Annotated in this window: 40 protein-coding genes (2 of these 40 running past the window's edge); 17 read left to right on the top strand and 23 right to left on the bottom strand. The window is 63.0% G+C overall.

Features of this window, described 5'->3' with window-relative positions:
* From HMPREF9237_RS01405 to HMPREF9237_RS01390, 4 genes are all read right to left on the bottom strand, one after another.
* On the bottom strand, positions 1-1,132 hold the 5' portion of the coding sequence (locus HMPREF9237_RS01405; protein WP_016441930.1) for an Eco57I restriction-modification methylase domain-containing protein. 308 nt of this gene lie to the left of the window's left edge; only the first 1,132 of its 1,440 coding nucleotides appear in the window; its start codon is at positions 1,130-1,132; its stop codon lies beyond the left edge, outside the window.
* Between the two features lie 183 nt (positions 1,133-1,315).
* Complete coding sequence (locus HMPREF9237_RS01400; RefSeq protein WP_016441929.1) at positions 1,316-1,999, bottom strand: DedA family protein; 684 nt, start codon at positions 1,997-1,999, stop codon at positions 1,316-1,318.
* A gap of 104 nt (positions 2,000-2,103) precedes the next feature.
* A complete protein-coding gene (gene purB / locus HMPREF9237_RS01395; RefSeq protein ID WP_016441928.1) occupies positions 2,104-3,558 on the bottom strand; it encodes an adenylosuccinate lyase in 1,455 nt (484 codons plus the stop codon).
* Positions 3,559-3,656: 98 nt separating this feature from the next.
* Positions 3,657-4,484, bottom strand: coding sequence for a fructosamine kinase family protein (locus HMPREF9237_RS01390; protein WP_016441927.1), 828 nt, complete (start codon positions 4,482-4,484; stop codon positions 3,657-3,659).
* Positions 4,485-4,651: 167 nt separating this feature from the next.
* On the opposite strand from HMPREF9237_RS01390, the gene HMPREF9237_RS01385 reads away from it, so the two are divergent.
* Positions 4,652-5,758, top strand: a complete 1,107-nt coding sequence (locus HMPREF9237_RS01385; protein ID WP_231366644.1) for a histidinol-phosphate transaminase — start codon at positions 4,652-4,654, stop codon at positions 5,756-5,758.
* A 54-nt stretch (positions 5,759-5,812) separates the two neighbouring features.
* Here HMPREF9237_RS01385 and HMPREF9237_RS01380 read toward each other — a convergent pair whose 3' ends face one another.
* Together HMPREF9237_RS01380 and HMPREF9237_RS01375 are read right to left on the bottom strand one after the other, a co-directional pair.
* Positions 5,813-6,610: a hypothetical protein gene (locus HMPREF9237_RS01380; RefSeq protein WP_016441925.1), complete on the bottom strand. Its 798-nt coding sequence runs from the start codon at positions 6,608-6,610 to the stop codon at positions 5,813-5,815.
* Positions 6,611-6,733: 123 nt separating this feature from the next.
* Positions 6,734-7,249 carry a (deoxy)nucleoside triphosphate pyrophosphohydrolase gene (locus HMPREF9237_RS01375; protein ID WP_016441924.1) on the bottom strand — a complete coding sequence of 172 codons (516 nt, stop codon included), beginning with the start codon at positions 7,247-7,249 and terminating at the stop codon, positions 6,734-6,736.
* Between the two features lie 124 nt (positions 7,250-7,373).
* Between HMPREF9237_RS01375 and pulA the strand changes: the two genes are divergently transcribed.
* The gene (gene pulA, locus HMPREF9237_RS01370; protein ID WP_016441923.1) at positions 7,374-10,103 is read left to right on the top strand and encodes a pullulanase-type alpha-1,6-glucosidase; all 2,730 of its coding nucleotides are present in this window, start codon (positions 7,374-7,376) and stop codon (positions 10,101-10,103) included.
* Positions 10,104-10,170: 67 nt separating this feature from the next.
* On the opposite strand, the gene HMPREF9237_RS01365 is transcribed toward pulA, so the two are convergent.
* Genes HMPREF9237_RS01365 through HMPREF9237_RS01355 form a run of 3 tightly spaced genes read right to left on the bottom strand, consistent with a single transcriptional unit; the run spans position 10,171 to position 12,833 of the window.
* The gene (locus tag HMPREF9237_RS01365; protein ID WP_016441922.1) at positions 10,171-10,821 is read right to left on the bottom strand and encodes a DNA-3-methyladenine glycosylase; all 651 of its coding nucleotides are present in this window, start codon (positions 10,819-10,821) and stop codon (positions 10,171-10,173) included.
* Between the two features lie 20 nt (positions 10,822-10,841).
* Entirely contained in the window at positions 10,842-11,813 is a 972-nt protein-coding gene (locus tag HMPREF9237_RS01360; RefSeq protein ID WP_016441921.1) for an L-lactate dehydrogenase, read from the bottom strand.
* 18 nt (positions 11,814-11,831) lie between these two features.
* On the bottom strand, positions 11,832-12,833 hold the full coding sequence (locus tag HMPREF9237_RS01355; protein ID WP_016441920.1) for an MDR family oxidoreductase: 1,002 nt from the start codon (positions 12,831-12,833) through the stop codon (positions 11,832-11,834).
* Positions 12,834-12,993: 160 nt separating this feature from the next.
* Here HMPREF9237_RS01355 and HMPREF9237_RS01350 point away from each other — a divergent pair, with 160 nt between their 5' ends.
* Positions 12,994-14,208, top strand: coding sequence for an amidohydrolase (locus HMPREF9237_RS01350; protein ID WP_016441919.1), 1,215 nt, complete (start codon positions 12,994-12,996; stop codon positions 14,206-14,208).
* Positions 14,209-14,244: 36 nt separating this feature from the next.
* Complete coding sequence (locus HMPREF9237_RS01345; protein ID WP_016441918.1) at positions 14,245-15,936, top strand: MFS transporter; 1,692 nt, start codon at positions 14,245-14,247, stop codon at positions 15,934-15,936.
* A 337-nt stretch (positions 15,937-16,273) separates the two neighbouring features.
* Here the strand turns inward: HMPREF9237_RS01345 and HMPREF9237_RS01340 are convergent, their stop codons facing one another.
* Both HMPREF9237_RS01340 and HMPREF9237_RS01335 read right to left on the bottom strand, forming a co-directional pair.
* Positions 16,274-17,086 carry a carboxymuconolactone decarboxylase family protein gene (locus HMPREF9237_RS01340; RefSeq protein WP_016441917.1) on the bottom strand — a complete coding sequence of 271 codons (813 nt, stop codon included), beginning with the start codon at positions 17,084-17,086 and terminating at the stop codon, positions 16,274-16,276.
* A 132-nt stretch (positions 17,087-17,218) separates the two neighbouring features.
* Positions 17,219-20,311, bottom strand: a complete 3,093-nt coding sequence (locus HMPREF9237_RS01335) for a choice-of-anchor M domain-containing protein (RefSeq protein WP_016441916.1) — start codon at positions 20,309-20,311, stop codon at positions 17,219-17,221.
* Positions 20,312-20,435: 124 nt separating this feature from the next.
* Between HMPREF9237_RS01335 and HMPREF9237_RS08755 the strand changes: the two genes are divergently transcribed.
* The 10 genes from HMPREF9237_RS08755 to HMPREF9237_RS08750 all read left to right on the top strand — a co-directional run bounded on the left by HMPREF9237_RS08755 (position 20,436) and on the right by HMPREF9237_RS08750 (position 36,773).
* The gene (locus HMPREF9237_RS08755; RefSeq protein ID WP_016441915.1) at positions 20,436-22,280 is read left to right on the top strand and encodes a choice-of-anchor M domain-containing protein; all 1,845 of its coding nucleotides are present in this window, start codon (positions 20,436-20,438) and stop codon (positions 22,278-22,280) included.
* 93 nt (positions 22,281-22,373) lie between these two features.
* On the top strand, positions 22,374-22,928 hold the full coding sequence (locus tag HMPREF9237_RS01325; RefSeq protein ID WP_016441914.1) for an NADPH-dependent FMN reductase: 555 nt from the start codon (positions 22,374-22,376) through the stop codon (positions 22,926-22,928).
* Positions 22,929-23,129: 201 nt separating this feature from the next.
* The gene (gene nrdF, locus HMPREF9237_RS01320; RefSeq protein WP_269208108.1) at positions 23,130-24,170 is read left to right on the top strand and encodes a class 1b ribonucleoside-diphosphate reductase subunit beta; all 1,041 of its coding nucleotides are present in this window, start codon (positions 23,130-23,132) and stop codon (positions 24,168-24,170) included.
* A 676-nt stretch (positions 24,171-24,846) separates the two neighbouring features.
* A complete protein-coding gene (locus tag HMPREF9237_RS01315; protein WP_016441912.1) occupies positions 24,847-30,072 on the top strand; it encodes a Rib/alpha-like domain-containing protein in 5,226 nt (1,741 codons plus the stop codon).
* Positions 30,073-30,284: 212 nt separating this feature from the next.
* Entirely contained in the window at positions 30,285-31,313 is a 1,029-nt protein-coding gene (locus tag HMPREF9237_RS01310; RefSeq protein WP_016441911.1) for a Fic family protein, read from the top strand.
* A 100-nt stretch (positions 31,314-31,413) separates the two neighbouring features.
* A complete protein-coding gene (locus tag HMPREF9237_RS01305; protein ID WP_016441910.1) occupies positions 31,414-32,094 on the top strand; it encodes a TetR/AcrR family transcriptional regulator in 681 nt (226 codons plus the stop codon).
* Between the two features lie 12 nt (positions 32,095-32,106).
* Positions 32,107-33,900: an ABC transporter ATP-binding protein gene (locus HMPREF9237_RS01300; protein WP_016441909.1), complete on the top strand. Its 1,794-nt coding sequence runs from the start codon at positions 32,107-32,109 to the stop codon at positions 33,898-33,900.
* Positions 33,894-35,588 carry an ABC transporter ATP-binding protein gene (locus HMPREF9237_RS01295; protein ID WP_016441908.1) on the top strand — a complete coding sequence of 565 codons (1,695 nt, stop codon included), beginning with the start codon at positions 33,894-33,896 and terminating at the stop codon, positions 35,586-35,588. The genes HMPREF9237_RS01300 and HMPREF9237_RS01295 overlap by 7 nt, the downstream gene beginning before the upstream one ends.
* Before the next feature lie 190 nt (positions 35,589-35,778).
* Entirely contained in the window at positions 35,779-36,174 is a 396-nt protein-coding gene (locus tag HMPREF9237_RS01290; protein ID WP_016441907.1) for an SdpI family protein, read from the top strand.
* A 302-nt stretch (positions 36,175-36,476) separates the two neighbouring features.
* Complete coding sequence (locus tag HMPREF9237_RS08750) at positions 36,477-36,773, top strand: type II toxin-antitoxin system RelB/DinJ family antitoxin (RefSeq protein WP_016441906.1); 297 nt, start codon at positions 36,477-36,479, stop codon at positions 36,771-36,773.
* 187 nt (positions 36,774-36,960) lie between these two features.
* Here HMPREF9237_RS08750 and HMPREF9237_RS01280 read toward each other — a convergent pair whose 3' ends face one another.
* The 12 genes from HMPREF9237_RS01280 to HMPREF9237_RS01220 form a co-directional block, all read right to left on the bottom strand.
* Positions 36,961-37,620 carry a hypothetical protein gene (locus HMPREF9237_RS01280; RefSeq protein WP_016441905.1) on the bottom strand — a complete coding sequence of 220 codons (660 nt, stop codon included), beginning with the start codon at positions 37,618-37,620 and terminating at the stop codon, positions 36,961-36,963.
* A gap of 2 nt (positions 37,621-37,622) precedes the next feature.
* Positions 37,623-38,234 (bottom strand): hypothetical protein, encoded by a 612-nt coding sequence (locus HMPREF9237_RS01275; RefSeq protein WP_016441904.1) that lies wholly within the window; start codon positions 38,232-38,234, stop codon positions 37,623-37,625.
* On the bottom strand, positions 38,227-39,027 hold the full coding sequence (locus HMPREF9237_RS01270; protein WP_016441903.1) for an ABC transporter ATP-binding protein: 801 nt from the start codon (positions 39,025-39,027) through the stop codon (positions 38,227-38,229). The genes HMPREF9237_RS01275 and HMPREF9237_RS01270 overlap by 8 nt, the downstream gene beginning before the upstream one ends.
* Positions 39,020-40,141, bottom strand: coding sequence for a FecCD family ABC transporter permease (locus HMPREF9237_RS01265; protein ID WP_016441902.1), 1,122 nt, complete (start codon positions 40,139-40,141; stop codon positions 39,020-39,022). Before HMPREF9237_RS01265 ends, HMPREF9237_RS01270 begins: the two co-directional genes overlap by 8 nt.
* Positions 40,125-41,279 carry an ABC transporter substrate-binding protein gene (locus HMPREF9237_RS01260; RefSeq protein WP_016441901.1) on the bottom strand — a complete coding sequence of 385 codons (1,155 nt, stop codon included), beginning with the start codon at positions 41,277-41,279 and terminating at the stop codon, positions 40,125-40,127. Before HMPREF9237_RS01260 ends, HMPREF9237_RS01265 begins: the two co-directional genes overlap by 17 nt.
* A gap of 495 nt (positions 41,280-41,774) precedes the next feature.
* The gene (locus HMPREF9237_RS01255; protein ID WP_016441900.1) at positions 41,775-43,595 is read right to left on the bottom strand and encodes an ABC transporter ATP-binding protein; all 1,821 of its coding nucleotides are present in this window, start codon (positions 43,593-43,595) and stop codon (positions 41,775-41,777) included.
* Entirely contained in the window at positions 43,588-45,462 is a 1,875-nt protein-coding gene (locus HMPREF9237_RS01250; protein ID WP_016441899.1) for an ABC transporter ATP-binding protein, read from the bottom strand. Before HMPREF9237_RS01250 ends, HMPREF9237_RS01255 begins: the two co-directional genes overlap by 8 nt.
* Before the next feature lie 139 nt (positions 45,463-45,601).
* A complete protein-coding gene (locus HMPREF9237_RS01245) occupies positions 45,602-48,154 on the bottom strand; it encodes a YhgE/Pip domain-containing protein (RefSeq protein WP_016441898.1) in 2,553 nt (850 codons plus the stop codon).
* Entirely contained in the window at positions 48,151-48,885 is a 735-nt protein-coding gene (locus tag HMPREF9237_RS01240; RefSeq protein WP_039898165.1) for a TetR/AcrR family transcriptional regulator, read from the bottom strand. Before HMPREF9237_RS01240 ends, HMPREF9237_RS01245 begins: the two co-directional genes overlap by 4 nt.
* Before the next feature lie 804 nt (positions 48,886-49,689).
* Positions 49,690-50,970 carry a cytosine deaminase gene (gene codA, locus HMPREF9237_RS01235; protein ID WP_016441896.1) on the bottom strand — a complete coding sequence of 427 codons (1,281 nt, stop codon included), beginning with the start codon at positions 50,968-50,970 and terminating at the stop codon, positions 49,690-49,692.
* Positions 50,971-51,066: 96 nt separating this feature from the next.
* Positions 51,067-52,452, bottom strand: a complete 1,386-nt coding sequence (codB, locus tag HMPREF9237_RS01230; RefSeq protein ID WP_016441895.1) for a cytosine permease — start codon at positions 52,450-52,452, stop codon at positions 51,067-51,069.
* 228 nt (positions 52,453-52,680) lie between these two features.
* Positions 52,681-55,362, bottom strand: a complete 2,682-nt coding sequence (locus HMPREF9237_RS01220) for a Cna B-type domain-containing protein (RefSeq protein WP_016441894.1) — start codon at positions 55,360-55,362, stop codon at positions 52,681-52,683.
* A gap of 262 nt (positions 55,363-55,624) precedes the next feature.
* On the opposite strand from HMPREF9237_RS01220, the gene HMPREF9237_RS01215 reads away from it, so the two are divergent.
* The 3 genes in view from HMPREF9237_RS01215 to HMPREF9237_RS01205 are tightly spaced (at most 13 nt apart) and all read left to right on the top strand, a layout consistent with a single transcriptional unit that may run on beyond the window.
* Positions 55,625-56,191, top strand: coding sequence for an MptD family putative ECF transporter S component (locus HMPREF9237_RS01215; protein ID WP_016441893.1), 567 nt, complete (start codon positions 55,625-55,627; stop codon positions 56,189-56,191).
* A 13-nt stretch (positions 56,192-56,204) separates the two neighbouring features.
* Positions 56,205-57,089, top strand: coding sequence for an energy-coupling factor transporter transmembrane component T family protein (locus tag HMPREF9237_RS01210; RefSeq protein ID WP_016441892.1), 885 nt, complete (start codon positions 56,205-56,207; stop codon positions 57,087-57,089).
* On the top strand, positions 57,086-57,671 hold the 5' portion of the coding sequence (locus HMPREF9237_RS01205; protein WP_016441891.1) for an ABC transporter ATP-binding protein. It continues 932 nt past the right edge of the window; 586 of the gene's 1,518 nt are visible here — the first part of the coding sequence; the start codon lies at positions 57,086-57,088; its stop codon lies beyond the right edge, outside the window. Before HMPREF9237_RS01210 ends, HMPREF9237_RS01205 begins: the two co-directional genes overlap by 4 nt.

The following is a 57,671-nucleotide window of genomic DNA, read 5'->3' as shown; positions in this document are numbered from 1 at the left end:
CTTCTTCTTTGGAGGAGAATCTTTTTACCAGCACATAGCTGCCGGCTGGGCATAGCAGTTTTAGCCCGGCACTATCTACCGGGTTAATCCACTGCGGCTTCGACAGTGTGGCTCGCGGATGAACAACCCGGTGATCGACGATATTCGCCGGGTAGATCAAGCGTTGAGAGTGAAGGTTGGGATTGGGATGCACTATTTCTTTGCGGCGAAAACCAACCACCTTGCCAGTTGAAACACTGAGTCCAAGATCGGCCAGGGTATAGGGGAAACTTTCCATCCAGGAAACCGCATCGCTATCGCTTTGCGAGGCCGGCACAAAAATAGCGTTGGACCGGATGACCTCCGCGGCTGATACGGTACGTTCACGAACCGGAGCGTAAGCATCCATGGAAGAACGGATGAGGATCCGATTCTCTTGGATTCCCGCGCTCACACACATAATGATCGACTCTTGCAGGACATCCATATCCCCAAAAATCAGGGAGCGGGACTCGAAGATGTGAATGGCGTCAAGGGAAACCCTGCTGGCGAGATCCTTACGGAAGCGTGAATAGTAGGTGCCATTCATCCACGAGCGTGGCGAAATAACCACCATCTGGCCCCGTGGCGTCAATTGGCGAATTCCCAGTGCCATGAAGGCCGCATACACGTTAGGAACCTGGATTCCATGCGCGCGCAGCGCTACATCATCCGGGCTGCCCACGCGGAGTTTGTGATACGGAGGATTCTGAATAATGAGATCGAAATATTGCCCCGCACGCGCAGCCCATTCGATGTAATTTTCCGGCACAAGCGTGACCGTGGCACCCAAGTGTGCGCAGTCCGCCAGGGCTTCCCTCAGCGCGGGGAGAAGAACTGGATCGTTCTCAACCGCGGTGATCTCAAGCGTGAGATTCGGGTGGGCCGCGCGCAGATAACTAGCCACCGCAACGCTGAGCATTCCGGTTCCTGCACCGGGATCAAGGATTCGGATCACGCCAGATTCCGGCAAATGCGACATCCGCGCCATCCGTGCCATGATGTCAGCAACGGCCGGCGGGGTGAAGAACTGCCCGCGCGCTGCTTGTTCGGCGGAATCCAGGCAGGCTAGAGCGGCATCACGCCTGTGTTCAGCCCGCTCCATCATCTCCATGGGGCAATCCTAACGTAGGGCCCCGACACAAAATATGCCCAGATTCGCATACCCCGGAGAGGCATTTGCAGTGCTGTCCTACCGTTAGCAGGCGCCCTACGCTACCATTAGCCGGGTTTCTATCCTACTTTTAGCCGGACTTCTACGCTACTTTTAGCCGAAATTGCTTGAGGGTTCCACTTTCTAACGTCCGCGCCGGTTCACAACCACGCGGTGAATAATCCATCCCACCGCGATCACCAGGCAGACCACCGCCACGATCTTCGCGAAAATCCCGACGTAATCTTCCACGATGGTCCAATTCGCACCGAGCAGGTAACCGGCGTAAATCAGAATCGTATTCCAGATCGCCGAGCCCACCGCCGTCAGCGCGGTAAATTTCAGCATCCCCATATTCGTCACGCCGGCGGGAAGTGAAATAAGGGAGCGGAAAATCGGTACCATGCGCCCGAAGAACACGGTCCAACTGCCGTGCTTATCGAACCAGGCCTCGGTTTTATCCACATCGGATTGTTTGGTGAGCGGGAACCACAGCAGAATTTTGCGGGTGCGTTCCCGCCCGAGCCAGGCGCCCAGCCCGTACAGCAGCCAGGCCCCCGCCAGCGAACCTGCGGTACACCACAGAATCGCGCCGATAAGCGTCATATTCGAGGTGGGGGAGGAGGCCGTGAACCCGGCCAGCGGCAAAATCACCTCGGAAGGCAGCGGCGGAAAAATATTTTCCAGCGCAATAAGAAGCGCCGCCCCGAACCCGCCGATAGCGTCCATCACACTGACCACCCAGCCGGTGATCCCGCCCATCGCGCCCGGGTCACCGCCCGGCGCCGGTGCGGTCGCCAGGACACTCGTCCATGCTGCTACGTTCACGCTTCTCCTCCGGTTGCGAACGCCGCGAAGTGCGGCATATATGCCGTATTTGTTACGACGACGCCGCCGCGCTGCCGCGCGGCCTGCCGGCTACCTTAGCAGGCTTAGCTGGCTGCGGTCCCGGGCGTGTCCTCCAGGAAATCCACGAGGCGGGCAGCTAGGCCGGTGTACCCGGCCGGAGTGAGAGCAAGAAGACGTTCCTCGATATCCTTTGGCAAACCCAAGCCCGCTATAAATTCCCGCATATCTGCCGCGGTGACTTTCCTCCCGCGGGTCAGCGCCTTGAGCCGCTCGTAAGGATCTTCCAAATGCTCAGCACCGCCCAGGGCCGCGGCCCGCATGGCCTGCTGGATCGGTTCGCCCAGCACCTCCCAATTCGCGTCCAGATCCGCTGCGAGCTTGGCGGGATTGGGGTCCACCCCGGCCAGCCCGCGCCGCAAATTATCGAGGGCCAGGTAGGAATGCCCGAGCGCCACCCCGATATTGCGTTTCGTGGAGGAATCGGTGAGATCGCGCTGCATCCGGGAGGTCACCAGAGTCTGGCTGAGCACCCCGAAAAGCCCGGAGCTGATCTCAAGATTCGCTTCCGCATTTTCGAAGCGAATGGGATTGACCTTATGCGGCATTGTCGAGGAGCCGGTCGAGCCCTGCGCCGCCAGGTTCTGATGGAAATAATCCAGGGAAATATAGGTCCACATATCGGTGGCGAGATTATGGGCGATGCGATTGACGTGCGCGATATCGTCGAAAAGATCGGCGAGCGCATCATAGGATTCAATCTGGGTGGTGAGCGGATTCCAGGTCAGCCCTAAGGATTCCACAAAATCGCGGGCCAGTCCCGGCCAGTTTGCCTCTGGAATCGCGGTGGCGTGCGCGGAAAAAGTCCCGGTGGCCCCGGAGAATTTCCCATAATATTCGGCGGCTTCCACCCGGCGCAGGGAACGGTGCAGGCGGTGCGCGAAAACGGCGAGCTCTTTGCCAACGGTGGTGGGCGAGGCCGGCTGCCCGTGGGTGTGGGCCAGCATGGGTAGCTCCGCGTGGGTGCGGGCCAGCTCGCTCAGATCTGAAACCAGGCCCCAGGCGCGCGGCAACCAGCAGCGGCGCACCGCGTCACGCACGCCCAGCGCCCAGGCCAGGCTATTAATATCTTCCGAGGTGCAGAAAATATGGACCATCTCGCGCAGGTGACCCAGCCCGCCTACGTCCATACGCTTCTTGATGAAGTATTCGACAGCTTTGACATCGTGCCGTGTTTCCGCCTCGATGATAGCCAGCTCGCGTGCCGCGGCGTCGTCGAACTTTTCAGGAAGCGACCGCAAATATACGACGGCGCTGTCGGGCAGCGCCCCCACCCCGGGAATCACCGCGCGTTCGCACAGGAAAATCAACCATTCGACTTCCACGTGAATTCGGTAGCGGTTGAGCGCGGCCTCGCACAGGTAGGGCTGCAGCGGGGCGGTGGCGCTGGCGTAGCGGCCATCTAGGGGGGAAAGCTGCCCGGAAATATTCGGGACGGGGGTGGATGTGGAAGTTGATTCTGGCGCGCGCTGCTCACTCATAGCTCTATTCTGGCAGATCCGCGTGCCGCTAGCAGAACCGCACGCCATGTACCGCTGCGCCCAGCGCCGGCGAGATACGCACGTCCGGCTAGCCGAGCTTAGAGGTAGGGCCGGGCGGCGGCCAGGGTTTCCGCGCCGTAGGAGCCGCCGAACAGCGCGGCGTGGAGGATAAGAATATGGAGGCTGTGCAGGCCGATGCGGTGCTGCCACCCGGAGGCAAGCGGGGATACCTCGTTATAGCCGGCGTAGATGTCCTCCACGAAAGGAGCGCGGAAGACCGTGAGGGTGGCCAGGTCGGTTTCCGCGTGCCCGCCGTGGGAAACCGGGTCGATAAGCACCCCGCCGCGCTCCGTCCACATCACATTGCCGCTCCACAAATCACCGTGGAGCAGAGCGGCCGGGCTACGCACCAGGGCCGGTTGGGGACTATCGAAAGCGCCGGTCCGTAGGCGTTCACATAATTGCTCCAGTGCGCGGGAGCCGCTCGCCTCCAGCGCCCCGTTATCGCGGGCGGGGCGCAGATAGGGTTCGATGCGATCCGCGGCGTAGAACTCCCCGAAGCTGCGCGCAGGAGAATTCGCCGGTACCACCGGTAAATCCCAGGAGCCCAGCCGGATCGGTCGGGAGCGGTGAGCGGTGGAGGGATCCGCCGCGCCGCCGGGAGCCTGCCCGAAAATCCGGTGCCCGGTGGGATCCCAGGCGTGGGTGCGGGCCAGGCGCGCCCCGAATTCCCGGGCGGCCACCGCGGTGGGGCGCACGGAGCGCAAGCGCTCCTCGCGCAAGATACCGCGGTCGTGATCCGCGGCGGTGGATAGCAGCGCCACGACGGGCGCCCCACCACTCGGCGTGGCCTCGGCCAGCTCCGCCAGCGAAAGCGCCTCACCCCAGATCTCGGCCGGATCGCCGGTTTTCGCAAAGGTCTCCATACCCGCATCCTACGGCGCCCCGTGCGGAGTGGCGCACCGTTCCGGATAACGGTGCGCGGGGACGGAGCACGGTGCGGGCGGACACGGTGCGCAGCATGGAGGCACCGGTGCGCGGGCGGCGCGGAACGGCCCCGGGGTGGCTCGCGGTGATGGTGCACAATAGAAGAATGCAATGGTTCCGCCCCGAATTAGCCGATCTGCCCAGCTACGTTGCCGGGAAACGCCCCCGCAATGCCGATAGCGTCAAGCTCTCCAGCAACGAAGTACCTTTCCCGCCCACCCCGGCGGTGGCCGCCGCGCTCGCGGCCGCGGTTGATCAGGGTGGGGAGCTCAATCGCTATCCCGATATGTCCTGCGCGCAGCTCACCGCCGCGCTCGCGGCCTATGAGAACTGGGATCCGTCCGGCATCGTGGTGGGCAATGGTTCCACCGCCCTCATCGAAAAATTCCTGCAAGCCGTGGTCACCCCGGGCGGCGAAGTAGTCAGCCCGTGGCGCTCTTTCGAGGCCTACCCCATCGCCACCATTGCCGCGGGCGGGCGCTTCGTGGGCGTGCCGCTGCGCGCGGATGGCACCCATGACCTGGAAGCCATGGTCGCCGCCATCACGGAAAATACCCGCGCTATCCTCCTGTGTTCGCCCAATAATCCCACCGGAACCACCATTCCGCACGCCGAGCTCGCTAGCTTCCTGAGCCGGGTCCCCGCCCGCATTCCGATACTCCTTGACGAGGCCTATATCCACTTCGCTCCCGCGGTAGGTGAGAGCCAGGCGAGCCGCGCCGTCGTACAAAACGGTAAGGAACTGGCGCGCCAGTACCCGAATGTGGCGGTGGCCCGCACTTTTTCCAAGGCTTTTGCGCTGGCCGGGCTGCGGCTGGGCTACCTGCTCACCAGCCCCGCGCTGGCCGAACCGCTGCGCCGTATCGCCACGCCTTTCGGCGTGAATCGTCTCGCTCAGGTGGCCGGCCAGGCGGCTCTCAGCGAAGCGGATATCGTGCTGGAACGCGCCGCGCAGCTCGCCGGCGCCCGCGATGAACTGGCCGAGCAGCTCTCCCGGGCCGACTGGCACACGCCTACCTCCCACGCGAATTTCCTGTGGATGTCCGCGGCTGAACTGGCTCGCCACGGGGTGAGCGCCGCGCGTTTCGAGGATGCGTGTATGGATGCCGGGGTACTGGTGCGGGTGCTCGGCGAAGGGGTGCGCGTGAGCGTGGCCGAACCGGAAGGTAGCACCCGGGTGCTTGCCGCCGTGCGCGCGCTGGCCCGCAGCTAGGATCCCGACGCTGCCGCTTCAAGGCACCCGTTACGGTCAGCTGGCACGGGGCAGCTAGAACAATTCTTCGGCGGCCCGCCGCACCGTAAACCCGTGGCCGGTCAACTCCGACCAGCAGGAAATGCCGGCGTATTGGTCGGCGGTGCAGGCGAAGCCGTGCGCGGCTACCACGCTGCCGTAGGGCACCTCTTTGGCGGTGCTCACCTGGGTGGAACACCCGGCGGTGGTGGTGCCCGTCAGACCCACGGTGTAATTGGCAGGTTCGCCTTCGCAGCCGGGCGGGGAAACGTAGTCATAGGTGAAAATCGTGCAATTGACGGCTTTCTCGTCGAGGGAACAGCGCACGTTATTCATGGGGGTGGTGAAAGATTCCAGGCGGGTGGCTTCCGGCGGGGCGGGGCGCACCAGCTTCCACCACTGGCGCGAGGCCGCGAAAGATTGGAAATCCGCCGGGGCGGCAGTATCGCCAAGTGCCGCGCTCAAGCTCACGGTGTAATCCGCCCCGCAGCTGGAGGAGAGGGTGCGCAGAGCTTCGCTGAGGAGCGGTGCCTCCGCGGTGTACGTGCCGCCCGCGGCCGCCGCGCTCGCGTAATCGGCCAGAATAGCCGCAGCGGTATCGGGATTCGGGCAGGTTCCCGCGCTCAGTTCCTGGACCTGGTTGCGCAGCTGGGTGAGATTAGCGGAGGCGCTGCGCCCGGGTTCGGGGCCCGCGGTGGTGGGCGCGGGCACGGCGGCGTCGTCGCCAGAAAAATACGAGACTCCCACTAGGGCGAGCACGCCCGCGAGAACGGCAGCGGCGAAGAGCAAGAAATACAGCGGCCATCGCGCCGGGCCGTGCGCGCCGTGTTTCATGCGTGACTTCTCCTTGTGCTGGGGATCGTCCTCCTAGGTTACGGCACCGCGCGCCGTGCGTCATCTTAGGAACGACGGCGCAGCTCAAGCGCCTGCCCACCGCGGCCCGCACCGCGCCTTCGGTTAGCGCCCACCCAGGGCGGCGCGCAGCACGGGCAGAATCTGGACATCCCCGGGCAGCCATTCCACGCTCTCGAGTTCGGCGGCGGTGAGGACGCGAGCATCACGGTGCGCCGGACCCAGGGTGATCTCCCCGAAGGGACGCGCCAGCCACACCATCATCCGCAGCCCGGTATTGTGCTCCCCGGAACTGAGATCCCAGGAGCCGTCCGGGCTATCGGGATTGGCCAGCTGCCTACCGATATCAATACCGCAGCCCAGCTCCTCGGAAATTTCCCGGTGTAGCGCCTCGCGCGGGGTTTCCCCGGGTTCCACTTTCCCGCCGGGGAATTCCCACAGGCCGTCCGCCCATTCGGGGTAGGAGCGCTGGGTGGCCAGGACCCCGCTGGGGTTGGTGAGGTCAGCAACCAGGGCCGCGCCCACCACCAGGCGGGGAGCGGGTTCCGTGCTGGAGTCCGGTGCCGGGCCCGGCTCAGCTACCGGCGCTGGGTGAGATGCGGATTCGGATTCAGATGTCATATCGGATGCCTCCTCGCCGCCCATATTAATTCTTGAGGCGAGCGGTGCGGAGATGCGTTCACCTTGTGAGTGAGATCTGCCACCGGATAAACTGGCCGCGCATTGCCGCTCACAGGAGATCACCATGACCCACCACTGGAGTTCTGAGGCGCTAGTCGGCTCCGGGGAGTTCCTCGCTCCATCAGTTAACCGATCTTTGCTTGCCTGGCCCGCGGAGCAGATAGCGGAGGGTGACCGCTTTGAGCTGTGGGCCTGCCCGGATGGAGCCGGCACGCTCGGGGATCGGGAGCGTGGTGATAGGAGCTCAGAACAGCTCGGCATCAAGCGGCTTTGCACCCTCGCGGTGGATCCGGACGGTATCCCGGCCGCGGCTATTTCCACGCGCGCACACCTGTCCGGCTATGCCGCGCTGCGCCTGAGCGGCGTGCCCTCCCACCAGTTGCGTGAGGCGCTGCGCGGGCAGCTTCTGGTGGCGCGCCGTAACGGTGCCGGGGAACTCAGCGCTCTCACCGGGGTGCAGATTGCCGGGATGATTGATGATCTTTACGCGGGTGCCCGCCAGGCTGCCCTCGGGGTGACATGGGATGGGGATGTGCCCGCGGTAGCGCTGTGGGCGCCCACCGCCCGCCAGGTTCGTATCGAGGTGGCGGATGCACACGAAGACGTTGACTCCGCCACCCACTCCGCCGCGCGCACCGCTGCCCCCGGCACCGCGCGCACCACCACGCACGCCATGACCCGCGATGAGCTGGGTATCTGGCACGCCAGCGGTACTCCGGCCTGGAAGAACGCCAGCTATCTTTTTGAGGTCGAGGTGGTTGATCCCGTGATGGGCGCCGTCGTTACCTACCGGGTGACCGACCCCTACGCGGTGGCCCTCACGGTGGATTCCGAGCGCGCCGTTTTCGTGGACCTGGACGACCCGGCCTACCAGCCAGAACTCTGGCGCACCGCCCCGCGGCGCACCCTCACCAACCCGGCTGCCCACACTATCTATGAGCTGCACGTACGGGATTTTTCAATGTCGGATCCCACCGTTCCCAATCACCTGCGCGGGAAATACGGTGCCTTCACGCTGCCAGACTCGGCCGGGATGCGCCACCTGCGCGCCCTGGCCGAGGCCGGAATGACCACCGTTCACCTCCTCCCCACCTTCGATATCGCCACCATTCCCGAACGCCCCGAGAACCAGAAGACCCCGCGCATCCCGCAGGCCGGCCCGGATTCCCCGGCCCAGCAGCAGGCCGTGAGCGCGGTGGCGGATTCCGATGCCTATAACTGGGGCTACGATCCGTTCCACTACCTGGCACCGGAAGGTAGCTACGCGGTGGAGCTCAATGGCGGGGCACGCATCAAAGAGTTCCGTGCCATGGTGGGAGGGCTGCATGCGGCTGGCCTCGGCGTCGTACTAGATCAGGTCTACAACCACACGGCCGCAGCCGGCGGGGATGCCGTCTCCGTTCTCGATAAAGTGGTGCCCGGTTATTATTACCGTCTGGACGCGCGCGGCACTATCGCTACGTCCACCTGCTGCCCGAATGTGGCGACCGAAAATCTTATGGCGGAGAAACTCATGGTGGATGCGGTGGTGCTGTGGGCCAAGCACTATCGCGTGGACGGGTTCCGTTTCGATCTCATGGGCCACCATTCGCGGGCGAATATGGAGGCGGTGCGCGCCGCTCTCGATTCCCTGACGGTGGAGCGGGATGGCGTTGACGGTGCGCGCATCTACCTCTACGGGGAGGGCTGGAATTTTGGGGAGGTGGCCGATAACGCGCGTTTTCGCCAGGCCACCCAGCTGGAGATGAACGGTACCGGTATCGGGGCTTTTAATGATCGCCTGCGTGATGCCCTCAACGGTGGCGGGCCTTTCGATTCCGATAAACGCCACCATCAGGGCTACGGCACCGGCCTGTTCACCGACCCGAATGGCCACAGCCCGTGCTCCCCGCAGGAGAACCACGAACGCCTCGGGTACGCCACCGACCTGGTCAAACTCTCCCTGGCCGGGGCCCTGCGCGATTTTAGTTTCCTCACCCACACCGGGGAATGGAAAAGCGGAGCCGAGCTGGATTACGGCGGACGGCCCGCCGGTTTCGCCTCCCAACCCCAGGAAGCCGTCAATTACGTGGACGCGCATGATAACGAAACCCTGTGGGATAGTGGCGCTTACAAACTGCCGCTTTCCCTCAGTACCGATGACCGTATCCGGATGGCGCTGCTCTCCCTGGCCACGGTGGCGCTCGGGCAGGCCCCGGCTTTCTGGCACGCGGGCACCGAGTTGCTCCGCTCGAAGTCCCTGGACCGGGATTCCTATAATTCCGGGGACCATTTCAACCGCCTGGATTTCTCCGGGCAGAGTAATAATTTCGGGGTGGGCCTCCCGCCCGCCAGCCGCAACGAGGCATCCTGGCCGGTCATGAGGCCGCTGCTGGCGCGCACCGAGCTGTGCCCCAGCCCGGAACAGATCGCCCGCGCGGCCGCCATCGCCCGCGACCTGCTGCGCCTGCGCCACTCCAGCCCGCTTCTCACCCTGGGGAGCGCGGAGCTCATCCGCGCGAAAGTCACTTTCCCCAACGGTGGGCCGGGCGCCACCCCCGGCCTCATCATTATGCGCATCGACGATACCGCCGGCCCGGATATCGACCCGCAGCTCGACGGCATCATCATCGCCTTCAACGCCTCCCCGCGCCCCATCACGGAAAAAATCGAGGGCGTCACGGAAACCTACGCGCTGTCGCCCATTCAGCGTCATGGGTACGACGACGCAGTTCGCGCCGCCACGCTTATCGGCGGCACCGTTACTGTGCCAGCGCGCTCCGTCGCGGTCTTTCTGCTGGCCCAGCGATCCTAATGCGCAAGCCGGGCCTCCCTCCGGATCCGGCGCACCCGGGGGGGATCTCTTCAGGATGGGTGCTTTCTCAACGCCGCCCACTCACGGTGGGATCCCCGGGCAGCCAGAAGCGCAAAGGCGCATCTGTATTGCGGGAAATCCCAATGCGGGGACCCACCCGGTAGGGTAGCGGCGCCGGTGGCAACTCCAGCCACAGGCACCGCTCCGATAATCCGGCGGGATCGGGAGTGATGGCAGGATCGAGCACCCCGCCATCCGCATCCCGCACCGTAAGCGGCAGCCCGCTCATGGAAGTATCCAAACCGAGGACCTGGCCCACGTTGCCCGGCCCGCGCGCCAGGGCCTGGCGCGCGGGCGGAGCGGCGCCTGGCCGGGTTCGGCGCCGCAGGGCTTCCTCCAGCCCGGCCACAACCTCCCCGGCGCGCAAAAGCACCGCGCTGGCCTGGCCATCCGGCCCGCACACGATATTGCCGATGCGATGGATGCCGTAGCTGAGGTAGACATAAAGGTGGGCGGGTGGCCCGAACATAACGCGGGCGCGCGGGGTGGGCCCGGCGAAAGCATGCGAGGCAGGATCCTCCGCCCCGAGGTAGGCTTCCACCTCGGTCAGGCGCACCGCCACGGCGCCGTCGCCTATCACCGCGCCCAGCAGCAGCGGGGCCAGCTCATCGGCCGGCCGGCTCAGGTCCGCGATGCTCGCCGCACCCGTGCGCGCCACAGTCCCTCCTGCCGCTAGGCTCAGGCGTCGTCGCCCATACCCTCGAGGTTCGAGAGCGCTTCACGGATCTGCGCGGCGCTGGCCCGTAGGGATTCCAGTTCCGCATCTGATGGTTTCATATCGATCTGCCGGATCGCGCCGCGCGCCCCCACGATGGTGGGCACGGACATGCACACCCCGGAAATTCCGTTCCACCCGGTCATGAGGCGGGAAACAGAGAGTACCACGCGTTCGTCGCGCAGCACCGCCTGGATAATCCGGGAGGCCGCCAGTCCGATGGCGTAATTCGTGGAGCCTTTCCCTTCGATCACTTCGTAGGCGGCGTTGATGACGCGGTCGGCGATACCGTCGAGGAGTTCATCGGTGACCGGGCCGGAACGCAGTTCCCATTCGCGGATCGGCACCGTGGAAATCGAGGCCATCGACCACATGGGAGTCTCGGAATCCCCGTGTTCGCCGCACATATAAGCATGCACATTCGAGGTTGCCACGTGGAACTTCTGCGAAATAAGCTGGCGCAGCCGCGAAGAATCCAGCACAGTACCGGTCCCGAAAACGCGTGCGGGCGGCAGCCCGGAGATTTTAAGGACGGCTTGGGTGACCACGTCCACAGGATTGGCGACGATGACGAAAATCGCGTTGGGGGAGAGCTCGACCAGCGGGGGAACAATGGAGCGCATCATCGCCACACTCGCGCCCGCAAGGTCCAGGCGGGACTGGCCCGGCCGCTGGCGCGCCCCGGCGGTAATCACGATGACATCGGAATCCGCGGTGGCCTCCACGTTATCGGTGCCCTCAATTTTGGCGGTCGGCATGAACTGGCCGCCGTGCATAAGATCGAGGGCTTCGGCATGTACTTTTTGTGCGTTGATATCTTGGAGAACAACATGCCGGGCGACGCCTTTGATGAGCATTGCGTAGGCGAGGGAAGTCCCCACCGCCCCGGCGCCAATAATAGAAACCTTTGAGCCTTCAGTGCGCTGGTCAATCATATTTAGTTATTTTACCCGCTACAGGTTGATCCGCACCGCCGTGCGCCCGTAACGCTGGCCGGCGAGCAGCTCGCGCCCAGCTGCGGGAACATCAGCCAGCTCAATCACGTGGGTGAGAGAATCGAGCACGCTCGTGTCCACGTGCTCGGCCAGCAGTTTCCAGGCGCGCAGGCGCAGCGCCCGCGGGGCCCGCACTGAATCCACCCCGGCCAGGGTGATGCCCCGCAAAATAAAGGGTAGTACCGTGGTGGGTAGTGCGGTTCCGCCAGCCAGGCCGCAGGCAGCCACCGTCCCGCCCCAGCGGGTTTGCGCCAGTAGATTCGCGAGCACCTGCCCGCCCACGGCATCCACCCCGCCCGCGAAGCGGGCCTTCTGGAGAGGGCGCGCGGAAGGCTCCTCAAATTCCGAGCGCTCAAGCACCTCGCTTGCCCCGAGCCCGCGCAGGAAATCCCCGAAGCGCTCCGCCCGCCCGGTGAGCGCCACCGTTTCGTAGCCGAGCCGCGCGAGGAGATGGAGCGCGATACTGCCCACCCCGCCGCTCGCCCCGGTCACCACAACGGGGCCGTCGTGCGCCACCGCGTGATCACTAAGCGCTAGCACGCACAGCGCCACCGTATACCCGGCCGTTCCCAGGGCTGCCGCCTGCGCGGCGCTGAACACTTCCGGCACCGGCACGCAGGCATCTCCGGGCACCCGCAGCTGCGGGGTGTAGCCCCCGTGCCGGAATTCGCCCAGACCCGCCCCGTTCACAGTGACCAGCTGCCCCGGGCGCACCGGGCTATCCGGGCCGGCTTCCCGCACCGTCCCCACCGCGTCAATGCCGGGGATAAGCGGGCTGATGCGGGCCACACCCCGGTCGCCTTTCAGACAGAGTGCGTCTTTGTAATTGAGGGAAGACCAGGAAATATCGAGGAGCACATCGCCTTCCCCGAACGGGGCTGCATTCGCTCCACCGGCCTGAGTATCGAACGTGAGCGTGGGCGCGGTTGCGTCGTCGCACCGCACAAAAATAGTAGCCATGCATTAAGCGTACCGGCGCGGCACGCGAGGTGCTTTTACCGCTACTATCTGAAGTAGACCCGGCGCGTGAGCCGGGCACAAGGCGCAGATAGGGTCGGCCGCTACTTCCACGCATTCGCAACGATGGCGGTCCCGCCCTATCCTGGCGGAAAGGTGATTCATGATCAACATTAAAGAGGCGGTGGATTCTTTCACCCCCTGGCAAGAAGAGCTTTATATCCACCTGCATCAGCATCCCGAACTCTCTATGCAGGAAAAAGAAACCTGTGACACTATCGACGCGGAACTGACGCGCCTCGGGTACGCAACGCAGCGGATCGGCGGCGGCGTCGTCGGTGTGCTGGAAAACGGGGAGGGGCCCGCGGTGCTCTTCCGCGCCGATATTGACGGGCTCCCGGTCAAGGAAGCGACCGGGCTCGAGTACGCATCCACGCAGACGCGCACGGACACGGACGGCAATGAAGTCCCGGCCATGCACGCCTGCGGCCACGATTTCCACATTTCTTGCGCGCTGGGCGCGGCCCGTATTTTCGCGGAAAACCGCGAGGCCTGGGCCGGCACCTATATTGCGCTGTTCCAGCCCGGGGAAGAAACCGCGGCCGGGGCGCGCTCCATGGTGGCCGACGGCCTGGTCGATAAAATTCCGGCGCCGGCTGTGGCTCTGGGGCAGCACGTGCTGGCCGGGCCGATGCGCGCCGGGCAGGTAGGCACCCACGCCGGGGCGATTCTCTCCACCGGCGCTTCCGTCAAGGTGACGCTGCACGGGAAGGGCTCGCACGGCTCCATGCCGCATCTGAGTATTGACCCGGTGGTGCTGGCCGCCGCCGTGGTGACCCGGCTCCAGAGCGTGGTGGCGCGCGAGATTAATCCCTTCAAGATGGCGGTGCTCACCGTGGGCTCCATCCACGCCGGGAGCAAATCAAATATTATTCCGGACACGGCCACCCTGCTTATTAATATTCGCGCGTATGACATGGACGTGCGCGAACAGCTCCTTGATGGCATTAAGCGCACCGTCACGGCCGAATGTGAAGCGGCCCGCGCCCCGCAGGCACCGGAATTTGAGATCTACGATTCCTACCCGCTTACTAATAACGACGACGCAACTACCGCCAAGGTCACCCAGGCATTCCTGGCACACTTCGGGGAAGAGCGCGTGATGGACTGCGGCGAAGTATCGGCTTCCGAAGATTTCAGCGTGATCCCGGACGCCTTCGGGATTCCCTACACCTACTGGGGCTTCGGTGGATTCGCGGAAGGCGCGCCCACCTACCCCAACCACAACCCCGCCTTCGGGCCGGTTCTCCAACCCACCCTCGCCACCGGCACCGAAGCCGCGGCCGTTGCCGCGCTCGCCTGGCTGGCGCGGGACTAGCGGGACCACATTTCCACGATGACAAAGGATAAAACTATGGCTACCACCAATGGCGCAAAGGCGCCGGCCGGTAACCCGCCGCAAGAAACCGGCTACCGCGGCACCGAAAAACTGCTGTGGGGCATCGTCCTCGCGGTGGTGACCTTCTGGCTGTTCGCCGGAACTGCCGCCACCGTGGCACCCAATATTATGGAGGACCTCGGCAGCGTGGACGCGGCCGGGATGAACCTCGCGGTGTCCATTACCGGCCTGTTCTCCGGCCTCTTCATGGTGCTCATGGGCGGCCTGGCCGATAAGATCGGGCGCGTACGCATCACCCTCCTCGGGATTGTGCTCAACGCCGCCGGTTCGCTGCTGCTTATTTTCGCGGCCGGGGGCGTGGCGCTGCCGCTGCTGCTGACCGGGCGCGCGATCCAGGGCCTGGGTGCGGCCTGCATTATGCCGGCCTCGATGGCCCTCGTGAAGGCCTACTGGGATGGCCCGGCCCGCCAGCGCGCGGTGTCCATGTGGTCGATTGGTTCCTGGGGTGGCTCCGGCCTGGCCGCGATTTTCGGCGGCACCGTGGTGCAATTCGTGGGCTGGCGCGGAATCTTCATCGCCTCGATTATTATTTCCGTACTCGCCTTCCTCATGATCCTGGGCACCCCGGAAAACCGGGTGGAAAGCACCGGCCCGCGCAAGAGCTTCGACGCCATCGGCCTGGTGCTCTTCATCGCCGGCACCCTCGGGCTCATGATCGTGCTGCTCTACGGCTCGAAACTCGGCTGGGGCAGCGCGGCAACGCTTCTGCTCACCGCGCTCGCGGTGGTTTCTTACGCGCTCTTCTTCGGGTGGGAACGCAAGCAGGCGAACCCCTTCATTGATTTCGCGCTTTTCAAGAACACCACCTTCACGGGTGCCACGATCTCCAACTTCCTGGTAAACGGCACCATCGGCATGCTTATTATTAGCCAGCAGGTCATCCAGCTGGCCGGGCACAAGGCGGACGGTTCGCTCTACACCGCTTTCGATGCCGGCCTGCTTTCGCTGGGCTACGGCGTGTGCATTATCGCCTTCATCCGTATCGGCGAGAAACTCCTCCAGCGTTTCGGGCCGCGCAAGCCGATGATCTGGGGCTGCCTCATCACCATCGTGGCCTGCGGGCTGCTCATGACCACGCACCTGCTTATCGGCCAGTACGTGCTCATGGCGGTAATCGCCTACTGCCTCTTCGGCCTGGGCTTGGCTTTCTACGCCACCCCGTCCACGGACGCGGCGCTCTCGAACCTGCCGGCTTCCCAGGCCGGTTCCGGTTCGGGTATCTACAAGATGGCCTCCTCGCTGGGTGGGGCGATCGGTACCGCGATTTCGCTGGCGGTCTTCTACGGGCTGCAGGGCGCCCCGGTGCCGGAAGTGATCGCGATGTCCGGGCGTACGGATAACTCCTCGATTCGCCTGGCCGCGATGGTCGCCTTGGGTGTTTCTTTGGTGTTCTTGCTGCTCGCCATTGTTTCTATTACGACGACGGTACCCAAGGGCGGGGGCTCTGCCACCGCGGGTGCTTCGGCTCCCAGCGCGGCTCCGGCCCCGCAGCTCGCCCCGGACGACGAACGCCAGGAGATTATCGCGCGCCTGTCCGAGCTGCCGCTGCGTGACCTCCAGCGCCTGGAGCGCCAGCTGCTCGTGGACGAACTCTCCGGCTTGGACACCAAGGCTTTGCAGGCCCTGGTGGAGAAGCAGAAGGCGTAGTTCTTCGCGCGGCGCGCTCGCGGAGCGGGTGCGCGGGCGGCGGGTGTGACTGCCGCACGCGTAGGCATATTTACATAGGTGTGGGTGCGTATTGCAGATTTCTGCGGTACGCACCCACACCTCGTTAAAGCTGATGTGCTTTCGAAGCGGTCCAGATTCCTCACGTGGCAATCCCGATGATGGTATTTTCCCACTGACCTCAATAATCACATCACACCCTGCGGGGGAGGCATGTGTTTTCAGAGCTGTAGTGCATATGTCGTACATGCGAAGTACAGCTCAGAAAAATACCACCCGCCCGGTAATCTTCGATGGATGAGGTGTGAATTTTGGGAGGTCAGCCTCGCGCAGTCAGCCGCGCATACTCCGCATCGCTCACCGGCTCAAGCCACTCGTTGGAGGTGTCCGTGCCGGGAACCTCCACAGCCAGGTGGGAGAACCAGCTATCGGGCGCGGCCCCGTGCCAGTGTTTGGTGCCCGCCGGCACATTGATCACATCCCCGGGCAGCATTTCTTCCACCGGATGCCCCCAGGCCTGGTGGAATCCGCGGCCGGCCACGCAGATAAGGATTTGGCCGCCGCCGCTGGAGGCGTGGTGAATATGCCAGTTATTGCGGCAGCCCGGCTCGAACGTCACGTTGTACATGGGAACCTGGCTGGTGGAGACCGGCGCGAGGTAGCTCTGCCCGATGAAATACTGAGCAAAACCGTCATTGGGGTCACCGATGGGGAAGAGGCATTCGCGCGCGTGGCGTTCCTTGGCACTTAGCGCATCCGTGCCAGGATTGGCGCCAGCGCTACCATCCGCACCCGCAGCCTCGGCATCACTACTCCACACATCCTTCGCCAGATTGAAAACCGCCCAAGCCTTCGGCCAACCTACGTACATGGCCGCATGCGTGACAATCGCAGCGATCTCCTCCCGAGTCACCCCGTGATTCTTCGCGTTCTCCAGGTGATAGCGCAGCGAAGAATCCGTGATCCCGGAAGCCATGAGAGCCACCACCGTCACCACGCACTTCGTTTTGAGAGACAGCGCGGGCTGATTCCACACCCGCCCAAAAAGAACGTCGTCATTGAGCTCGGCAAAAAGCGGGGCGAAATCTCCCAGCTGGTCACGGCCCGCGGTTTGGGTAATCTTCTCACTCACCTGAGATCATCTCCTTCACGTATGGCCGACGCCTTTGCCCAGCCAAAAACAGACTACACCCCGGCGCATCCGGTCTCGGGTGCGCCGGGGTGTAGGGGCGGGCCTTAGTGGCCCGGTCCGTTCATAGGTGCGTTACTTGCGCCGGTGGCGTTCCAGGGCGACGCCGCCGCCCAGGCACAGGGCACACAAAGCGATCACGCCCATGATCTTCGCCAGGGTGCTCAGCTTAATGCTCCGATCCCAGCCGCTCGCCGAAGCATCGGCATTTGCGCCGGCAGCCGCCTGATTGCCCTGGCCCGCCGCGCCATTGGGCATGCCAACGAAGGCGGAACCGGAGGGCGTGCCAGCACCGGGCGTGGCACTCGCCGACGGAGTAGCGGAGGGAGCCGCCGCTTTCCCGGCCGCCGGCCCACCGGCCTTCGCCGGAGCGGGGGAGATGGGGCGCGGTGCCCCGCCGCCAGCGGCCTGTGGTGCGCCAACTACCCGGTTACCCGTGAGGGTGGCGCCGCCACCGGGGCTGAGCGGTGCGTTGCCACTCGGCGGCAGCGCCTTCGCCCCGGGATTCTCCGGAAGCGGAGCGGGTGCGGGCGGCCCGCCCGGGGTTAGCGGCTTATTCCCGGGATTATTTCCAGGGCCGGGTATGCCCGGCCGCGGATTCGGTTTCTGTGTGCTAATGCCCCCCGGTGTTCCGGGTGTGGCCGACGGCTGCGGTGCGGGAGTGGCGCCCGGCGTGGGCGCACCACCCGGATTAACGGTGCCGCCCGGGTTATCTCCGGGGTTACCTCCAGGGTTTCCACCCGGATTCGGCGTGCCGCCAGGATTCCCACCACCCGGATTGGGCTTCCCACCCGGATTGGGATCCACGGAGGGATGATCCGCACCGCCCGGTTCGGGAGCGGCGGGATCGCCGGGGATGCTCACGGTGCCCTGCTCGTAACCGGCGATCGTCTCATCCCCGACCAAGAAAACTAGGCGGCCCGCCCGATTGGCCCCGCCCGCGCCGGAAGCTTCCGGCGCGGCTGCGGCGTCGTCGTACCACACCCGCAACACGTACACGCCCGGCTGCGTGAAGGCCCACCCGGCGTGCTGATGTGTGGGATCGGGCAGGTCAAGAGCGGTGCGCGAGGTGTCGAAAAGCCGATCCACGTTCCCGAAGCCGCTCAGCGCGTAGGCGTGATACTGCGCGCCGGCCGGAATCGACTCCGGCTCCACGTGGAAACGCGTGGGCTTGCGGTAGCTCTCCGTGGACCACCCGGGCCAAATATGCGAACGATCCCAGTTCTGGGGCAGCTGGTAGAGCCGCTCGCCCTCCGCGCCAAGGAAATCAAAAACCGCGCCCTTCGCTCGCGGGGACTTCGCCGAATCGGGCACCGCCAGCGCCACCGTGCTCACATCGCGCTGCACCGAGGTGGTGGCGTGCTCGAGGGTGTCGTCCTTGAGGGCGACGCCCGGGCCGCCCTCACCCGGCATCGCCTGCAGATCCACGTGGCCGCGGCGCAAAATGGTGCGCGACGGGGCGGGCTTCGGTGCGGGAGCTGGTGCGGGAGCGCTAGGCGAAACGGAAGGCGTGGGCGCCGGCGCGGGCGGATTCGGCCCAGGATTCGGGCTAGGGTTCGGCGCTGGATTCGGCCCGGGCTCAGGCTCCGGCGCCGGCTCAGGCTGCGGTGCGGGGGCCGGTTGGGTGCCGGTACCAATCGCGGGAGCTGCGGCGAGCCGCCCGGAATAGCTTTGCGGGGCGCTCAGATCCATGGTGCCGAAGTGCACGTCGGCGGCCGCGCTCATATTCACTTCCGGATGCGGGTCAATGCTGAGCTTGAGATGGTAGCCCTCGCACCAGGAATCGCCCTGGGTCACGGTGGCCACGCCCCGCGAATCCGTCACCATATTCACTTCACAATCGGGGTACTTATCCTCCGCTTTCGCGTAGTAACCGCCGTGCACGTACGCGCGCACCTTCGGATCCGCAAAAGCAACCGAGGTGGTCACGTTTCCGGTGGCCGTCTTTTCCGTGCGCACCGTGTAATCGAAGGACGACGGCGTATACTCCCCGCCCTCCATGGCCGGCGCCGGGTCCTGCGAATGGGGCTCGGGCAGCTGAGCGGCGCTCTCCGAGGTGCTGGCCTCCGCATCGCCAAAGGCGTAGGAGACCGGGGCGGAAACCCAGCGGGCCCCGGTGGTGGCCTGAGCGCCGGGAGCCGAATTAGCTGCGCCGTCGGCCTTGGGCGTGCCGGCCGTGCCGCCCGTTCCCGGGGTGCCGGGCACGAAAACCGCCTGGAAATTCGAAGCACCCGAGCCGATCATCTCCGCCCAGCGCGCCTGCCCTTTCTCCACCGGCACCTCGGCTAGGAAGTAACCATCCAGGAAGAACTGCACCTTCCCCGCCACCGTTTCCGAACCGGCATCGAAACGCAGCTCGGTGAGCTGGTCATCCGCGTCATGCTCGCGGCCCTCGTATGGGGCGAGGGAGAAACGGTAACCGGACGTATCCCCGGTGGGGGCGGCGTTGAACGCGGTAGCCAGATCGGGACCCGCCTCCTTGGCCGGGCGGGTACCACCCACCTGCCACACAAACGGAATCTCCTGCGAGGCGATAATCTTGCCGTCCACCCCGCGTGCGATGGCGCGGTAGGTCAGGGTGTAGCGCCCCGGCTTGGTGAAAGCGGTCTCGTTATGGGTGTGGCTGCCGGGCACCAGGTAGGAGACCCGCCTCCCCGTCTCGTGGCTGGAGAACAGCGGGAGGTAAAGATCCATATTGGTCATGAAGGCTTCCATGCGCCCCGGGCCGTCGAACTTGGTCAGCTCGAGGGCGAAGGTGCCGTTGCGGAATTGCTCCACCGGAATGCCGGCATCCGCACCGAAACCGGCCCAGATGGGGAAGGGGCCGCTGGGCATGCCCGGCGCGGAATACCAGCGTTCGGCCACCTTGCGCAGGTGCCCGTAAGCTTCATTATCCGGGGGTAGGAAAATATACTGCTGCCCGCCCTGATTCGAGCCACTGCGCGCGTAGCCGCGCCCGACCCAATTGACGGTCTTCTCCAGCGGATACAGCTCGTCATAGGCTTCATTTTTCAGCACGAACGTACCGTTTTCCCAAAAAACTTTGGGGGCGTCCACATGCGCCGTCGTTGTGACAATCTTTCCGTCATCCGGGGCGGCCGCTGCGGCCGGAACTATTCCGGCGGTGAGCGCGGCGGCGGCCAGGGCCGCGAGGAGGCGTCGTGCCATTCTGTCTCTTTCCGTTTCGGTGTGCGGCAGTCCGGGTGAGAGACAACCACATCACCCCTTATTGATAATCATTATTGTTATCAAATAGGCTAGGTGGCGCAAGTACTGCAAGGAAAGGAAAGTCATGACAGCACTCACACGGCGTGCTGCGGCGGGGCTGGCGGGCGCCATGGCGGCGCTCCTAGCCGGGTGGGGAGCATTCCTTCCTGCCGCCGAGGCTGCACCGGCGCCGGCAGCGCCCGCGGGGGCGGGGGCCGGGCAGCCCACCGTTCTCACCTCCGGGCATATGGACCTCTTCAATATCGCCGCAGATACAGACGGCACCATCTCCCTCAATCTCAAAGAAGACGCCACCGGCACCGGGGTGGAGCGTGCCCCTGAAGAAACCGTGGTCGGCGTGGTGGAGAAAACTTTTACTACCAAATCTGCAGCGGTTCCGCAGCTGGGTACACCCGGCTTTCTGCTTGACCAGGTGCAGCAGGCCGGAATTGTATGGCCTGGCTGGGATTCCGGGGCGGCGCGCCAGCTGGGCGGTACAGCGGTACGTTTCGTGGTGGAGCAACTCGAAGGCCCCGGCAAGGTCTTCCTGTGGGAAACGAATTTCGCCACCCTCAACCCGATTCTGCGCGACGCGGCCGGAGTTCCGAGCTTCCAAATGGCGCCCGGCAGCGTGATCGCCCAGCCCGAACCCGCGCACCAGCACGCGAATTGGCTCTTCTCCGCGCCCGGTACCTACCGCATGACGGTGCGGGCCGAAGTGGATACCCCCGGCGGTACCCTCACCGCGCCCGCGCGCACGTACACCTGGGCGGTGGGCGACGCCGCGATTGCGGCCGCGCAGGGTCACGATAACGGTGGCTCCGGTAGCGGTTCCGGTAGTGGGAACGACGGCGCCGCTGGCGCGCCGGGCGATTCATCTACTCCGGGCGGCGGATCCTCCGCCCCGGGAGCTGGCAATGGGGGAAGCGGTGCGGCTCCGAGTGGCACCCCGACCGGTGGAGTTAATGGTGCGAACGGTGGGAACAGTGCCAATGGCGCGAACGGCGCGGGCGGTGCGAACGGTGCCCCGGCACCGGGCGGCGGCGCTACGCAGGCACCCTCGGGCCAGGCGCCCGCGGCTCAAGCGCCCCAATCTCCGGCCGGCCAAGCAGCGCAAGCGCCCGCCGCGCCGGTCTGCATCCCCACCCCGGTGGAACGTACCGCGAGCGGCGGTGCCAGCGGCTCGCATACGATCCCGGCCAATACCCACGTGCATCCCAATTGGGTCTTCACCCAGCCGGGTACCTACACGGTGGGCCTGGCCTTGAACGCCACCGCGAAAGACGGCACCCGCCTATCAACCACCACCACCCTGACTTTCAACGTCGGGGGAAATGGCACCGCCAATAGCGGCCACTATGACCTGGGCGCGGTGGTGGACGGCGGGCAGCTGCGCGCCGCCGTCAAGGACGATAATTCCGGGCAGTGGCTCGACCCGGCATCCCTGAGCTTCGGCTTGGGGGAGGCCGCGGCCACCACCGCGCCGGCCGGCATCGATTTCGTGGCCGGCGCCGGCGAGCGCATCTACATGATTTCCTCCAGCCAGGTCTCCGGAGTGCCGTGGCTGGGTGCGAATACCCAGCATCCCAGCTTCCGCGAAGCGACCACCGGCGAACTTACCCTGAGCGTCACCAGCGTTTCCGGACCCGGCAAGATGGCCGTTTTCGAATCGGGTACCTTCGGACAGCTGGTGGGCCAGCAGTGGTTCGGTTCCAGCGGTGGCGGCACCGAAACGGTGTGGGAAGGCCGCACTGCCGATGGTCAGCCTTGCGAGCTATCGCCCGAGCAAATCGCCCAGCTGGAACGTGAAGGTAAGAAACTCGGGAATAACCTTGCCCATTCCGGTTCCGAGGTTATCGACCCCCTCGCGGTCACCCTGGCCCTCCTCTGCGTGGGTGGGGTGGTGCTCTACACCCGCAAGCGGGCCTAGCCTATGATGGTGGCAGCGTCCGCTTCGGCGCCTGTGGCGGCGGCCGGGCGCGGCACACCCAGTCAAGATACGAGTGAAAAGCGCGGGATACTTATGAAGATTTCAATTCTGGTGGGTAGTTTGCGGCGCGGTTCCTACGCGCGCAAAATTGCGAGCGAAGTGGCCGGCTATTTCCCCGAGGGTTACGAGGTGGAGATTGTGGAGATCGGTCACCTGCCGCTCTACAACTTCGATTACGACGACGCAGCTGTGACGGACGTACCCTTGCCCGAAAGCTACACCAGCTTCCGGGAAACCATTAAGGCCAGCGATGGCATCCTCTTCGTCACGCCGGAAAATAATCGCACCGTGCCGGCTTGCCTGAAGAACGCCGTGGACATCGGTTCCAAGCCCAATAGTGATGTGGCCTGGAAGAATAAGCCGGCCGGCATTATCAGCCATTCGGTGGGGCGCATGGGCGGCTATAGCTCGCAGAAGAACCTGCGCCTGGCCCTCTCCTACTTCGATATGCCCATGCCTGGGCAGCCCGAAGTGTTCCTGGGGCGCTCCCCGGAACTCTTTGATGAGTCCGGCAAGCTGAAGTCCGATACCGCGGACTTCGTGCGCGGCTATATTGATCGCTTCGTGGCCCTCGTCGAGAAGAAGTAACTCGCGCGAATCGCGTATGCACCCCCGAGTTGGCGTCTAGCCGGCTCGGGGGTGTTTTTCGTAGCCGGAATGCTGGTGGGGAAGGCGCGGCGTCGTCGTTATGACACACACCACTACGGCGAGCCTTAAGTCCTAGGCGCCCGCAATGCGACACTATATCTAGTGGTCGAAATTTAGGTGACCACAATATCTAGTGTTTTGATGAAAATTGGAGAAGTCATGAGCTCACCCGATGGACGGCATTACACCCTGCGTTCTTTCATGCCGCCGCAGTACATCCAGCATCCCGAGGGGCCCTTCCGGCCGATCAACTGGAATTACGTCCCGGAGGAGAAGGACTTGGAGGTGTGGCGCCGGCTCACCGCAAATTTCTGGCTGCCGGAAAAGGTGCCGCTCTCCAATGACCTGCCCTCCTGGCAGCGCATGAACGAGGTGGAGCAAACCCTCGTGATGCGGGTGTTTACCGGTTTGACGCTGCTGGATACCGTGCAGGCAAGTATTGGTGAAATTAGTCAGATTCAGGACGCACACACCGAACACGAGCAGGCTGTCTACGCCAATATTGCTTTTATGCAGGCGGTGCACGCGCGTTCGTATTCCTCGATTTTCTCCACCCTGGCCTCGAGCACCCAGATCGAGGAAGCCTATACCTGGGCCGTGGATAATCCGTTGCTTCAGCAGCGCGCCAAGGCGGTGCTTGAGCACTACGTGGGTGACGACCCGCTCAAGCGCAAGGTCTCCTCCACACTGCTTTCCTCCCTGCTGCTGTACGCCGGGTTCTTCCTGCCCCTCTACCTCTCCTGCCGCGGCAAGCTCATGAATACGGCGGATCTTATTCGTCTTATCCTGCGCGATAAGGCGGTGCACGGGTACTACTCCGGCTACAAATACCAGCGTGGGCTGGAGGAGTGCAGCGAAGCGCGGCGTGCGGAAATGGAGGAATTCACTTTCGAGCTGCTCGAGAAGCTCTACCGGATGGAACTCGACTATTCAGGTGAACTTTACGAGCCTGTGGGCCTGATGGACGACGTCGCAATTTTCGTTCGCTACAACGCCAATAAGGCGCTTATGAACCTGGGCTACCCGGCACGCTTTAGCGGTGAAGAAACGCAGGTGAGCCCGGAGATCCTCACCGCACTTTCCCCGGCCGCGGATGAAAACCACGATTTCTTCTCCGGCTCGGGCTCCTCCTACATTATTGGAGAATCGGAAGATACCACCGACGACGATTGGGATTTCTAAAGCAGTCCAAAGGTCCTGACCCTTGGCGTGATCATCGGGGCGGTTGCCTGCGCATGTGCTGCGCGCGGGTGGCCGCCCTGAAAAAACGAGAGATTGGGTACATTTCCCGAGGTGATGCCCCTGGTAGGAGCCGCGGCGGCACATAAGTATGCAGGTGGCGGGGCGCGGTGTGAGATGGGAATTGCTTCGCGCGCTCCCGTTTTTTCGCCCCGGTAGTACGGGACTTTAGTGCCGGCCGAGTGGTGTGGGTGGAGATTGAAGGCCCGTGCTGTTACCGGAAAGTATTATTATTCACGCCGGTGCGGGCGGCATTATGGCGAGGTGGACGCGCGGCCGCGCCGCCGAAAAGCGGCGAGGTAGGTATGGGTGCAGCGAGGGGCCCGGCTCAAAACCGCAACGTGCCGCGAGTTAATACTTAGTAAACAAATCTGAAACGGCGTGATAAAAAGTTAGTTATCTTCGCGAGAGAAGTGCGTGTTGCTAGTGGTTTATATAACCTTTTGTGCTGAATAATTGAATACGACTTCTTGTGTTAGGCTCGGAAACTGTTTAGGCGATTTAGCGGACCGGGTCAGCTGGATTGCGGGGGGGGGGTGCTCCAGTGCTGCCCTCTCACAATGCACACGCTCGTAGCGATCTCACCTTAACGATCCATATCCCTACTAATGGAGAAATAATGTCCCAACACACGGAGTCGACTCAGTCGGCGCCCGGAGTCTCCGCGTCTGTGTCCCGCAAGGGTGGGCATCGTCGTCGCACGAAAGTGTGGGCCGGTCTCACCGCCGCGGCGCTCATGACGACGTTTGCTTCGGGATTCGCTTACGCTGCACCGCAAGGGAATTCCGGTGCAGCGCCAACTGCTCCCGCAGCACAGTGCCCGACGTATGTCGGTGACACCGCTGTCGAAGCAGGCGCGAACCAACCTGGCGCTAACCGACCGGATATTCCTTTCAAGCAAGATGCCATTATCGAAGCCGATGCTTTCAAGAGCGGCTGGATTAAGAGCACAACGGATGCCAGTAACGCCAAGAACACGCTCTCTGGGCGCGCGTTCTTCGGTGGCGTTGGCACGCCGGCAACCACGTCCAATGGCGCTACCCCGGTTCCAGATGGAACCAAGGTGTACCTCCAGTGGCGTGACACCGACGGCTCAGCCTCCCCGATTTACTCCACCACCGTCAAGACGATTGACGAGAGCGACGGCAGCCAGATCGGCCCCGGCGCCTACGCTTTCGATCTGCGTACGCCCTGGGTGGATAACACCGGAAAACAGCATCTTTACAAGGCTGTTGCTGGCCAGTATTACCGCCTGTGGATCAATGATTTCACCAACCCGGCCGGTAACCCCGTCACCATGGTGCGCCAGGCTGGTGGTTTCTTCCCGGGGGCTTTCGTCAACAGCGTGACGGGAAATAACCTGGGTCAGTTCCCGCTTATCGGTACCAATATGCAGCGTACCGCGGTGTTCATGTACACCGATCCGAACGATTACCTCACCCGTCCCAAAAACGAATGGATTCACGACGATAAGGGCGCGCTGCCCGATCCGGCCGTAACCCTTTCCACCCGGGATTCCGTTTCTGGCAAGGTATGGTTCGAATCCGGAGCGGGCGATCTTGCCAACTCCGCAACCGGTCCGAATTTCAACTCCTCCGGCGACGTGGTAGCCCCCGGCTACACGGTGGTGCTCTCGCAGCTGACCCCCGCGGGCAAGGCCGCGCTGCAGGAACTGCGTAATGCCACCCCGTCCGTCAATGACCGCGAGGTCAAGGTCCGTGACATGCTCACCGAGCACCCCGATTACATCGAGGGCACCTACACGGCCACCACGAACGAAAAGGGTATGTACACGATCCGCCTGCCGAAGAACGCCGGTGCGGACGTGGACCGTATTTACATGTATGTGCTGGACCCGAACGGACGGGTAGTCCCGAACTACTCCTCCTTCATGCGCCAGACATTCAATATGTTCAACTCGCATGCTTCGTGGACTCCGCAGACCTCCGCCGCAGTGAACCTGATTACCAATAACTGGTACAACGTCAACCTGGCGCTGGTTCTCAGTGTGCAGGTGGAACTGGATATCACGAACTTCGATGCCCAGGAAAACTACGCGCTGCCGGGTCAGACCGCTGAAATCAAGCTCACCGGCAAGGCGCTTTCCCCGCTTCCCAACCGGATCGAGTGGACCGATTCCAAGGGCAAGGTTGTTCAAACTAATGGCGACCTGAAGAAGCTCAGCGATGCCAAGAAGGCTTTCTACACCGTTCCGGAGAACGCGAAGGACGGCGAAATCTACACGGCAACTCTTTACGCTGCTGATAACGCTGTTTCTTCCGATTCGTTCATCGTGCGCGCACTTCCGGTGAAGTACGACCCCGTCCAGGTGAAGAAGACGCAGAGCGCAAAGGGCAAGGCTCCCTACGCAACGCGAGAAGCCAAGGGCTTTACGCAGATTGGTAACAACAAGTACCAGCTACCCGCCGATGCTACCTACGAGCTGGGCGAAGGTGTGAAGTCCTGGGCGAGCGTGGATCCGGCCACCGGTCTGGTGACCGTCAATCCCGGCGCGGATGTTGCTCCGTGTGATTATCGTATCCCGGTGGTTGCTACCGTGACCGATCCGCTCAACTCCAAGAACAAGCTCAAGCTGAAGACCTGGGTTCCGGTCAAGGTGTTGGCGCAAATCACCGATACTTACGATCCGAATTACAAGCAGGACAACACCGTCGAGGCGGGGCAGACCATTGAGGTCCCGGCTCCCACCTTCGATAAGCTCGCTACCAAGAAGGTCGAAACGGATCCCGCTCCGACCGAAAAGGGCAAGAAGACCACCTTCAAGCTCGGTGACAACTCCCCGATTACCGCCACGGTCAATCCCGAAACCGGTGCCATTACGGTGACCCCGGCCGCGGGTACCGCTGCTGGCCCCTATGAGGTTCCTGTTGTTGTCACCTACCCGGATGGCAGCACCGATACCGTCAAGGTTCCGGTTACTGTCACCACCCCGGCCCCGGCGGATACCGATAACGACGGTGTGAACGACGACGCGGATCAGTGCCCCACTATCGCCGGCCCGGCTTCCAATAATGGTTGCCCGGCGTGGAACAATGGCGAAGGTAAGCCCGGTACCGATGTGACGCTGACGAAGGATCCGGCCAACGGCCAGATCCCGACGACTGCCACCTGCGAAGCGGGTAACGGTGCCACGTGCACCATCGGTACAGATGGCAACGTCGTCGTCAAGATTCCGGCGGGCGCGACACCCGGCACCGACATTCCGGTGACCATCAAGAATGACGGTAAGACTCTCCACACACCCAAGGTGACGGTTACGGCCCCGGATCCGGTTCCGAACCCGGATACCGATAACGACGGTGTGAACGACGACGCGGATCAGTGCCCCACTATCGCCGGCCCGGCTTCCAATAATGGTTGCCCGGCGTGGAACGACGGCGAAGGTAAGCCCGGCGCGGGTGTGACGCTCACGAAGGACCCGGCCAACGGCCAGATCCCGGCTTCGGCCACCTGCGAAGCGGGTAACGGTGCCACGTGCACCATCGGCACCGATGGCAATATCACCGTCAAGGTTCCGGAGGGCGCGACCCCCGGCACCGACATTCCGGTGACCGTCAAGGACGGCGGCAAGACGCTGGACACCTCCAAGGTGACCGTGATTGCCCCGAATAACCCGGCCTGGAATGACACGACCACCAAGCCGACCGAACCTGCCCAGCTGCCCAATGCGGGCGGCCCGGTTCCGGCTGGCTCCACTGTTGAGGTGACCGGTCCGGGTACCGCGAAGCTCAACGAGGACGGCTCGATTACGGTCACCCCGAACGCGAACGCGAAGGATAAGGACCAGATCGTTGTCAAGGTCAAGGACCCCAACGGCAAGGACCTGGATACGGCTACCGTGACCATTGCCGACCCGGATCCCGATCAGGACGGGGTGTCCGGAGAAGCCGATCAGTGCCCGACCATTGCCGGCCCGGCTTCCAATAATGGTTGCCCGGCGTGGAACGACGGCGAGGGCAAGCCTGGCACCGATGTGACGCTCACGAAGGACCCGGCGAACGGCCCGATTCCGACGACCGCGACCTGCGAAGCGGGTAACGGTGCCACGTGCACCATCGGCACCGATGGCAACGTCGTCGTCAAGATTCCGGCGGGCGCAACCCCCGGCACCGAAATTCCGGTGACCATTAAGGACGGCGACAAGGTCCTCGACAAGTCCAAGGTGACCGTCACGGCGCCTGCCCCGGTTCCGAACCCGGATGGCGATAATGACGGCGTGCCCGATGCTCAGGATCAATGCCCGACTATCGCCGGCCCGGCTTCCAATAATGGTTGCCCGGCGTGGAACGACGGCGAAGGTAAGCCCGGCGCGGATGTGACGCTCACGAAGGACCCGGCGAACGGCCCGATCCCGACGACCGCGACCTGCGAAGCGGGTAACGGTGCCACGTGCACCATCGGCACCGATGGCAATGTTGTGGTCAAGGTACCCGCGGGTGCTAAGGACAAGTCCGAGATCACCGTGACCATCAAGGATGGTGACAAGGTCCTCGATACCTCCAAGGTGACCGTCAAGGATCCGGATACCGACGGCGATGGCCTGACCGATTCCGAAGAGGAAAAGATCGGCACCGACCCGAACAACCCGGATACTGACGGCGACGGCATCAACGACGGCGACGAAGTCAATGGCACCAAGAACCCGTTCAAGGACGACAAGTTCAATAAGGACGGCAAGCCTGGTAATACCAACCCGCTCAACCCGGACACCGATGGTGACGGCGTGAACGACGGCGACGAAGTTACCGGCAAGAACAACGGTGGCAAGCCGACCAACCCGAACAAGGCCGATACCGATGGCGATGGCGTCACCGACGCTGACGAAATCAAGGACGGCACGGACCCGAACAATGCTGACACCGATGGTGACGGCGTGAACGACGGCGACGAAAAGAAGGACGGGACCGATCCGAAGAACCCGGATACCGACGGAGATGGTATTTCCGATGGTCGCGAAAAGGACCTGGGTACCGATCCGAAGAACCCGGACACCGATGGTGACGGCCTGACCGACGGCGAGGAAGTTGGCACGGACATCGACGCAAACGGCAAGCCGGCTCGCAACGAAGATGGTACCCCGAAGGTCGATGACTCCAAGGCCACCAAGACCGATCCGAAGAACCCCGATACTGACGGTGATGGACTCACCGACGGTGAGGAAAAGAAGATCGGTACTGATCCGAAGAACCCGGACACCGACGGTGACGGGCTCACGGATGGCGACGAGGTCAATGGCACCAAGAACCCGTTCCAGGACGATAAGTTCAATAAGGACGGCAAGCCTGGTAACACTAACCCGCTCAACCCGGATACCGATGGTGACGGACTCACCGATGGTGACGAAGTGACCGGTGCTAAGAACGGTGGCAAGCCGACCAACCCGAACAAGGCCGATACTGATGGTGACGGCGTGAATGACGGCGACGAGATTGCCAATGGCACCGATCCGAATAAGGGCGACACCGATGGTGACGGTCTGACGGATGGTGAAGAAAAGGCGATCGGTACTGATCCGAAGAACCCGGACACCGATGGTGACGGACTCACCGATGGTGACGAAGTGACCGGTGCTAAGAACGGTGGCAAGGCAACCAATCCGAATAAGGCCGATACCGATGGTGACGGTATCAACGACGGTGACGAAATCAAGAACGGCACCGACCCGTTGAACCCGAACGATCCGGGCAAGGCCGCACCGAAGACCAAGAAGGTCAAGAAGGCCAAGGGCCTGACCGCGACCGGTGCCGATGTGGCATCGCTGGCAGTCTTCGCTCTGCTGGCTGCCGGTGCGGGTAGCGTGGCGATTCGCCGCCGCAAGAAGTAACACTCAGTTGCTGAGGTAGCTGAAAGCTACCCAAGCAGCCGCGTGGCTGCGGAAGTTTCCAATGGGTTACGGAAGCAGCCGCAGGGCTAACGCAAGGGGCCGCTCCTGAAATATCGGGGGCGGCCCCTTTGCGTGCGCGGCGCGTAGTCCTGCTATGCAGTTTCTCGGCGTGTGGATCGGTGGCGGGAATGACGCTTCGATAGCATCGGGAGATGAGCGGTTACGAACCACCACTGCGCATAACACCTGCCTGCGACGCGCTGGTCGGCCAGGTCTGTAACCTTGTTGAAAAACTGGAACGCCCAGGTGGCGATGGGAAATTTTGGCTGGATTCTTTGGGAGAGCTTGGGCGGCGTGAGAACCGCATTCGCGCAATCCACGCCACCCTCGCCATTGAGGAGAATTCCTTGCCGCTGGAGACCGTTCGGGCCATTCTTGGCGGTGAATCTACCGCGGACGTGACAGCTCAGGTTCTTGAGGTGCATAACGCCGGCCGTGCATATGACTTAATCCCTGAACTTGATCCGATGTCAGTGCGGAATGTGCTGCGCGCGCACGGAACCATGATGAGAGGGCTGGTTCCCGAGAGCGGGCGTTTCCGCTCTGGCGGTGTGGGGGTCTTTGCGGGGAACGTGGTTGTGCACGCAGCACCGCCGGCGGATCTGGTTCCGCAACATGTCTCCCATTTGCTTGCGTGGTATCAGGAATCTACGTTGCATCCACTTATTAAAAGCGCGGTCTTCCATTATGAATTTGAATTCATCCACCCTTTCGCTGACGGCAACGGGCGTGTGGGGCGTCTGTGGCATTCCCTGCTGCTCGGGCAATGGAAGGAGCTCTTCTTCTGGCTTCCTGTTGAGGAACTTATTCAATCGCGGCAACAGGATTATTACCGGGCTTTCGTTGTTGCGGGTAAGGAAGGGGATAGCTCGAATTTTGTTGAGCTTATGCTGGAGATAATCCGCGATTCTCTGACCGAGGTTGACGTACTTGGTCGGTCGTCCGACCAAGATACCGACCAAGATGGCGCGGTGCACGATTGGAAAATCCAACAACTTCTTTCCGTACTGTCGGATAAGACGCTTTCTGCCGCTGAAATTATGGATCTTCTTGGATTGTCACATCGTGGGTCATTCCGCGAAGGTTACTTGATGCCCGCTTTACGCCTCGGGCTTATTGAACGCACAATTCCGGACAAGCCGACCAGCCGAAATCAAAGATACCGAAAGTCTCGCTCCTAGGTCTGTGCTTCGGATACTCCTCTGTGGTGAAACCTCTTGCCGCACTGTCTCTGCCGAGCTATCCTGATCGCATAACAGTGTTATGTGAGATGGGGTTGTGATGGTGGCACGCGGAAATGGCTCAACGCGGGAGCGGATCCTTGCCGCGGCTTTGCGGAATTTTTCCGAGCACGGCTATGAGGCGGCAAGCTTGCGCGTGATTGCCAAAGAAGCCAATGTCACCACGGGCGCCCTATACACCCACTTTGATAATAAACAAGCCTTGTTTGCGGCTCTCGTGGAACCCTGCTGCCAGGAATTACGCCAGCGGCACCGCGAAGGCATTATGCGCGGTCTTGCCCTCACGGAAAAGTCCCTCACGGAAAATCCGCTTGCCGAAAAGGCTCGCCTGGAAGAACTGCGGCAGGGCGGTAGCAGCGCCGGTGAGGATCTCGGTAGCAGTATCACGGAGTGGATGATCGATTACGTCTATGACCACCTCGCCGTATTTCAGTTAGTTCTGTGGGGATCCGCGGGCACTCCCTATCAGAGCTTCGTAGCTGACCTGGCAGAATATGAAGCCCGCCTATATATCGAGCTCGGCCCAGGGGATGCGGTATGGCCCGCCTTCGCGCAGGTCATGTGTGAAACCGGATGGTACGGCTTCTTCGGTGCGCTCAGGCAAGGTCTCAACCGTGAGAACGCCAAAAAATATTTGGGCTTACTTCAGAGATTCCGGGAAGCCGGGTGGCGGAGCCTCTTGGAAGATCCGGTATATTCCGGCACGCATGCGCTCGGGTAGAAAGAAGATCCCATGTCTCACCATCAAGGGAACAACACAGCCCGCACCCGCGAGCCGAGTACCTGGCAGCTGGTAGCCCCCGTGCGCACATCAATGCTTGTCTCCTTTATTATCGCCGGGATCGGATCCGGTGCTTCGGTCATTCCTTATATCGCATTAGTTGGTCTGGCTGATGACTGGCTCGGTGACCGCGGCACGGCACGTATCTGGTGGTGGTTGGGGCTCACCCTGGTGGGCTTACTGGTACACCACATCTGTTACAACTGGGCAGTTGGTATCACCCATATCAGCGAAGCAGGGCTGCGGCATCGGTTGCGCCGTCGTATCATCACACATTTAGGCGCCTTACCCCTGGGCCTGGTGCGGCGGCTGGGCCCCGGTGAAATCCGGAAAATCGTGGTCGATGACACCAGCGCCATTCATACCCTGGTTGCCCATGCCAGCGCCGAACTTGCCAGCGCGCTCGTGGCGCCGCTGGTGGGCGGCATTTACCTGTGCGTGCTCGACTGGCAGCTGGCGTTCCTCCTGGGCGGAGTATTTATTGTTGCCGTTGGCCTGGCGATGGGGATTGCTTTCCGTGGCGGGGATCAAGCCGTTAAAGATTACGACGTCGCCCAACGGAAACTCGCGGACGCGACCGTGGAGCTCGTCGATGGCATAAAAGAAATCAAAAACTATCAACTCCCCGCCACCGGAGTCGGCGGGCGCTTCACCACGGCGCGGGAAGGAAACTCCGATGCCTCCTTCCGCTGGCTGGCCGGGGCCGGCAAAGGAATCGCGGTGGTATCCGCATTGAGTCAGCCGGGCGTGATCCTCGCGTGGAGCGCCCCGCTCATCTGCTGGTTTGTGTGGAGTGGCTGGATCTCGCCCGCGAGTAGCCTGGCTTTCTTCACCATTTGGCTCGGGCTTCCCGCGGGCCTGGGGCAACTTATGACGCTCACCCAGAATCTGCAAGGCTCGCTGCGGGCTGGGGAAGATACAGCAGCGTTGCTGGCTGAAAAACCGCAGGAAGTGGGGGAGTACCAGGCTCCTGCCCCGGCTGCGCGCGCCACGGCTGCGGCCGCCCCGTCGGCTTCTGCCCTGGAACTACGTTTCCAGAATGTGTCCTTCGGTTATGCTCCGGGCCGCCCGGTTCTGCACGATATTAGTTTCACTCTCCCGCCCGGAACCCTGACCGCAGTGGTCGGGCCCTCGGGAGCGGGGAAAACGACCATCGGCGCGCTCGCGGCACGTTTTTGGGATCCGGAAAGCGGGTGCATTACCCTCGGCGGGCACGACCTGCGCGAATACAGCCGCGCGGGGCTCTACAGCCAGGTCGGCACAGTATTTCAAGATGTGTCCCTAGCCGCGGTGAGCGTGCGGGATAACCTCCTGCTCGGCAACCAGGAGGCTACCGATGCACAGATACAGGCAGCTGCGGCCCGCGCGCATATCGCCGAACGGATCGCTGCGCTCCCGGCCGGGTATGACACGATCCTGGGGGAGGTCGCAGTTCTTTCCGGCGGTGAGGCGCAGCGCTTGAGTATCGCCCGCACGCTGTTGGCGGATCCCCCGCTCCTCATACTGGATGAAGCAAGCGCACATCAAGATACCCGTACCGCGCAGGCACTGCACCAGGTCATCGCGGCGCGGCGCGGGCATAGCTCCACCTTGGTGATCGCCCACCGGCTAAGCGGCCTCGCCCAAGCCGACCAGATTTTGGTGCTCGCGGGCGGGCGGATCGTGCAATCCGGCCGCCACGAAGAACTCGCGGCCACCGCGGGCCTGTACCGCGAGATGCTGAAAGAGCAGGGAATCTCATGCTGAAAATGCTCACGGCCATGCGCACCGTAGTGGATGTGCGCCAAATAAAAATTCTAATCGGGGCCTACACCGCGGCCGCGGTAGCCCAGGGCATCACCTTAGCGATGCTCATCGGGTTCCTTCGGGCACTGCTCACCGAAGGTGGCGTTGGCGGCGGCGCGCCGGCCGATGGGCAGCTATCCTCCTGGCTCCTTGCGATATGCATCAGCGGCGCCATCACATTTTTCCTCTACGTGGTCACGATGAGCTGGTCCTACCGGGTGAGCGTGTACGCGATCTGCGACGAGCTCATGAAGAAAATCGGTGCGGCGGTAGTGCGGCTCCCGGTTGGGTGGTTCACCCCATCCCGCCGCACCGCGGTCATAAATGCCACCTCGAAAGACGTCAACACCCTTTCCCATTTGGCTTCCCTGGTATTTCCCGCGGTGATCTCGGGGGTGGTGGTTCCCTTCGTTATGGCCGTGGTGGTCACGATGGTGGAATGGCGCCTCGGGGTGGTTCTCGCGGTGACCAGTATTGGATTGTGGTTCATCTGGGGCTGGATGCACCGGGCGGTGCGCGAAGCCCAAGCCAGCGAAGCCCGGCTCTCACGCAGGGTAGCCGGGCGTATTATCGAATTCGCGAAACTCCAACAAATCCTGCGCGGCAGCGGGCAAACGCGATGGCAGCCCCTGGATGAGGCTCTTGTGGCGGAGTCCACCGGAATCCTGAGGACACTGCGCAGCCAAAGCCGCCCGGCCTCCGCGTTCCTCCTGCTAGTCGAGCTGGCTTTCGCCGTATGCCTGGGCTGGGGCGGAGCCTTGGTGGTTGGTGGCGATATGGACTTTCTGAGTTTCCTGGCCATCGCCGTGGTTCTCACCCGTATTAACCTGCCGCTCTCGCAATCAGTTTTATACTCCACGGCCCTTACCGATTCCATGCAAGCTCTCGAACGGGTGCATGAAATTATCGCGGCTGCCGAGGAACAGCCCGATATCACGACTGTCGCCGCGTCTGCGAGCGTGGATCCGGATGTACCTGCGAATACGGATCAGGGCGCGCTCGCGGATAGCACCATCGAGTTTTCCGGGGTGACTTTCGGCTACGATCCGCGCTACCCCGTGCTGTGTGATCTCAACTTGAAAGCACCGGCCGGGAAGGTAACCGCCCTTGTTGGCCCCTCCGGTTCCGGTAAAACTACTGCGTTGGCTTTGACCGCCGGTTTTTGGCAGCCGCAAAGCGGAACCATCACGCTCGGCGGGCGCGATATTCACGAATGCCAGCCCATGCGCCACATCGCAATGGTGTTCCAGGACGTTTACCTTTTCAGCGGGTCCATCCGGGAAAACTTGACGCTGGCTAAGCCGGATGCCACAGAGGAGGAAATTCTCACCGCAGTAAGCCAGGCCGGGCTGGATCCGGTTATCGAGCGGCTGCCCGCAGGTCTGGACACCCAGGTCGGGCCGGGTGGGAATGCACTTTCCGGCGGGGAGAAACAACGCGTTGCCATCGCCCGAGCTTTCCTCAAGGACAGCCCGATCCTCCTCCTCGACGAAATTACCTCCGCGCTGGATAGCATCACCGAAGCAGTCATCGGCGAAGCGATACGGCGCCTCGCCGTGGGCCGCACGGTACTCATGGTTGCTCACCGCCCCTCCACAATTGCGTGGGCGGACCAAGTGGTCGATTTTTCGCAGCTCACGGCACGCTGAACTTGGATGTTTTCGGCATCGCAGCGCGCCCAGTGGGAAGCACCCTGTCAGAATTTCCGACAGCTTCTATCTGGCGCGAATTCGAGTTGGGTACTGGTACGACGACGCTGCCACTCGGTAAACTGACCCCGTGGAAAATACCGTTCACTGAGAAGATCACCAGCAACGAAGCTGGATGATGGGAGGGCCAATGACCTGGCAGATCGCGGTAGTGATAGTGGGTACGTTATGGGGTTCTGCGCTGTTGAGCGGCTGGCTTGCCTATGCTTCCCGTAAAAAGACCCTGAAGCTTAACGAACTCATCGGGTACCGAACCGACATTATCATGACGAATCAGGAAACGTGGCAGGAAGCGCATGCCGCAGCCTGGCCGTGGACGGCCGCTGCCACAGCATGCCTGGTCCTCAGCGGTTTCGCAGTATTCCTCCCTCTTTCCGACGGGGTGCTCGCCGCGATCATCATCCTCAGCATGGTGGTGCTGCTCGCTTGCATATGTGCAGGTGCACACCGCGCCCAAAAAGTTGCGAAACAGATTCTCGCCGTGAGCGCGGACGAAGCGAGCGAGCCTGTACCCGCTTCGAAATAGTCGAGCAGCAGGACTGTGAACGGCGGTCGAAAATAATGTGAGCTACGGTCGAAAAGTAGCCCAGAACCAATGAATGAAAAATAGCCGAAGTTACAAGCCTTTCCGGAGGGGGCATGTGTTTTCTTGGGTGTACTGTGTTTGTCGTACAGACGCAGTACACCTCTGAAAACACATAGTCCCTCCCTCACAGCCCTAGAAAGTTGTCGTAGTTGCGGCGTAGGCTTCATGGCAACAGCGCCCTCGAGGCGCTGTACAAACTCACCACATCTCAAGTACTCGCATAGAATGAAAGGGTGGTTCCCGTGGCATATACACCAACGATCACCATACGGATTGATCCGGAATTGAAATTCGAGGCGGAATCTGTTTTCCGAGGTTTTGGGTTGTCCATGACCGAAGCAATCCGCATTTTTCTTCACAAGGCAGTCATGGTTGGGGGATTCCCCTTCCCCGTGAGGGCGCTGAAGTTTCAAGCTACAACGGAGAAAATCATGATTACGAACGAATCAGAGTATTACGCTCCCAACGACATCGTAGACGATGACGAATTTCCGTGGGACTACTTCGAGTCCCGCCGGATTAACGGCGCCGTGCAGTAGCGCTTTAAGTGCAGTGGGTGGGCGCGCGAGGACCTCGCACGCCCACCCACTTGCGTTCTCTACTCAGAGCCGCGCTCGCGTACAGCCAACGCTGCACTCCGGTGGCACCGGCCGCCCGGGCTGCGCCGAAGCCCGGGTTGCGCTACCGGCCCGCGCCGCAGGCCCGCGCTACCGGCCCCCGCCAACGCTAATCCCCGAGCCACTCCAGCATGCGGTAGAGCAACTGGGTGGCGCCAGGCATGAAACCGGCCCCGTGGTGATAGGTGGCATCCATCGTGGATACCACCAGCTCGGCCGCGAACGTCACATTATCGTGGTAGAGCAGCATATTCGGGTGATCCGGAAGTGCCAGATAATACCCGCCCCAGGGATCAACGCCCGGCCCGGTTTGCTCCATCTGCGTGAGCACCACCAACGGCGTCGCCCCCGCCGGAGGCGCGAGCACCCCGTGATAATGCCAGTGGACGGCCTCATCGGAAAGATACTCCCAGAGCGGATGATCAGTATTCACCGAACGCCGCCCCAGATCCTCACCCGTGCGCCAGGACCAGAAATTCGTGCCGCGCGGAGTCTCGGACGTCCCCGGCAGCCAGCTATCCACCTGGTTAATTCCGTCGATAAATACTTTATTACCGGCCTGCCCCAGGAAGTCCAGCACCTGGCCGTGCTTCGCGGCCACCACACCCGGGTGATTGCGCGCGGCCAAGTAGACGGCGTCGAACTCCGAAAAATCTCCCGAATAGTCCGGCCAGTACACGGGGGTGACCGGGCGTGCCCGCACCGCGGGATCCTTCACGGTCGCGAGATGGAAAAACGAACCGGTGTGCACAAATGCTATTTTCTTCATCGTTACTTCTCCAGGTACTCGGTGATGGCGCGGCGCAGCCCGGCGGCGGACGTCCCCGGGAACGCGAAACCGCTGAGGTCGTTACCGTTGTGGACAATCACTTCGCCTTCGCCCAGCCGGTAGCTGACGTCCACCGGCAGCTTGCCGGGCCCGATTCCGGTGATCACCCGCGCGCCTGCGGGCAGGTCCGATAGGAAGGAACGCGCGTAAAAACCGGCCACCCCGATCTCGCGTAATTCCTCGAAAGAATGCTCGCCGGGCACGCCGGTGCGCAGCAGCATATCGCGGCGCTCAACACCCTCCCAGATCGGATGCGGCTCCACAGCGCTTAGCCACACATCATCCAACCCGTGAAATTCCATTTTTCGGTGGCTCGGCAACCCATCCACCCAGCGCCGCATCGGCAGGCCGTTGGCCAGCAGTTTCCCGCCCGCGCGCACCCAGGCGCTCAGGCGCTCGCGCTGCCGCTCTAAAAATACCTGGTCGGCGCCCATGGACACCACAATTCCGCGGTAATTACCCAGGTCAGTGCTGGGTAGCTCGTAGGTATCAATAAGGTCAGGTGGCGTGCTCGCATCGCGCACCATATTCATAATCGTGAGGATATTACCCATCGTGGTCCTTTCTTTGCGAGGGCGGTGTGGAAGCGGAAGGGGCGGCGTCGTCGTTCGCACTAAAATCCGGAACGACGACGCACTGTGAGCCACGGTCAACCGGAACATCACGAACCCGAATCGGCGTGCGGTAAAGCGAGCTCAGCCGCGCTTCGGTGAGTTGGCGTTCGGTGGCGCCAATGGAGAGGTCGTCAGCGTCCATGACGAGGGTGGTGCGCGAGGTCAGGAAGGCGTGCGCCGGATCGTGCGTGGTCATAATAATGGCCAGGCCCTCGGCCGCGAGCGTGCGAATAATTGTGAGGACACGGCGTTGATTGCGCAGGTCCAGCGCGGATGTCGGCTCGTCCAAAATGAGAGTGCTCGGGGTGGCGACCAGCGCGCGGGCAATGAGCGTGAGCTGGCGTTGCCCGCCGGAAAGCTCGGCGTACGTAGCCCCGCCCAGGTGCGCGATCCCCACCCGTTCGAGGGCCTCCCACGCGGCCTCGCTATCGGCGGCCGAGGGGCTGGCGAAAACTCGCATGGTGCGGGCCCGACCCATGAGGACCATGTCATGCACGGTGAACTGGTGGTTTGCCGCGTGGGATTGCGGCACGTAGCCGATGGGCCCGTCCGAATGCACGGTGCCTTCCACCGGGGTGCGCACTCCCGCCAAACAGGTCAGCAGGGTGGTTTTTCCGCGCGCATTCGGCCCGAGCACCGTGAGTACTTCGCCGGGGTGGGCCTCCAGCTCCACCCCGCGGAACAGCCACGGCCCGCCGCGATAGTGGTGCCCAAGATTTTCTGCCTTAAGCAAGAGCCCGCCCCTTTCGCGCGCGCCGAATGAGCAACCCGATAAATACCGGGGCGCCGATCGTGGCGGTCAAAATTCCCACCGGTATTTCCACCGAGGTCGCATTGCGCGCAATTGTGTCAATAATGAGGAGATACATCCCGCCCATGAGGAAAGATTCCGGGATAACCACGCGATTATCGTGCCCGACCAGCAGGCGCACCAGATGCGGGATCACCAGGCCCACCCAGCCAATGATTCCGGCGGCTGCCACCGAAGCTGCGGTAAGGAGGGCGACGGCGAAAATACACACCCAGCGCATCGCACTCGGATTAATACCGAGAGCCCGGGCATCCTCATCGCCCAGCGAGAGCACATTAATACGCCAGCGCAGCGCCACCACCACGATAAGCCCAATAATGACGGGAATAATAATGGTGGTGACTTTTGCCCACGACGCCGCAGCTAGTGAGCCCATGAGCCAGAAGGTAATCGAGGGGAGTTTACTGTACGGGTCGGCCACGTAGGTCATGAGGGAAACCATGGCGTTGAAGAACGCGGAAACCACCACGCCGGCCAGCACGATAGTGAGCGTGGCCGAATGGGAACGGATCCGCCCGATGAGCATCACGCAGACCACCGCGGAAAGCCCGAAAATGAAGGTGGATCCCATGAGGATGAAGCTTGAGGTGCCCACCAGAATCGCCAGCACCCCGCCGAACGCAGCCGCGGAGGAAACCCCCACGATATCGGGCGAGACCAGCGGGTTGCGGAACAGGGACTGGAGCACCGCGCCGGAAACAGCCAGGCAACCGCCGAGCACGACGGCAAGAATGACTCGCGGGGCTCGAATTTGGTTAATAGCCACGAGGGCCGAGCGATCCACATCGTCCGGACTCGAGAAGAGAATACGCACCACGTCCGGAGCGCTAATGGAGAGCTGACCCATGCCCATCGCCACCACCATCGCGCCGAGCAGCGCGATGGTGGTGATGACGAGCACCGCGAAGGCCGCGGTGCGGCGCCGGGCGATGGTGCTGACGGCCTTGGTAGGCGTGCTGACCTCTCCCGGCGCCGCGCTGGCGCGGGCAGCTTGCGCGGAAGTTGCGGGCTTGGCGGGCTTAGCGAACAACGTCATAATTGGCGCTGCCGTTATTAATATCGGTGCGCAGAACCAGATCGATATCTTCGTCGGTGAGATCGTAGTTGTAGATCCACTTCGTCTTTTCGCGCATGAGCGTGGGCATATCGACCTTAAACTCACCCGGGTAGGCGAGGGCCGCTACGTAATTCCAGTACAGCGGGGATTCGGCGCAGGGCACCTGCCAGCGATACACCCCCAGCGGGGCGCGGTAGACACGCTTATTCTTAATCGCACTTACCTCGGATAGGCGCGGATCGTTGTACAGATCATCAGGCACGGCTTTATCAAAAGCGGAGAGGAAAATAATTTCCGGGTCCCAGGCGAGGATCTGCTCCGGGGAGACAATCCCGTCCTGAACCACGTCGGAGGTGGCCATATTTTGAATACCGGCCACGTCAAAAACGTGCTGCCCGTAGCTCTTCTCTGTATTTGCGGACATCTTTTCGGCCGAGTAGCTCAGCTGCAAACCGCGCGGCTTGGGCTTGCCCAAAGCCGCGACCTGCTTGGAGATGGAATCCTGCTCGCTGTGCATATAGTCAATAAGCTGCGCGGCGCGATCTTCCTTGCCGAGGATTTCACCGAAAAGCTTGATCCAGGTTTCTAGGTTTTCCTGGGTGCCGTACTTGAGCCCGAGCACCGGAATGCCGGCCGACTCGATAGGCGTAATAAGATCCTCGCTGCGGTCACCCCACTGAATAAATACGTCGGGGTCCTGCGCCAGGATAGTTTCCATATTCGGGGTGAACTGGCGATCCGCAATCACCGGGGTGGTCACCGAGGCCGGGAAAATCTTTGAAATAATGCCCTGCTTATTGGCGACTAGTAGCGATTCATTAATGCCAACAATGCGATCCCAGGACCCGTCCACCGCAGCAATAATGGTGGGCGCGGGGATCACCGCGGAAGCGATCTTTTGCACGGGGCGGTTGACTTCCACCTGGTGGCCGCGCTGATCGGTTACGGTGAGTGGTCCGCTTGCGGCATCGTTCGCGGCAGGTGAGGCCGACGACGCAGCTGCGCTGGCACCGCTCGAACTGGTAGGTGATTCAGTAGAGGTGGACGATGCGGAACAGCTCGCCAGCAACCCGGCGCACAGCGCGCTCAAGGCAACGGTCATGACACGGCGTTTCACCAATGCTCCTTTGTTAGCGGCCGGGGCGTGAAACCGGCTCCCGACCTAGTGGTTAGGTGGCCCTAACTTTATGAAGTGGAGCGCGGGGTGTCAACAGTTATGTGGCGTGAAAATCCTTGTCAATGCTTGAAAATCCGGGGGTTGGTATGAGTATGCGTGGGGGCTCGGTGCTGCGGAGAAGCGGGGTGGGAGCTACTGGCCCAGCGCACTGAGCGGGAAAGTGATCACGCCCTCGCCAGCGGGCCCGGTTATTCCCGTGCCGGTGATAACAGCGAGGAAAGCGGGTTCGCCGCGACAATTTCAGTGTCCATATCCTCAGTTTAGAGGTTGCGTTACAAAATGTAGAGTGCTTACGTTGCAAAATGTAGGGCTGTTACGTTGCAATTTGTAGGTTCTCTACGTTGCAAAATGTAGGATTCAGGTCCGCGGGCCCGCAGCCAGGTGGCAAGGTTCCGTGCCGCCTGGCTGCGGGCTTCGCGCCCGGGTTAGTCAGCGTTACTCCGCTGGGGCGCCCAGCTGCCAGCCGGCCGCGCGCCGTCGATCCTCCCAGAATTTCCGGTACAGTCCGCCGCTTTCCAGCAACTGTGCGTGGGTGCCCACTTCCCGCACGGTACCGCCCGCGTCGAGCACCACGATCTGGTCCGCACCCTGCACCGTTTCCAGCTTATGGGCAATTACCAGCACCGTTGCCTCCCGGCGCAGCTGCTGAATGCAGGCCCGGATAGCGGCGGTATTTTCCGGATCGAGGGCCGAGGTGGCCTCATCGAAAAGTACGATGGGAGCGTGTTTGAGGAGCGCCCGCGCGATGGACACCCGCTGGCGTTCCCCACCAGAAAGCATCCCGCCGCGTTCGCCGACAGGGCTTTCCCAGCCATCGGGCAACCGCGCGGCAATATCGCTCACGCCGGCCATATCCGCCGCCGCTCGCACTTCGGCATCAGTGGCGCCTTCGCGGCCCACCCGAATATTCGCTTCGAGGGTGTCGTCGTAAAGATAAACATCCTGGAACACCATGGACAGTTGCGCCATGAGCTGCGCCGTCGTTTGATCACGCACATCCACCCCGCCAATTTTCACGCTGCCGCCTTCTACGTCCCAGAACCGGCACATGAGGCGGAACAGGGTGGATTTACCGGCTCCGGAGGGTCCCACAATCGCGGTGAGGGTGCCCGGGCGGGCCGTGAAGCTCACGCCGTCCAGCACCGGGGTATCGGCGCGGTACCCGAAACGAACGTCCGTGAGGGCAACTTCGCCGGGCGTGGGAAGGGCGACGTCGCTGGCCGGCTCGCTCGGGACAGGTGCATCGAGCACCTCGCGCATGGAGTCAAGCGGAGTGCGAGCCACTTCCGTTGCCATAACGAAGGAGGTGAAATCCTCCAGATTCCGCATGAAACGCAGCGCCACCCCGAGGAAAGCGAGGGTGGCCGCCGGGTTGAGCAGCCCACCCGTGCATAGACGCACCGCCAGCGCGATAAGGCTCACCACCAGCAGCTGCGCACCCACCCCGGAGAGCAAGTTCGCGGCGATCCCCAGCCACAGCGAACGGCGCTGGGCAGCGAGGTTCGCCCGAACCGCAGCCTGGAGCGGCGCGAAGGTAGCGGCCTGGCCAGTGGCCCGCAGGATGGGCTGGCACCGGGCGTATTCCACAATCCGATCCGCCAGATCGCTTTCGGTGGCGCTGGTGGCCAGTTCGGAGCGGCGTCGTAATACCCGGGCCGCGGCGGCCAACGCGCACAGCAGCGGGAACGCAACCGTGAGTGCAAGCCCCAGTTGCCACTGCCAGATCCACATGCCCCCCAGCAGCACCAGCGCTGCGGTGGCGTTGCGGATAATCGGGGTGGTGAAATGGGCGATGCCCTGGCCGATAGCCATGAGCCCGTCGGTGACCAGGCGGGAGAGCGTGCCGGCCCAACCGGAGCGGAACCAGCCCAGCGGCAGGCGGGAGAGTTGGTCGCCCAGCAGGCTGAGACTGTGGCGGATCACGTCCATGGCGGCCGTATAGGCCATCACCGCCTGAACGTAAGCGGTGAGCAGACCGGTGACCGCGAGCGCGGCGAGCACGCTGATCCAGCCGCCCACGCCGAGCCCGAGGGTCGGGGTGCCGGTGGACCAGGTCAGCGCCAGGGGCACCACGGTGAGGAGCGCGAGCCCTTCGATCATCCCGGAGAGGATAACCAAGGCAATGGAGCGGCGATAGTAGCCGTGGCCTTCCTCGGTGAGGACGGAGCCGTAGGCGTGCACCAGGAGCGGATCGGAAAAACGCCCGGTGTGCGAGTGCCCGCCGTAGGTATTCGTGGAGTCAGAGGTCTTAGGCATCTTCGCGTCCTTCCATGAGCCGCACCCAGAAGGGATGCGCGGCTACGTCCTCCGGGGTACCCAGGGCGGAAATCCGCCCCTGTTCCAAAATGCACACCTGATCCACCCCGAGCACCGACTCGGCGTGGTGGGCGATCACCAGCACGGTGCGCCCGGCTACCAAACGGTTGAGGGCGCTTTGGATTTCCGCTTCGCATTGGGGGTCGGTGGCTACGGTTGCCTCATCCAAAATAAGCAGATCGGCATCTGCCAGCAGGGCCCGCGCGATAGCTAGGCGCTGGTATTGGCCCCCGGACATCGCGGTATCTTCTCCTAGTACGGTGTCCAAACCCCGGGGAAGGGCGCAGATATCGTCCCAAATATTGGCGGCGCGGGCCGCTTGCTCGATGGCGGCGTCGTCGGCATTCGGGCGCGCGAGGCGAATATTATCCCGCACGGACATCCGCAGCATGTGCGCGTCTTGCAGCACGAAAGCGACCCGCGCGTACAGGTCTTTTTCGGAGAAGGTTCGCAGGTCGTGCCCCTCGAGGAGCACCCGCCCGCTATCCGGATCACGGAAACGCGCGAGCATGGTGGCCAGGGTGGATTTGCCCGAACCGGAGGGCCCGAGCAGCGCGGTCACGGTGCCGCGGCGCAGCGTGAGCGAGACACCGTCGAGGGCCTGGATGGTGCGCCCGGCGCGCGGATACGAGTAGCTCACGTTGTCGAACACAACATGCGCGGGTACGACGCCGCCCGCGGCTTCGCCGGCACTCGCGGCCGTGGGAGCCGCGGGATTTTCTGCGGGGGCTTCAAGCTGCGGCAGCTGTTCCACGCTTGTCACCTCGATAATCCGCAGCGCGGAATTTCCGGCCAGCTGGTAGGACCACATGCTGGTGGAGAGGGTGTCGAAAGTGAGTGGCACGATCAGGCCAATCAGGGAGCAGGCGATGACCTCGGGGAGGGTGGCGGCGCCGGCGGCAAGAATCAGCGAGCCGAGCCCCATATTGACGAGCAGCACCACCGGCGCGGAAATGAAGGACATGGCCAACGCGGAGCCTTTCAGCATCGGCCCGCACCAATCCCAGTAGAAATTCCCGAAATCATCCGCGGCGCGCGCGAAAGCGCGGTGTGCGTGGCCGACTTTCCCGAAGCTCTTGACCACCTGGATGCCTTCCACGAATTCCACCCCGCGCGCGGCGAGGTAGCCGAGCCGGTCATCCATCTCCGCGGTCTTTTCGCCCATATCCCGCATCATGAACATTTGCGCCGCGAAGTAGAAAGGCAGCGGAATCATGGTGAGAAGCCCGAGGCGCCAATTCACGGTGAAAGCGAAAATAACGAGAGCCAGCGGGGTAGCTACCGCGGCCGTGGTTTCTACCGGGGCGTGCGCGACCAAGGTGTGGAGCGTGGTGGTGTCGGCTTGAATCGCCTTGCGGATCTGCCCGGAGCGCGCCCGGGAGAACCACGAGAGTGGCGCGCGTGAAATCTGCGCGATAATGCGCTCTTGGAGCAGACCGCGCAGTTTGAGATCCGCGAAATGTGTGATGCTCAGCGCGAGGAAATAGAGGAAGAGCTGGGTGCAAAAAGCTCCGGCGAGAAGTTTGACATTCCAGCTCAGTGCTTCGTTATCTATCGGCGTTCCGGCGCGCCAGGCCGGCAGCAGAATATCGCCGATGCGCACCAGTGCAATAAAAGGCGCCACGGCCACGAGTGAGGAGCACACCGCTACAAAGCGGCCGAGCGCCAGGCGCGGCGCGATCGGTGCCATGAGTTCTTTGAGGGCGCGCTGTCCTTGCGCGCGTTTTTCTTTATACGTATCGACACGCGTGGCGACGCCGCCGTTCGGGGCGGTGCCGGCATCTGCGTGGGTGAGGTGAGCCGTCATCCCATTCCTCCGCGAACAGTAGGAGAGGTGCCCCGCGGGCGATCCACGGAGCACCTCCATATTAGGCTTCCCTTACCTCGCGGTAAATAGGACTCAGAAATTACTGTGCGGCTGCGGGCCCGGCGCGTGCTCCTGCCCTTTACCGCGCCGCGGCGGGCACCTCCTCATTTTTTGGTACGACGCCGCTACCGGCTTTCGCCTCGCGGGGCCGGGGCGTGCCGGTGTGGTCATCGCGCCAGTTTTTGATGACGGCGGCGAAGACGGTGGCTAGTACCGAGGCGACAAACCACAATCCGAGAGCACCTGCATAGGTGCCGATATCAATCGGGCCACCGGCAATCGCGGCCCGCAGGGCGTTGACCGTGTGGGTGACGGGCAGTAGCGGGTGGACGGCTTGGAAGAAGCCCGGGGCGGTTTCCACCGGGTAAATTCCGCCAGCCGCCCCCAGCTGGATCACGATCATGAGAAGCGCGATGAAGCGCCCCGGGGCGCCGAAAAGCGCAATGAGTGCCTGGTTGATCGCGATATACACAATCGAAGAAGTGACGCAGATGGCCAGGGTGGCGCCCGGGTTGATGAGATCCACATTCCCGAAGAGGTGGAGTACCCCGACCAGCAGGCCCGCCTGCACGATTCCCATAAGCGCCCCGGTAGCAACCGAACCGAGCCCGAGCTGCAGCCCGGATACTCGCGCCGTCGTGAGACGGCGCGAGAGAGGCGGCGTCATGAGGTAGAGGCCGATAGCGCCCACCCACATCGCCAGCGCGATGAAGTAACAGGCGACTGCCGCACCAAAATCGCCGACGGGATGGGCGCGAGTGGTGCTCAACTCCACGGGGGAGGCACCCACCCGCTGCATCGTTTCCGATTCGCTCGGGGTGTAGGCCGGGATTTTTTTCGCGCCTTCAGAGAGCTTCACTTCTAGGGTGGCGGCGCCCTCGCGCAGGGTGTGCAGGCCATCGCGCAGGGTTTCCTGATTGGTTGCGAGGGCGGTGGCACCGTTGCTCAGCTGGGTGGCCCCGCTGTGTGCGGCACGTGCCCCCGCGGCTAGTTCGGGGGCGCGGGCTGCCAGTTCGTTACTTCCGGTAGCAAGACGCGCGGTCCCTTCCGCGAGACGGGTGGCTCCGGTAGCGGCGCGGGTGCTTCCGGAGGCGAGGGCGTCGAGTTGGCGGGCGAATTCCGCGGTGGCGGCGAGGGCCTGCTGGGCTCCCGCCGCGGCGCGCTCGGTGCCCGCGGCTAACTGGGTGGCGCCGTCGTTGAGCTGTGCCGCCCCGGCGCTCGCGGCCTGTGCCCCGTTGGCGAGCGCGGTCAGCCCGCCGGTTTCGGTGCCCACGCCAGGCCCTCCGTGTGCGCCAGGTCCGCGTGCCGTTCCAGCGGCGCTCCCCGCGTCCGGCCCGCTCGCCGTTCCGCTTTCCTCACCTACGAGGGCGGCTATCCCGCTCTGGAGCTGGGTGGATCCCTCGAGAAGCTGCGTGGTGCCCGCCTGGGCCTCGGCGAGCTTCGCCTTGATTACCTCCGGAGGTAGCACATCGTACATCGTGACGAGGCTGCTCAGGCCGTCATTGAGGGTGCTGATCCCGCTGCTGAGTTTCTCCGATCCGGTGCTCAGCCGCTGCGCTCCGGCAAGGGCCCGGTTGGTGCCCTCCACCAGTGCGGCATTCCCGTCCGCAACTTTTTGACTGCCCGCAGCCAGATCCTGGCTGGCCGTCGCCAAAGCGTCAAGGCCCGCGGCGCTGCGTTCCGCACCATCCCGGAGCTGGTCGGCCGCAAGGCTTGCGGCACCGGCCCCGCCGGCTATGTGGGAAACTCCCTCAGTCAGGGCGCTGGCCCCGCCGGCGGCATCGCTTGCTCCGGCGGCGAGTTGAGCTGCGCCGTCGTTCATACGCCCCGCACCGGAAGCTAAAGTTTCCGTTCCGGTGGCGAGGTTCCCGGCACCGCTAGCCAGTTGGCCGGAGCCCTGCGCGAGTCGGGTCGCGCCGCCGGCCGCATCGTGCAACCCGGCGCCCAGCTCTCCGGCCCCGTCTGCCGCGGCGCTCAGTTGCTCGCTCAGCGTCCCGAAGGAGAGGTAAATGCCATCGAGATATTTGGCCGATACTTTCTCCGAAACCGCCGCCGTGGCGGTGGAGGCGATGACACGCCCCACATTGCCGACAATATAGTTGCGGGCATCGTCGGTGACGAAAGAGAGCCGGGCTCGGGTGGCAACCCCCGGACCCCGCGCTATCGAGGTGGCATCGCTGGAAAACGACGCCGGAATGCTGAGCACCGCGTAAATATCACCGCTGGCTAGTTTCTGCTCGGCCTCCACTGCCGAGTATTCCTGCCATTGGAAGTTCTGGCGTTCCTCGGTTTCCAGGAGCTTGGCGGTGATGCTAGCGCCCAGATTCACCTCGGATCCGTCCAACTGTGCGCCGCGGTCTTCGTTCACAATCGCGGCCGGGATCTCATTGAGGTTACCGAGAGGGTCATCGTAGGCACCGGTGAGAATCAGGGCGTAGATCATCGGAATAATGGCGAGCCCGAACATGACAATCGCGGGGCGGATGCGCTCCCGCCAGCCGCGGGAGGGAACCTGCTGCGTGATCGGCTGCGGGGTTGGCTGCGTGATCGGTTGCGGGGTCGGCGCGACGTCGGTGGCGGCATGCTGCGGCCTCGCATCTGGCTGCGCGGCGGTGTTTCGTGATTCGCTCATGAGTGTTCTCCATAGGCGGCGCGGGTAAAACTACCCACTTCGGTGGCGAGGCGGGGAAGGTCAGCCGGGTCGGCGGGTTCTTCGGTCATCCAGTGGAGCACGCGCCAGAGCAGGCCGGCAGCCACCATGGAGGCAAAGTCCATCTCCGCTTTCGAGGGCGGGGGATAGGCGCCCTTCTCCCCTGCGGGCGTGCCGAACATGACGCGGCCTCGGGCGCGAATGGCCGGGGCGCTGAGCAGACGATCACGAATCGCCGCGATAATCGGGGCTGCGCTCCCGAGAGCCGCGGAGCTGGTGAGGGTCGCGACAATGAGGTGGCGGTGCTCAAGCAATGTGGTGAGCATGGGGAGCAGTACCTGCCGCTGTACGTCGAGCGAAGGTTCTTCCGAGGTTGGCACCGGGGTGGCATCGAAAATTGCGTGGAGCCGCGTAAGGACGACGGCGCGTACCAGCTGGCTAATCCCGGAAAAATGCTGGTAGAAGGTGGGGCGGGTAACCCCGGCTTCCCGCGTAATCCAGGAGACGGTGAGATCATCAATCGCCGCGCCGCTATCAATGAGCGCGGCGGCGGCCCGTACCAGTGCATCGTAGGAGCGCCGGGCCCGTGGGTCGTCTGCGGCGGGGCCGAGGCTCTCGCGCTGGTTCGCGGCCGGGCCGAGGGTGCTGTGCTGGTTTGCGTTCGGCCTACCGTTCGTGCCGCCGCCCGGAGTATGTGCGTGTCCCTCTGTCATGCCACCTAATTTACACATGTAAAATAGGTGGCGCAAGGGGAGGCAGGGTGGTAGGTGTTTTCCGAGCTGTAGTGCAGATGTCGTACATGCGAAGTACATCTCGGAAAAACACCCCCGCCTCCCGTCGGCGCGAGATTGGTGGAATGGGTCAGTTTCAAGCTTCAAGGCTACAAAACGCGCATTTCGGACTGTTAAGGGCACAGAGTGTACGCCACGGACATTAAATCGCGGAAAAACTGTCACCCATGTACATTCTGTGAGTCCGCCTGGTCTCTCCCCCTCAAAGTGCGCATCCTGGACATTGACTCCTGTCAAGTGCGCGTAAGAGACATGAAATCGCTCCGAAACGGTGCTCTCCCGCGCACTTTGTTTTCGGGGGGGGGCGGGCTGGACGGGCCTGGGCTGGACGGGCCTGGGCCGCCAGATGTCAGATCAGCTCCGGGTGGTGGCTGGCAGCCAGGCCCGCGGTGCAGAGACAAAGTGGTACTGGAGAACAGCGGGCCTCACAGAGTGGTACTGCACGACAGAAAATCAGGTGTTGGCTGTAGCTCCAGTACCACTTTGTAAGCCGGCGTGATCGCGGGTGGTCGGTGGCTGTCATTGGCAGGCCCGCCCACCGGCTTAAATTCACCGAACCCCCGGCCTGTCACTCGGCCGAGGGTCCGGGAGAAAAGCGCGCGGCGGCTCAGGCCAGGTCCAATGCCTGCTCAGCGCCGCGTGCCGGGTGGTCCGGTTCGCGCCGTGCCCGCGCCGCAGCCGCGCCCGCCCCGCGCCGCGCACAGCGCGCGGCGCACAACTAACCGCTTAGAAATGCCAGGCGCGCTCCGGCTCAGTGGACTCGAAAAGCAGCTCGCCGCGCCGGTAGGACGCCAGCACCGGGGCGTGGAAAGCCAGGGCCTCGCGCCAGGACTGCGCCCCCAGCACGATGAAGTTCGCGGGATTACCCACCTTGATGCCGTAATCGGGCAGGTGGAGGGTGCGCGCGCCGTTATGGGTGATGAAGTGATACGAATTGTCGATCTGTGAGGCCCCCATCATCTGGGTCACGTACAGCCCGATGAGGGTCACGTCGCGCAGCGAGCCCGTGCCCAGCGGATTCCACGGATCGACGATATCGTCCTGCCCGAAGGACACGTTGATTCCGGCTTCCGTCAGCTCCTTGACCCGGGTCACCCCGCGGCGCTTCGGGTACGTATCCGTGCGCCCTTGCAGGTGGGTATTGACCATCGGATTGGAGACGAAATTGATTCCGCTCATCTTGAGCAGTCGCAGCAGCCGAATGAAATAGGCATTGTTATACGAATGCATCGCCGTGGTATGCGAGGCCGTCACTTTCTCCCCGATACCCGCCTCATAGGCCCGAGTCGCCAGGGTTTCCAGGCCGCGCGAAGCGCCGTCGTCGATCTCATCACAGTGCACGTCCATGAGGAGGTTGAATTCCTGCGCGAGTCCCACCGCGTAATTCAGCGAGCTCACCGAGTATTCGCGGGTGAATTCGTAATGCGGGATGGCTCCGATGGCGTCCACGCCCAGCTCGGCGGCGGTGCGCAGCAGCTCACGCCCGTGCGGATAGGATTCGATGCCCTCCTGCGGGAACGCCACCAGCTGCAGGGTGACGTGGTCGCGCAATTCCTCGCGCAGTTCGAGCAGGGCGCGCAGCGCGGTGAGATTCGGGTCGTTGATATCCACGTGAGAGCGGATGTACTGGATTCCGAAACGCACCTGCTGGCGGATCGCCCGCATGGCGCGCTCCTTGACGTCCTCCACCGTGAGCTTCGCCTTGCGCTGGGACCATATCTCGATGCCCTCGAAGAGGGTGCCCGATTCGTTGGGGTGCGGATCCCCTTCGGTCATCGTGGTGTCCAGGTGGACGTGTGATTCCACGATGGGAGGCAGGGCCAGGCGCCCGCCGAAGTCACGGACGGTTGCGGCTGGCGCGTGGCCCGGCTGCGCCGTCGTACCGGAAACGGGGGCGGGGGCCGAAGCCGCGGGCGTGATCGCGGTGATGACGCCGTCGGTCACGGTGATATCGGAGAGATGGTCAGCGTTTTCGATGCGCAGATTCCGGAAAATCTGGGTGCTCACGGGTGCTCCTTTCGAGTTCGTGCGGGTGTTGTGCGTGCGGCGCGGTAAAGGCGACTGCGTTGCAGCGTGGTGCAGCGCAGTGCCGCGCGCGGATGGTTACTTCATTGTTGCGACGACGCCGCGGCCAGCGAAATACACGGCCAGCGCGGCAACGATAGCGTTGAGCGAGGCAATCCCCACCGGGATGGTCCAGCCCACCAGGGCCCCGGCAGCCACCGCGATAACCGCGGGCCAGGCTACCGCGCGGGTCGCTGAGGTATTCGAGGTGTCCGCCGCGGAGATCCGCCCGGTTTCCACGGCCTCCACAATGGCGTGGTAGGCGCGGCGGTTGGCGAAGTAGTCGGCCACCAGCACGGTGCCGATCGGGGGCAGGGTGGCGTTGAGGAAGCTCAGCCAGCCCACGAAGTTGTCGTAGAGCCACAGCGCGCACAGGGTGCCGAGGATTCCGGCGATAATGACCAGCGGCTTCTTGGGGCGCTTCGTCATATTCGCGAAGCCCAGGCCGGTGGTGTAGAGAGCGTTGTTATTCGTGGTCCAAATATTCGCGCCCAGCACGATGAGAGCCGGGATGGCCAGCCCCTGGGCGATCATGACATAGAAGATATCGTCCTTGCCGGTGAAGGCACCGCCCACCGCGCCGAAGGAGAACATGAGGGTATTGCCCAGCAGGAAGGCGATAACCGTGGTGATAACCGCGGATTTAGCGGAGCCGGCGAAGCGGGTGAAGTTCGGGGTGGCAGAGCCGCCCGAGATGAAGGAACCGACCACCAGGCCGACTCCCACCATGACCGGCATGCCGCTGGTGTTTGCGAAGATGCGGGTGAGGCCGCCGCCGTCCACCGTGGCGGTCACCATTGAGTAGGTGCCCAGCCCGGCGATCAGCGGCACGGAGATGAAGGAGACGATCTCGATGGCCTTGATGCCGTAGTAGGCGGAGGCGGTCATGAGACCGCCGGCGATGAGCACAATCGGCCAGGGGCTAATATTGAGGATTTCCGCGGTGGGGATGGCGAACATGGCCACGCCCACACCGAACCAACCCATCTGGGTGAAGGCGATGAGGAAGGAGGGGAGGAAGGAACCGAAGCGGCCGAAGGAGTGGCGGGCCAGTTCGTCCACACCCATCCCGGTTTTTGCGCCCACGTAGGCCAGCGCCCCGGTGAAGGTGGCGAGGATCGCGCCGCCGATGGAAACCGCGGCCACGAAGCCGCCCAGGTCTAGGCCGATGCCGAGTTTCGCTCCGACCGACATGGACGCGGAGAAGAAAGTGAAGCCGAGCATAACAAAGCCGACGGCCCAAAAGGAACGTCGGCTTGAAGTGGGAACAACTCCGAATGAGAAATCCTCGTCCGGCCGGTTGTTAACTCCTGCGGAATCAGGAACACCGGAAACGCCGGAACTGGCGGGAACGGTGAGATTCCCATCGATAGGGTGATCAATCGGGTGGGTGGCGGTCGTGGTTGTCGTTTCCGTCACGGACATAAGCGAGCGTGCCTCCGAATTTTCCTGAGCCGTCCTGATTTTGGCTCAAATTGCCAATAGCATATTCCTCTCCCGGGCCGGAGGGAAATTTTTTCGGCGTGAAACGGCTCTCACTCGGATTCTCGCCATTTACTCTCACTCGGATTCTCGCCATTTAAAGGTACGACGACGGCGGGGGTGGTACATCGCGTGCGATGTACCACCCCCGAGGGTGAGGCGCAGGGCCCGTTAGCGCGTGGTGCGGATGCGGCGCCAGGCCAGGATTCCGAGGCCCGCTACGAGCGCGGTGGCCGTGAGGGCAACTCCGGAACGAGCGTCGCTACCGGTGCGCACAATCCGCGGCGGATTGGCCGGCGGCGTGCTGGCTGGCGGAGTTACCGGAGGCGTGCTCGGCGGCACCGTGGGCGGAACACTCGGCGGTGTCGTTGGCGGCACCGGGGGAGTGGTCGGGGGAGCCGGGGGCGTTGTGGGCGGAGCTGGTGGCTCCGTGGTTGGCGGCACGCTCGGAGTGGGCGGCGTGGTTGGTGGAGTGGGAGGTTCCGTCGTCGGTGGAGTGGATGGCGGCGTCGGAGGCTCCGTGGTTGGCGGTGGCGGTGTATGAGTATTCGTGATGACGTACCCGCTAGCCGCATCCCCGCTAATCACGGTGGTGTAGCCAGGAACCTGCACTTCGCGTACCGAGTACACCGCCTTGCGGCCCTCGCGGTACACCGGGAGATCCGTGAAGGTTCCGGCCCATCCGCTCGCTGCGCTTAGCTCCAGGCTCTGACCCACCGGCTGGCCCGCATCCAGGAGTTCCACCGTGACCTTATCGGGGCGCAGGCCGGCAGGCGCGGCGTCGTCGTTCCATTTCTTCGCCACCGAAACCTCGGTGGACATGGTGTTCGTGAGCGCCACCGTGTAGAGCTTCGCGCCGTCGTCCGCCGTGGTGGCGGTGGTGCGCAGCGTGTACGGGGAATTTTCCGCGCCGTGTTCGCGGAATTCGATGGGGAGTTGCTTCCCGGTGGCCGCGTCGATGAGTGTGGTTGGGTTCGGGAAGTTGGGGATATCGGCCGTCCACTGCTGCGCGGCCGTGAGGGTGATTTCCTGGAGTTTGTGCCCGCCTACCAGCACATCCAACGTGATGGACTCGGGGCGGGTGGCGGAGTCGTCGCCCTCCCACGCCTTCGTGACGCGCAGGGTCCAGATGTCATCCTCGCCGAAAATCAGCTTGCCGTTATTGGTGATTCCGCCGCCGCTAATACCAACATTGGTGGCATTGTTGTTTTCGATAATGACGCTGGCCAGTACCCCTGCCAGGGTTTTCGCTTCCGTGCCGGGAACCGACTTAAAGGCTTTATTGTCAGTAATCGGTTGGCCGAAGGGAATTGGGGTGTTTTCTCCGCCTTCCCGGTAGCGCGGCAGCTGCTTCTCCGTTGGCCAATTAGTGTGAATACCGTAGGCGGAACCATCCTGGAACCAGGCGCGCGGGGAACCGCCCAGCATCCGCTCGGTCACAGTAACAGGCTGGCCTTCGGTAGGAATTGGGTTGTTGTACTCGTGTTTGGCCACACTGAAGAAATCATCGCCAGCGCCCCTGTACTGCTTCTCTTTTCCAGCATCGGGCGCGGAGTTGTCGAAAATAGCAACGCCCCGCGTGATATTCATCGTGGTTGTGCCGGTGGGACAGTTCCACAACCCGCCACCCTGGGCGCTCGGCGGGCGGTTTCCGGCTCCAACCAAGAGCATATCCTTGATCTGGTTATTGCGAATAACGGTGTTGTACATCGTGAGCTGTGCCTTGGTGTCATTGTAAATGGCACCGCCGCCCCAGAATCCCGTGGCGGTATTTCCGCGCATAATTGCCGCGTTGATGACGGCGTGGGTAGTACCTCCGAAGGAAATGCCGCCGCCGGATTTCAGTGCGGTGTTCTCGGTAACGGTCAGCCCGGAGATCGATACGGTGGAGTTTTGGATATTGAGTCCGCCACCGAAACCGTTGGCAGTGTTACCCGAGATAGTACCGCCCGTGAATGTTGCCGTGCCGCCGTCGATAAGAATACCGCCGCCGAAGCCTGCAAATTCACCGTTGGAATTCCCGCGTACTTCGCCTCCGCTCATGGTGAAGGGGGATTGCATCAGAGCCATGGCGCCGCCGACTTCAGTGGCGTTTTCGCTCAGGGTGCCGCCACTCAGTTCCACCGTCGCACCTTCGGTGTACACCGCCCCGCCATAACCGCGGAACTTCGGGTGGCTCACCGTATTTTTGCTGAGGGTGCCCCCGCTGATCACGAGCTTTGCGGGCTGCTCCGCACTGCCCCATACCCCGATAGCGCCGCCGAGTTGCAAGCCGGAATTTTCGGTGATGGTGCCGCCACTCACGGTGATAGTTCCACCGTAAGCGGTAATCGGTGCATATTTTCTGGCGGTGACGCCGCTCGGCCCGAGCGTGCCACCCTGCGGCGCACTGGAATTACGCGAGAAATCAGCGGTACCACTAATATTCAGTTCCCCGCCCTTGACGAAAATAACCGGACCGGTCAGTGCCGTATCGTGGATCGAGCCAGCACTCACCGTGAGCGTGCCCTCCACCACGAATTGCGTGCGGGTGAATGACGGGCCGGCCAGGGTCAGAGAACCACCCTTCTCCACCTGCACGGCCGGTAGGTCCGCACCGGTGACTTCACCGCTGCCGGTGAGGGTGAGCTGGGTTCCGGCCGTAACTCGTAGCACCGGCGCGTCCGCGCTGAGAGTCAACTTAGTGGAAAGAGTCGCGCTTATGTCACCCGATTGGGACGCGGTGGTGACCAGTTCGTCCCACGTGGATGGAGCGGCCGAACCGGGCTCCCCGAGCGCGGCTGGGAGCGGCGCAATCACCGCTAATAGGCCGATAATAAGGGCGCTCAGTGCACCGGAGAGTTTTCTGACCACGACTTGCCTCCTTTGGAGTGGTCATAAAAACGCCGTCATTCGCGTTCTTAATAAAAACTATACATTCCTCAGAATACTCTTCCGTTCGGTGCCGCGTTGGCCCATCACGGGTGCTGTGGCGCGCATCGCGGCGCCCGCATTCCAAACCGTCCTATTGACCAAGGCTTAGATAGCGCTACAGTTAATCCCCGAAAGTTCAAGTTAGGGTGCCCTAATCTCAGGGCGCGCCGTTCTTCACTACTTCGTTCAGGAGTGACTCACCGTGAAAACTAAAGACTTTATAAATATTGGCGTTTTTACCGCCATCTACTTCGTTGTTCTTTTCGGCTTCGGAATGCTGGGCGTCATCAACCCGGCGATGATGTTCGTGGGCTACGCGCTGGGGATTATCGCCAACGGCGTCGTCGTTTTCCTCTTCAAAGCGCGTGCCCCGAAATTTGGCACCCTCGGGCTTATGGCGCTGCTCGTGGGCGCACTTATGGTGCTCACCGGCCACCCGTGGGTGACCGTGCTGCTCACCTTCGGCCTGGGGCTGCTGGGCGATTACCTCTTCACGCGCGGCAAGCGTTACCTCAAGATCCTCGGCTATGCGCTGATGTCGCTGTGGTACGTCGCCCCGTGGTTCCCGGTTCTCACCGACGCCGAAGGTTACTACCAGTACATCGCCGGCTCCATGGGCACCGAGTACGCCGACGGCCTGCGCTGGTTCCTCTCCCCGACCATGATCGCCATCTGGGGCGTGGCCGTTTTCGTGCTCGGAATCATCGGCGGTTTCTTCGGCGACTCGGTGCTGCGCCGCCATTTCCGCACGTCCGGTATCGCGCGCTAGCTGCGAGGTTCCGGTGGATTCCACAGTTTTTAACGACGACGCCGCGGGCCCGCGTGCTCGCGGCCCGCTCGCTTCCCCTACCGGTGTACCAGCTCAGCCCGGCAGCGGCGCGTCCGCTATGCCCGGCAGCGGCGTGCCCGCGGTTCTTGATGCCGGCGCGATTCTCAGCTTGGATGAGCGCCGGCGCTGGCGCCCGGACCCGCGCACTGTTCTCCTCCTCGTGCTGGTGGGTAATGCGCTGGTCATGACGCGCGGCAGTTTCCTGCTCGCGGTGATCGTGGTGTTGGTGGCCGCGCTCGCGCTCGTGAGTAACGGGCGGGTGAAACTGGCCCTCGGCGTGATCCTTGTGGAATCCTTCTGGATGTTCCTTATTTTCCTCCCGAGCCTCACCGGGGCCTCTGCCTTGGGTGCTTTTTTCGTGGCCTTCGGGTTCTGGATGTTCAAGTTATGCGCGGCGGCCGCACTGGCCGGATATGCCCTCACGGTTCTGGTGCCCGGCGAGCTGGTGGCCGCACTGCGCGCTCTCCATATCCCGGTGGCGGTCACCGCCCCGGTCACGGTGCTGCTGCGTTTCCTCCCCATCGTGGTGTCCGAATACCGGGCGGTGCGGGAGGCGATGGCGCTGCGCGGCTTGGCCATGGGCTGGAGCGCAGTGTTCCATCCGCTGCGCTACCTGGAATTTATCCTGGTGCCGCTGCTTTCCTCCTGCGCCCGCATTGCCGATGATATGACGGCCGCGGGAACCCTGCGCGGCCTCGGTTCGCGCACCCGCCCCACCTCGCTGCATCGCCTGCGGTTCTCCTGGGTGGATGCGCTGTGGCTCGCGGTGATCGCGGCCCTCATCGTGGCGCGTTACTACCTCGTCAATATCAGCTTCACCCCGGGAGGAGTGCGATGAGCGCGTTCGATCAGCAAGCACCCGACACCTATCTGCGCGGCGTTACTTTTACATACGAGAGCGATCCCGAGCTCCCCGCTACCGATTGCGGGGTGCGCGATATCGACCTCGACTTCCCGGCCGGTTCTTGCACCCTTATTACCGGGCCTTCCGGCTCGGGCAAGTCCACGATTCTCAAACTTCTCAACGGTCTTATTCCCGAGCTGTATCCCGGCGAGTTGCACGGCGAGGTTCGCCTGGCCGGGCTTAGCACCGCCGCCACCCCGATCCAGGAACTCGGGCGTGCGGCCGGGACCGTTTTCCAAAACCCGCGTGCGCAATTCTTCACCGCGAAAGTACTCGAGGAGCTCGCTTTCGCCGGCGAAAATGCCGGTGACGATCCGGATCTCGTCGCGGAACGCATCGCCCACGCCGCCACTACCTGGAATATTGAGCGTTTCCTTCCGCGTCGCCTCGCCGCGCTCTCCGGCGGCGAATTGCAATTGGTGGCCAGCGCCGCCGCGCTGGTCGGTCCGCATCGTATCCTCCTTTTCGACGAACCAACCTCTAACCTCAGCCCCGAGATGGTCGGGCATTTCGCGG

The organism is Actinotignum schaalii FB123-CNA-2 (assembly GCF_000411135.1).
In the GTDB taxonomy this organism is placed as follows: domain Bacteria; phylum Actinomycetota; class Actinomycetes; order Actinomycetales; family Actinomycetaceae; genus Actinotignum; species Actinotignum schaalii_A.
The sequence above is the reverse complement of the archived record's forward strand: the minus strand, read 5'-3'. Positions and strand labels throughout refer to the sequence as shown.

Bases quoted from the DNA above. Each gene is read 5' to 3' on its own strand.
- purB (WP_016441928.1), bottom strand. From the start codon at position 3,558: ATGAGTGAGCAGCGCGCGCCAGAATCAACTTCCACATCCACCCCCGTC.
- HMPREF9237_RS01390 (WP_016441927.1), bottom strand. From the start codon at position 4,484: ATGGAGACCTTTGCGAAAACCGGCGATCCGGCCGAGATCTGGGGTGAG.
- HMPREF9237_RS01385 (WP_231366644.1), top strand. From the start codon at position 4,652: ATGCAATGGTTCCGCCCCGAATTAGCCGATCTGCCCAGCTACGTTGCC.
- HMPREF9237_RS01380 (WP_016441925.1), bottom strand. From the start codon at position 6,610: ATGAAACACGGCGCGCACGGCCCGGCGCGATGGCCGCTGTATTTCTTG.
- HMPREF9237_RS01375 (WP_016441924.1), bottom strand. From the start codon at position 7,249: ATGACATCTGAATCCGAATCCGCATCTCACCCAGCGCCGGTAGCTGAG.
- pulA (WP_016441923.1), top strand. From the start codon at position 7,374: ATGACCCACCACTGGAGTTCTGAGGCGCTAGTCGGCTCCGGGGAGTTC.
- HMPREF9237_RS01360 (WP_016441921.1), bottom strand. From the start codon at position 11,813: ATGATTGACCAGCGCACTGAAGGCTCAAAGGTTTCTATTATTGGCGCC.
- HMPREF9237_RS01355 (WP_016441920.1), bottom strand. From the start codon at position 12,833: ATGGCTACTATTTTTGTGCGGTGCGACGACGCAACCGCGCCCACGCTC.
- HMPREF9237_RS01350 (WP_016441919.1), top strand. From the start codon at position 12,994: ATGATCAACATTAAAGAGGCGGTGGATTCTTTCACCCCCTGGCAAGAA.
- HMPREF9237_RS01345 (WP_016441918.1), top strand. From the start codon at position 14,245: ATGGCTACCACCAATGGCGCAAAGGCGCCGGCCGGTAACCCGCCGCAA.
- HMPREF9237_RS01335 (WP_016441916.1), bottom strand. From the start codon at position 20,311: ATGGCACGACGCCTCCTCGCGGCCCTGGCCGCCGCCGCGCTCACCGCC.
- HMPREF9237_RS08755 (WP_016441915.1), top strand. From the start codon at position 20,436: ATGACAGCACTCACACGGCGTGCTGCGGCGGGGCTGGCGGGCGCCATG.
- HMPREF9237_RS01325 (WP_016441914.1), top strand. From the start codon at position 22,374: ATGAAGATTTCAATTCTGGTGGGTAGTTTGCGGCGCGGTTCCTACGCG.
- nrdF (WP_269208108.1), top strand. From the start codon at position 23,130: ATGAAAATTGGAGAAGTCATGAGCTCACCCGATGGACGGCATTACACC.
- HMPREF9237_RS01315 (WP_016441912.1), top strand. From the start codon at position 24,847: ATGTCCCAACACACGGAGTCGACTCAGTCGGCGCCCGGAGTCTCCGCG.
- HMPREF9237_RS01310 (WP_016441911.1), top strand. From the start codon at position 30,285: ATGAGCGGTTACGAACCACCACTGCGCATAACACCTGCCTGCGACGCG.
- HMPREF9237_RS01305 (WP_016441910.1), top strand. From the start codon at position 31,414: ATGGTGGCACGCGGAAATGGCTCAACGCGGGAGCGGATCCTTGCCGCG.
- HMPREF9237_RS01300 (WP_016441909.1), top strand. From the start codon at position 32,107: ATGTCTCACCATCAAGGGAACAACACAGCCCGCACCCGCGAGCCGAGT.
- HMPREF9237_RS01295 (WP_016441908.1), top strand. From the start codon at position 33,894: ATGCTGAAAATGCTCACGGCCATGCGCACCGTAGTGGATGTGCGCCAA.
- HMPREF9237_RS01290 (WP_016441907.1), top strand. From the start codon at position 35,779: ATGACCTGGCAGATCGCGGTAGTGATAGTGGGTACGTTATGGGGTTCT.
- HMPREF9237_RS01280 (WP_016441905.1), bottom strand. From the start codon at position 37,620: ATGAAGAAAATAGCATTTGTGCACACCGGTTCGTTTTTCCATCTCGCG.
- HMPREF9237_RS01275 (WP_016441904.1), bottom strand. From the start codon at position 38,234: ATGGGTAATATCCTCACGATTATGAATATGGTGCGCGATGCGAGCACG.
- HMPREF9237_RS01265 (WP_016441902.1), bottom strand. From the start codon at position 40,141: ATGACGTTGTTCGCTAAGCCCGCCAAGCCCGCAACTTCCGCGCAAGCT.
- HMPREF9237_RS01255 (WP_016441900.1), bottom strand. From the start codon at position 43,595: ATGCCTAAGACCTCTGACTCCACGAATACCTACGGCGGGCACTCGCAC.
- HMPREF9237_RS01250 (WP_016441899.1), bottom strand. From the start codon at position 45,462: ATGACGGCTCACCTCACCCACGCAGATGCCGGCACCGCCCCGAACGGC.
- HMPREF9237_RS01245 (WP_016441898.1), bottom strand. From the start codon at position 48,154: ATGAGCGAATCACGAAACACCGCCGCGCAGCCAGATGCGAGGCCGCAG.
- HMPREF9237_RS01240 (WP_039898165.1), bottom strand. From the start codon at position 48,885: ATGACAGAGGGACACGCACATACTCCGGGCGGCGGCACGAACGGTAGG.
- codB (WP_016441895.1), bottom strand. From the start codon at position 52,452: ATGTCCGTGACGGAAACGACAACCACGACCGCCACCCACCCGATTGAT.